At 34.9% G+C, this 57,671-nt stretch carries 48 protein-coding genes, 3 pseudogenes and 1 riboswitch (1 of these 52 running past the window's edge); of the genes and pseudogenes, 43 read left to right on the top strand and 8 right to left on the bottom strand.

Features of this window, described 5'->3' with window-relative positions:
- From BM121_RS17335 to BM121_RS17305, 7 genes are all read left to right on the top strand, one after another.
- Positions 1–1,189 carry the 3' portion of a prolyl oligopeptidase family serine peptidase gene (locus tag BM121_RS17335; RefSeq protein ID WP_091485080.1) on the top strand. The gene continues 83 nt to the left of window position 1, outside the view, so only the last 1,189 of its 1,272 coding nucleotides appear in the window; its start codon lies off the left edge, out of view; its stop codon occupies positions 1,187–1,189.
- A 297-nt stretch (positions 1,190–1,486) separates the two neighbouring features.
- A complete protein-coding gene (locus BM121_RS17330) occupies positions 1,487–2,464 on the top strand; it encodes a substrate-binding domain-containing protein (protein ID WP_091485078.1) in 978 nt (325 codons plus the stop codon).
- 2 nt (positions 2,465–2,466) lie between these two features.
- On the top strand, positions 2,467–3,924 hold the full coding sequence (locus BM121_RS17325) for a sensor histidine kinase (RefSeq protein WP_091485077.1): 1,458 nt from the start codon (positions 2,467–2,469) through the stop codon (positions 3,922–3,924).
- On the top strand, positions 3,921–5,240 hold the full coding sequence (locus tag BM121_RS17320; RefSeq protein ID WP_175495485.1) for a response regulator: 1,320 nt from the start codon (positions 3,921–3,923) through the stop codon (positions 5,238–5,240). The genes BM121_RS17325 and BM121_RS17320 overlap by 4 nt, the downstream gene beginning before the upstream one ends.
- Before the next feature lie 105 nt (positions 5,241–5,345).
- The gene (locus tag BM121_RS17315; protein ID WP_091485074.1) at positions 5,346–6,689 is read left to right on the top strand and encodes an ABC transporter substrate-binding protein; all 1,344 of its coding nucleotides are present in this window, start codon (positions 5,346–5,348) and stop codon (positions 6,687–6,689) included.
- Between the two features lie 78 nt (positions 6,690–6,767).
- Entirely contained in the window at positions 6,768–7,676 is a 909-nt protein-coding gene (locus BM121_RS17310) for a carbohydrate ABC transporter permease (RefSeq protein WP_091485072.1), read from the top strand.
- Positions 7,676–8,488 (top strand): carbohydrate ABC transporter permease, encoded by an 813-nt coding sequence (locus tag BM121_RS17305; protein ID WP_091485071.1) that lies wholly within the window; start codon positions 7,676–7,678, stop codon positions 8,486–8,488. The genes BM121_RS17310 and BM121_RS17305 overlap by 1 nt, the downstream gene beginning before the upstream one ends.
- Before the next feature lie 319 nt (positions 8,489–8,807).
- Here BM121_RS17305 and BM121_RS17295 read toward each other — a convergent pair whose 3' ends face one another.
- Positions 8,808–9,809, bottom strand: coding sequence for an NERD domain-containing protein (locus BM121_RS17295; protein ID WP_091485068.1), 1,002 nt, complete (start codon positions 9,807–9,809; stop codon positions 8,808–8,810).
- A gap of 253 nt (positions 9,810–10,062) precedes the next feature.
- On the opposite strand from BM121_RS17295, the gene BM121_RS17290 reads away from it, so the two are divergent.
- The 10 genes from BM121_RS17290 to BM121_RS17250 all read left to right on the top strand — a co-directional run bounded on the left by BM121_RS17290 (position 10,063) and on the right by BM121_RS17250 (position 23,630).
- Positions 10,063–13,575, top strand: a complete 3,513-nt coding sequence (locus BM121_RS17290) for a PA14 domain-containing protein (RefSeq protein ID WP_091485066.1) — start codon at positions 10,063–10,065, stop codon at positions 13,573–13,575.
- A gap of 44 nt (positions 13,576–13,619) precedes the next feature.
- Positions 13,620–18,974 carry a GH92 family glycosyl hydrolase gene (locus BM121_RS17285; protein WP_091485035.1) on the top strand — a complete coding sequence of 1,785 codons (5,355 nt, stop codon included), beginning with the start codon at positions 13,620–13,622 and terminating at the stop codon, positions 18,972–18,974.
- Between the two features lie 85 nt (positions 18,975–19,059).
- A complete protein-coding gene (locus tag BM121_RS17280; protein ID WP_091485034.1) occupies positions 19,060–19,854 on the top strand; it encodes an LPXTG cell wall anchor domain-containing protein in 795 nt (264 codons plus the stop codon).
- Between the two features lie 517 nt (positions 19,855–20,371).
- Positions 20,372–20,692 carry a helix-turn-helix domain-containing protein gene (locus tag BM121_RS17275; protein WP_175495484.1) on the top strand — a complete coding sequence of 107 codons (321 nt, stop codon included), beginning with the start codon at positions 20,372–20,374 and terminating at the stop codon, positions 20,690–20,692.
- 54 nt (positions 20,693–20,746) lie between these two features.
- Positions 20,747–21,670, top strand: coding sequence for a terpene synthase family protein (locus BM121_RS17270; RefSeq protein WP_091485031.1), 924 nt, complete (start codon positions 20,747–20,749; stop codon positions 21,668–21,670).
- A 129-nt stretch (positions 21,671–21,799) separates the two neighbouring features.
- The gene (locus BM121_RS22495; protein WP_245780841.1) at positions 21,800–21,889 is read left to right on the top strand and encodes a PspC domain-containing protein; all 90 of its coding nucleotides are present in this window, start codon (positions 21,800–21,802) and stop codon (positions 21,887–21,889) included.
- A 374-nt stretch (positions 21,890–22,263) separates the two neighbouring features.
- Positions 22,264–22,416, top strand: a complete 153-nt coding sequence (locus tag BM121_RS22180; RefSeq protein ID WP_175495483.1) for a hypothetical protein — start codon at positions 22,264–22,266, stop codon at positions 22,414–22,416.
- 93 nt (positions 22,417–22,509) lie between these two features.
- Positions 22,510–22,950 (top strand): YrvL family regulatory protein, encoded by a 441-nt coding sequence (locus BM121_RS17255; RefSeq protein WP_091485028.1) that lies wholly within the window; start codon positions 22,510–22,512, stop codon positions 22,948–22,950.
- A 42-nt stretch (positions 22,951–22,992) separates the two neighbouring features.
- Positions 22,993–23,121: a hypothetical protein gene (locus BM121_RS22560; protein WP_281244831.1), complete on the top strand. Its 129-nt coding sequence runs from the start codon at positions 22,993–22,995 to the stop codon at positions 23,119–23,121.
- A gap of 35 nt (positions 23,122–23,156) precedes the next feature.
- Positions 23,157–23,630: an HIT family protein gene (locus tag BM121_RS17250; protein ID WP_245780840.1), complete on the top strand. Its 474-nt coding sequence runs from the start codon at positions 23,157–23,159 to the stop codon at positions 23,628–23,630.
- Positions 23,631–23,635: 5 nt separating this feature from the next.
- Here BM121_RS17250 and BM121_RS17245 read toward each other — a convergent pair whose 3' ends face one another.
- Positions 23,636–23,971 carry a hypothetical protein gene (locus tag BM121_RS17245; RefSeq protein WP_091485026.1) on the bottom strand — a complete coding sequence of 112 codons (336 nt, stop codon included), beginning with the start codon at positions 23,969–23,971 and terminating at the stop codon, positions 23,636–23,638.
- A 176-nt stretch (positions 23,972–24,147) separates the two neighbouring features.
- Between BM121_RS17245 and BM121_RS17240 the strand changes: the two genes are divergently transcribed.
- From BM121_RS17240 to BM121_RS17220, 5 genes are read left to right on the top strand one after another with little or no spacing between them, the layout of a single operon-like run.
- The gene (locus tag BM121_RS17240) at positions 24,148–24,630 is read left to right on the top strand and encodes a GNAT family N-acetyltransferase (protein ID WP_245780839.1); all 483 of its coding nucleotides are present in this window, start codon (positions 24,148–24,150) and stop codon (positions 24,628–24,630) included.
- Between the two features lie 20 nt (positions 24,631–24,650).
- Complete coding sequence (locus BM121_RS17235) at positions 24,651–24,944, top strand: hypothetical protein (RefSeq protein ID WP_091485024.1); 294 nt, start codon at positions 24,651–24,653, stop codon at positions 24,942–24,944.
- A 42-nt stretch (positions 24,945–24,986) separates the two neighbouring features.
- Positions 24,987–25,310: a hypothetical protein gene (locus tag BM121_RS17230; RefSeq protein ID WP_091485022.1), complete on the top strand. Its 324-nt coding sequence runs from the start codon at positions 24,987–24,989 to the stop codon at positions 25,308–25,310.
- Positions 25,311–25,368: 58 nt separating this feature from the next.
- Positions 25,369–26,049, top strand: coding sequence for a hypothetical protein (locus BM121_RS17225; RefSeq protein ID WP_091485021.1), 681 nt, complete (start codon positions 25,369–25,371; stop codon positions 26,047–26,049).
- Between the two features lie 32 nt (positions 26,050–26,081).
- Positions 26,082–26,636 (top strand): ATP-binding protein, encoded by a 555-nt coding sequence (locus BM121_RS17220; RefSeq protein WP_091485019.1) that lies wholly within the window; start codon positions 26,082–26,084, stop codon positions 26,634–26,636.
- Between the two features lie 162 nt (positions 26,637–26,798).
- Here BM121_RS17220 and BM121_RS22720 read toward each other — a convergent pair.
- The 3 genes and pseudogenes from BM121_RS22720 to BM121_RS17210 form a co-directional block, all read right to left on the bottom strand.
- Positions 26,799–28,514, bottom strand: a pseudogene (locus BM121_RS22720) (diflavin oxidoreductase); the annotation flags it as partial.
- Positions 28,515–28,576: 62 nt separating this feature from the next.
- Positions 28,577–29,987, bottom strand: a pseudogene (locus tag BM121_RS22715) (cytochrome P450); the annotation flags it as partial.
- A 32-nt stretch (positions 29,988–30,019) separates the two neighbouring features.
- On the bottom strand, positions 30,020–30,658 hold the full coding sequence (locus BM121_RS17210; protein WP_091485015.1) for a TetR/AcrR family transcriptional regulator: 639 nt from the start codon (positions 30,656–30,658) through the stop codon (positions 30,020–30,022).
- Positions 30,659–30,986: 328 nt separating this feature from the next.
- Positions 30,987–31,073, top strand: a riboswitch (cyclic di-GMP riboswitch).
- A gap of 94 nt (positions 31,074–31,167) precedes the next feature.
- On the opposite strand from BM121_RS17210, the gene BM121_RS17205 reads away from it, so the two are divergent.
- From BM121_RS17205 to BM121_RS17105, 21 genes are all read left to right on the top strand, one after another.
- On the top strand, positions 31,168–31,797 hold the full coding sequence (locus tag BM121_RS17205; RefSeq protein WP_091485013.1) for a response regulator transcription factor: 630 nt from the start codon (positions 31,168–31,170) through the stop codon (positions 31,795–31,797).
- 201 nt (positions 31,798–31,998) lie between these two features.
- A complete protein-coding gene (locus tag BM121_RS17200; protein WP_091485011.1) occupies positions 31,999–32,763 on the top strand; it encodes a YveK family protein in 765 nt (254 codons plus the stop codon).
- The gene (locus tag BM121_RS17195; RefSeq protein WP_175495482.1) at positions 32,738–33,430 is read left to right on the top strand and encodes a CpsD/CapB family tyrosine-protein kinase; all 693 of its coding nucleotides are present in this window, start codon (positions 32,738–32,740) and stop codon (positions 33,428–33,430) included. Before BM121_RS17200 ends, BM121_RS17195 begins: the two co-directional genes overlap by 26 nt.
- Before the next feature lie 206 nt (positions 33,431–33,636).
- A complete protein-coding gene (locus BM121_RS17190) occupies positions 33,637–34,398 on the top strand; it encodes a tyrosine-protein phosphatase (protein WP_091485010.1) in 762 nt (253 codons plus the stop codon).
- Positions 34,399–34,534: 136 nt separating this feature from the next.
- Positions 34,535–35,302 carry a tyrosine-protein phosphatase gene (locus BM121_RS17185; protein WP_091485008.1) on the top strand — a complete coding sequence of 256 codons (768 nt, stop codon included), beginning with the start codon at positions 34,535–34,537 and terminating at the stop codon, positions 35,300–35,302.
- Positions 35,303–35,388: 86 nt separating this feature from the next.
- Positions 35,389–36,273: a UTP--glucose-1-phosphate uridylyltransferase GalU gene (gene galU / locus BM121_RS17180; protein ID WP_091485006.1), complete on the top strand. Its 885-nt coding sequence runs from the start codon at positions 35,389–35,391 to the stop codon at positions 36,271–36,273.
- A gap of 27 nt (positions 36,274–36,300) precedes the next feature.
- Positions 36,301–38,133 carry a polysaccharide biosynthesis protein gene (locus BM121_RS17175; protein ID WP_091485004.1) on the top strand — a complete coding sequence of 611 codons (1,833 nt, stop codon included), beginning with the start codon at positions 36,301–36,303 and terminating at the stop codon, positions 38,131–38,133.
- Positions 38,134–38,683: 550 nt separating this feature from the next.
- Positions 38,684–39,310, top strand: coding sequence for a sugar transferase (locus BM121_RS17170; RefSeq protein WP_091485003.1), 627 nt, complete (start codon positions 38,684–38,686; stop codon positions 39,308–39,310).
- Positions 39,311–39,340: 30 nt separating this feature from the next.
- Complete coding sequence (locus tag BM121_RS17165; RefSeq protein ID WP_091485001.1) at positions 39,341–40,246, top strand: SDR family oxidoreductase; 906 nt, start codon at positions 39,341–39,343, stop codon at positions 40,244–40,246.
- Entirely contained in the window at positions 40,239–41,348 is a 1,110-nt protein-coding gene (locus BM121_RS17160) for a glycosyltransferase family 4 protein (RefSeq protein WP_091485000.1), read from the top strand. The genes BM121_RS17165 and BM121_RS17160 overlap by 8 nt, the downstream gene beginning before the upstream one ends.
- 4 nt (positions 41,349–41,352) lie before the next feature.
- The gene (locus BM121_RS17155; protein ID WP_091484998.1) at positions 41,353–42,672 is read left to right on the top strand and encodes a nucleotide sugar dehydrogenase; all 1,320 of its coding nucleotides are present in this window, start codon (positions 41,353–41,355) and stop codon (positions 42,670–42,672) included.
- Positions 42,673–42,715: 43 nt separating this feature from the next.
- Positions 42,716–43,837, top strand: a complete 1,122-nt coding sequence (locus BM121_RS17150; RefSeq protein WP_091484997.1) for a glycosyltransferase family 4 protein — start codon at positions 42,716–42,718, stop codon at positions 43,835–43,837.
- 166 nt (positions 43,838–44,003) lie between these two features.
- Positions 44,004–45,074 (top strand): EpsG family protein, encoded by a 1,071-nt coding sequence (locus BM121_RS17145; RefSeq protein WP_091484995.1) that lies wholly within the window; start codon positions 44,004–44,006, stop codon positions 45,072–45,074.
- Position 45,075: 1 nt separating this feature from the next.
- Positions 45,076–46,278 (top strand): glycosyltransferase family 4 protein, encoded by a 1,203-nt coding sequence (locus tag BM121_RS17140; protein WP_091484994.1) that lies wholly within the window; start codon positions 45,076–45,078, stop codon positions 46,276–46,278.
- A gap of 224 nt (positions 46,279–46,502) precedes the next feature.
- A complete protein-coding gene (locus tag BM121_RS17135; protein ID WP_091484992.1) occupies positions 46,503–47,600 on the top strand; it encodes a TDP-N-acetylfucosamine:lipid II N-acetylfucosaminyltransferase family protein in 1,098 nt (365 codons plus the stop codon).
- 42 nt (positions 47,601–47,642) lie between these two features.
- Entirely contained in the window at positions 47,643–49,082 is a 1,440-nt protein-coding gene (locus BM121_RS17130; RefSeq protein WP_091484990.1) for a lipopolysaccharide biosynthesis protein, read from the top strand.
- A gap of 17 nt (positions 49,083–49,099) precedes the next feature.
- Entirely contained in the window at positions 49,100–50,188 is a 1,089-nt protein-coding gene (locus BM121_RS17125; protein ID WP_091484988.1) for a DegT/DnrJ/EryC1/StrS family aminotransferase, read from the top strand.
- 15 nt (positions 50,189–50,203) lie between these two features.
- Entirely contained in the window at positions 50,204–51,088 is an 885-nt protein-coding gene (gene rfbA / locus BM121_RS17120; RefSeq protein WP_091484986.1) for a glucose-1-phosphate thymidylyltransferase RfbA, read from the top strand.
- A complete protein-coding gene (rfbB, locus tag BM121_RS17115; protein ID WP_091484985.1) occupies positions 51,085–52,101 on the top strand; it encodes a dTDP-glucose 4,6-dehydratase in 1,017 nt (338 codons plus the stop codon). Before rfbA ends, rfbB begins: the two co-directional genes overlap by 4 nt.
- Before the next feature lie 26 nt (positions 52,102–52,127).
- Positions 52,128–53,411: an ATP-grasp domain-containing protein gene (locus BM121_RS17110; protein WP_091484983.1), complete on the top strand. Its 1,284-nt coding sequence runs from the start codon at positions 52,128–52,130 to the stop codon at positions 53,409–53,411.
- Between the two features lie 2 nt (positions 53,412–53,413).
- Entirely contained in the window at positions 53,414–54,712 is a 1,299-nt protein-coding gene (locus BM121_RS17105; RefSeq protein ID WP_091484982.1) for a polysaccharide pyruvyl transferase family protein, read from the top strand.
- A gap of 1,457 nt (positions 54,713–56,169) precedes the next feature.
- Here BM121_RS17105 and BM121_RS17095 read toward each other — a convergent pair.
- From BM121_RS17095 to BM121_RS17085, 3 genes and pseudogenes are all read right to left on the bottom strand, one after another.
- Entirely contained in the window at positions 56,170–56,628 is a 459-nt protein-coding gene (locus BM121_RS17095) for a competence protein ComK (RefSeq protein WP_091484978.1), read from the bottom strand.
- Positions 56,629–56,748: 120 nt separating this feature from the next.
- On the bottom strand, positions 56,749–57,234 hold the full coding sequence (locus BM121_RS22310) for an excalibur calcium-binding domain-containing protein (protein WP_217649327.1): 486 nt from the start codon (positions 57,232–57,234) through the stop codon (positions 56,749–56,751).
- A gap of 30 nt (positions 57,235–57,264) precedes the next feature.
- A pseudogene (locus BM121_RS17085) lies at positions 57,265–57,671 on the bottom strand (transposase); the annotation flags it as partial.

The raw sequence follows: 57,671 nt of genomic DNA, 5'->3' as shown, positions 1-57,671 counted from the left end.
CGGATACTATACCCTTACAGAGATCCAGGATTGGGGACCAGCGATTACCAAGGTGACCGTGGAATTAGGAAAACCTGTTCCAACTGGTTCAATAGATGAAGACACATTTTCGGTTCACGTGACGCGCAGTGATGACAGATTAGTAGACCCATTTTTAGAAGAAGGATTTCGAGAGGTAACCGATGCATATGTAGCGGATAAGAATGGCAATTCAGCCAAAGAAATGGGGAAATACGCTGTCCTTGAATTAGAAATCGGTCCTGATAAAACACTAGGTGCACCGATGAATTATACAGGCTTGAATGACTGGATCGATACTGATTATACCATTACTCAACAACAGGCAATTGAGGCACCATATGGAGAAGTAACAGATCTAAAAATAACAACATTTAAAGGTGATACGAAAAAAGCTGTAGAAGATTTTGATATGTCCAGCGGTACTTTTTCAGGTATGGATATGTCTTATGCTAGCTATACACCAGAAAAAGATAAGCAAGATAATCCGCTAGTTATCTGGTTGCACGGTGGTGGAGAAGGTGGAACAGACCCTACGATTCCGCTATCAGCAAATAAAGCAGTAAGTTTTGCTTCTGATTCGGTTCAGGATTACTATGACAATGCATATGTATTAGTACCACAGGCACCGACGAGATGGATGGACGGTGAATCCGGTAGTGCAGACGGTACATCCATTTATACAGAACCACTTATGGCGTTAATTGAAGAGTTTGTTGCAACGCATGATGACATTGATACCGATCGCATTTATATTGGTGGAGCATCAAACGGTGGTTATATGACACTTGTGATGACAAGAGATTATCCAGAATATTTCGCTGCTGCTTTCCCTGTATGTGAGGGATTAAATGATACTATCATTTCGGATCAAGATATTATGGATTTAGCGAAAACACCAACATGGTTCATTGCAGCAGAAAACGATCCAACATTAGATCCGGCAGAAAATACAATTCCAACTTATGAAAGAATGGTAAGCGTAGATGGTGCTGATGTCAACATGACCTTATTTGATGGCGTATTCGATACATCTGGACTTTATACAAATGAGGATGGCACCCCTTATGAGTACAACGGCCACTGGTCATGGACCTATGTTTATAATGATGAAGTACCAGGCCTGTTCGAATGGATGGCTGATCAAGAATCTGGGACAAAAGTACCCTGATTATGACAACACACGAACATCAAGTTTGATGTTCGTGTTTATTGTTCCTTGGAAAAGTATCATTCTTCCTTGGAAAAGTGAGTATTTCCAAGGAACAGAAGCACTTTTCCAAGGAAGGGAACTAGAATTCCAAGGAAGAAGCAACAAACCCAGGCTCTAAGACCCTCTGTTTCAGTGTTTTGTCCCACCTTCACGCCACTGCTAGATCCTCTCCCCAATCAACATAGACAATCACAGAAAAAACGCTTACAATTTAAAAAGGAAAGTTATCTCAATTTCAAGAAGAAGGTGATTACTGTGGTACGAAAAATCTTCTTTACCATTCTGTTTCTTATCCCTTTTTGTCTCATGCTTTATTATGGAAAAGAAACGTTTTATATCGACCAACAAGCTGCAACCCAAGAGATGTATGATTATCACTTCGCTCTTGTAACTGAAGAAGTCGGGAATAATTATTGGCATTTTATCGAAAAAGGTGCGAAACAAGCAGCGGAAGAACATAACGTTTACTTAGAATATGTCGGTCCGAAAGTAACAGATACTGATGAGCGGTTGGACACATTGGATCGCATGATTGCTGCTAATGTCGATGCCATTATTACAAAAGGAATGAGTGATCCGAGATTTCGTCAGCTCGTCCAAAAAGCGAAGGAGCATCAGATCCCAGTTGCAACGATCGATACTGATAATTCGGGAAGCGGTCGAGACTTTTATGTGGGAACAGATAATTTTGAAGCGGGTTACCTCGCAGGAAAAACAATGATCGAAGAAACGGAAGGTGAGCAGAAAGTTGTAGCTATCATCGGGCTGAAAGATGCTCAGAATCAAATGGAGCGTTTAGAAGGATTTGAAGAAGCGATCAGTCAAGAGGAGCGAATAGAGTTAGTCGCCGTAGCAGAATCGAATATTACCGAACTAGGTGCAGCAGATGCGACCTATCAATTATTGAAAAGCCGATCCGATATCACCGCTATTTTTGGTATCAGTGCTTTAGATGGCATGGGAATTGTGCAAGCCATTGACGAATTTCAACCGACAACAAGACCATATGTGTTAGCATTTGATATTCTCCCCGAAACATTGGAATTAATAGAAGATGACAAAATTCAAGCAACGATTGCCCAATACCCGGAAGAAATGGGGAAAATGGCGGTAAAAGAAATGTATCAGCTGCATCAAAAGGATCAACCCGAGAACATACACCACACCAAAACAGGTGTGATCAAGAAAGAAGACGTTATGAATGGCGAGGTATTTTTGAAAGAAGGTGAGTAAACATGCGGATAAAAAAATTACTGAACGGTCGGACGATTCAGTCGAAATTAACACTTATCTTTGCTGGAATTATTATTTTATTTAATATTGTTACCATTTCGATTTATGTCAGTTCGACCCAGTTAATGCAACAATATCATCAAGAATTTGAAACATTACTTAACCTGAACGCTATTTCCCAATCAGCTCAGGATCTATCTGACAAAACAAAAGCATATGTATTAAGTGGAGAAGAACTAGACTTAGAAGCCTATTATGAAGCAAGAGAAACATTCCATGAAAGAACGGCTCCAATTATGCAACAGACAAACTCGATTCGCTATAAAAATTATATTAACTTAATCGACGCTCTCCGTTACCAAACGGATTTAACAACAGGGTTTGTACTCCGTGATGATATGGAACGCTACTCGATGCATGTGAAAGAAGTGGACCAAACGTCATCGTATATTCAGGAATCAACATTGGAATTATTAGATGGATCACTGACAGAATATCAAACCTTGTACGCGGACATCCGCGAGCGTAATGAAGCATTCAAATATTTTACACTCTATTTATTAATTACATCGATTATACTTGGGGCATTGATTACAGTACGGTTTTCCAGAGGAATCCACCGACCAGTTCAAGCATTATCTCAAGCAGCGAAAGAAGTCTCCGTTGGAAAATTTGATGGTAAATCTGTCCGGATTCAGTCACCAGATGAGTTGAAGTTGTTAGGCGACTCTTTTAACAAAATGCGGGACAGTATCCGAAATTTAATTAAAGAGATTAAAGATCAGTCCAAGCAGGAACGATTGATGAAGGAACTGGAACTGAAGCATTTACAAAATCAAATTCAGCCGCATTTTTTATTTAATACATTGAATACTGTATCGAAAATGGCGTATTTAGAAGAAGCAAGAACAACGTCCAACCTGATTGACTCATTGGCATCGATGATGAGACACAGTCTTGGCGATTTGAAGAAAACAACTACCTTAAAAGAAGAAATAAAAATGGTGGAAGATTATGTCGCGATCCAGAAAATGCGATTTATGGAGCGGATTGAGTTTGAGATTGACCAGTTGCCAGAAGATTGTGATATGCCTTTGCCAAGATTAACCCTGCAACCTCTTGTCGAAAACGCCTTTATCCATGGCCTTGAGTCATTAGAGGAAGGTGGAAAAATTTCAGTTTATATTAAAACGTATCATAGCGGAGTAATCGTGGAAGTTACCGATAATGGTGCAGGAATGACAGAAGAAAAACGAAGGCAATTAATCCAATCAACGACAGAAAGCGATCAGCATGTCGGTCATATGACAGGGATTGGATTAGTCAATGTGATCAAACGCCTGCAAATGTTCTATCAAACAGAAGATGTGTTGGAAATTGATACAACGGAAGGTAAAGGAACGATCATCCGATTATATTTACCAGATAGACAACAGCAAGAATGGGGGGTACTAGCATGAAAGTAGTCATCGCAGAAGACGAATTTTTAGAGAGAAAAGCAATGCATAAATTTCTCGAGGAACATTTTTCTGATATCGAACAGATTGAAGAAGCGGTGAACGGTCGTAAAGCTATTGAATTAGCGGAAAGCATTCACCCGGATATTATGTTAATGGATATCAAAATGCCAGGCATCAATGGATTAGAAGCGATGGAGGCAATCTGTCGTGACTTTCCCTTAACGAAATTCATTATGTTAACAGCTTATGATTCATTTGATTATGCCAAACAAGCGATGAAATTAGGGGTGCGGGAATACATTTTAAAACCAAGTAAGAAGGAAGAAATCATTCGCGCCTTCTTAAATGTCAAAGGGGAGCTGGAACAAGATAAGCAAATTCTCGACAATCGGCGTGCGCTTTTTCTAACGAAAGTGATACAAGGAGAAGATGCGGATATGATTCAACCAAGTCTCTGCCCAGATATGCAAAGCGGTTTTTTTATGATGGCCAATAAGGCACTCACGTTATCGGATGACTATATAACACAAGATAACATTGCCTTGTATATTTCCAATCAAAGATTAGACAATGCCGACGTGTTAAAACAAATTCGCAGCTTACAATTAACACTAGGTGACGACTATTATATTGGTGCAGGTCATCCGTATGATCATGTCGAAGATCTCACGACTTCTTACTATCAAGCAAAGAAAGCACTACGGCAGCTATTCAAGGCAAAACAAAAGAATTACGGATTTGCAAGCAATGAAGCAGAAGAAATCCCGACAAATAAATTCTTAGATGCAATCCGTGACGGTGAAGAACAAAAAGTCTGGGTCTTATTCGATGTAATTGCACCCTATGCAAATGTGGAATTATTTGTGCAAATCAAACAAATCGCAGAAGATAAAGGGGTCAAACTCGACACCATACCAGAAGAATTAGTGACAACGGAAGACTGGAAGGAATTCATGCAACTGGTATGTAGAGAAATCAAATATTATTTCCAATCACAAGATAAAATTGTCAAAGCAAAACAATTTATAGCTAACAACTATCACAAACAAATCAACCTTATGGACGTCTCGGCCTATACCGAATTAAGCACTAATTATGTTTCTAATCTATTTCATGAAGCAACCGGGAGTACGTTCATTGATTATTTAACAGAGATTCGAATCAAGAAAGCGAAACAGCTCCTGCAGACGAACAATGCGACATTGAAGGAGATCAGTTATGACATAGGCTATAAAGATCCAAACTATTTCAGTCGTGTTTTCAAAAAACATGTCGGACTCTCACCAAAGCAATATCAGAGCCAAATCGTAAAATAATACAGATTTTCGTAATATTGTACAGAAAAATAGTATCAAATCGTAAGCGTTTTCTCTATATAATTATAGCTGAAAGCGCTTATATTAATCAGAGGGGGTAGAAACATGTTGAAAAAGAGTTTAGCGTTTCTATTTATGTTCATCTTGATGATTGCCTTAGTAGCATGTGGTGGAGATGAAGAGACGACAGATGATACAGACAGCACAGATGACCAAACAGAGGATACATCAGATGATGCTACAAGTGAGGAAGAAGAAGCTGAATCTTCGGGAGACGGTGGTTCAGTAGAAATCTTTAGTTGGTGGACTGGTGCAGGGGAAGAAGATGGATTACTTGCACTCATTGATTTATTTGAAGAAAAACATCCAGATATTGCAGTAGAGAATGCAGCAGTTGCGGGTGGTGCAGGTACTAATGCAAAGGCAGTTCTAGCGACAAGAATGCAGGGTGATGATCCACCATCAACTTTTCAAGTACACGGTGGAGCGGAATTAAATGAGAGCTGGGTTGCAGCAGATAAGATGGAACCATTAAACGACTTCTATGAAGAATATGATTTAATGGATAAATTCCCTGAAGAATTAATTGACATGGTAAGTAAAGATGGAGATATCTATTCCGTACCGGTAAACATTCACCGTGGAAATGTCATGTTCTATAACAAAGCGGTATTTGAAGAGAACGGTATTGAAGAACCAACGACATTAGACGAATTTGTTGATGTATTAGGTCAACTTGATGAAGCAGGTGTCACTCCATTGGCAATGGGTGATAAAGAAGCTTGGACAGCGACACAAATCTTCGAAAACGTATTATTAGCAACGCTTGGTCCAGATGATTATCGTGCATTATGGGCAGGCGAAGTAGGTTTTGATGACGATCGTGTTCGTGAAGCAGCAGAAAAATTCCAAACCATTTTAGGTTATGTAAACGAAGACCACGCTTCACGTAACTGGCAAGATGCTTCTCAGCTTGTAGGAGAAGGGGAAGCAGCGATGACCAACATGGGTGACTGGGCGAAAGGTTACTTCTCTAATGACTTGGACTTAGAGACAAATGTTGACTTTGGCTATTTTGCATTCCCTGGTACAACAGAGGATTTCATGGTTATCACGGATACATTCGGTTTACCTAAAGGTGTAGAAAATCCAGATACAGTCAAAGAATTCCTAAACGTGCTTGGTTCAGTGGAAGGTCAAGATACCTTCAATCCATTAAAAGGTTCGATTCCGGCGCGTGTTGATGCTGATCCATCAAAATATGATGAATACGGTACAGACACAATGGAAGATTTTCAAAACAGTAACTTGGCCCCAAGCTTAGCGCACGGTTCAGCAGCATCAGAAGGATATCTGACTAAAATAAATCAAGAAGTAAATATCTTTGTAACGCAACAAGATGTAGATCAATTCATCGAAAAATTACAACAAATAGCAGGAGAACTTTAATATTGGAGGCTCGCCCTGTGCGAGCCTTCCTTCACTCTTATAAAAAAAGAATTTTCTTCAGATGGGAGGACAATCGCAATGAAAATTACCAGAGATCAGCTGATGGCATTATTGTTCTTAGCTCCATCCTTTTTGCTCCTTATTATTTTCGTATATGGGTTTATTGGCTGGACTGGTTGGGTTTCTTTAAGTAACTGGAACACCTTGGTGCCTGACATGTCATTCGCTGGTTTGAAAAACTATATCTATCTATTTGGAGATTATCGTTTCCAAGCAGATTTACGTAATACCGTCTTTTTTACCATCCTTTTTATTGGATTTGTTATTATCCTAGGTTTAGGCTTAGCCATTTTGCTTGATCAAACAAAGAAAGCTAATGCCCTATTCCGCAATATCTTTTTATTCCCAATGGCTCTATCCTTTGTGGTAACGGGGGTCGTTTGGCAATGGCTATTGAATCCATCTACTGGCTTCAATCAATTCTTACAAGTATTCGGCATCCAACCGAAATGGTATACCGATACCAATATTTTGGCGGGATTCCAGTGGGAAAGTATTGAATTCGGTTTACCTGTTGCCATGATTGCTGTTGTTATTGCAGCTGTATGGCAAATGACTGGATTCTCACTTGCGATGTATGTCGCAGGACTTACTGGAATTCCAGAAGAGCTTCGAGAAGCGGCACGAATCGATGGTGCATCCGAACTCCAGATTTATCGTAAGGTGATTTTACCGATGTTAACACCAATCACGATGAGTGTGGTCATTATCATGGCACACATTTCACTAAAGATATTCGACCTAATCTATGCGATGACAGGTTCTGGTGCCAATTTCGTTACCGACGTGCCAGGTGTTTACATGTTTGAGACGACATTCCGCGGTAACTATTACGCAAACGGTGCAGCAATCGCGATCATCATGTTGCTACTCGTTGCCGTATTTATCGTGCCATACTTAATCAACAGCAGAAGGGGGGCATCATGATGGTAGTGAGAAGAATAATCAAATATGCCGTGCTAATCGCCATCGCTATCTTTTTCCTGACACCGATCTATGTCATGTTGATTACTAGTTTCAAACCACTTGAAGAAGTATCTTTATCCGAAATGTGGGCACTGCCATCAACGATTGACTTTTCCAGTTATACGCACGCATTCTCGGAGCTCGCACCAAATTTAATGAACAGTATCTACTTGGTTATTCCAGCTACATTATTATCAGCCATACTAGGGGCAATGAATGGATATGTTCTGTCAAAATGGAAATTCAAAGGATCCGAAATCGTGTTCACGATGATTCTATTCGGGATGTTTATTCCATACCAAAGCATTCTGATTCCATTAATCCAATTCTTGAACTCTATCAATCTATATAATTCAATCATCGGGCTTATCTTCACTCACGTGGTTTACGGGCTACCAATTACAACTTTGATGTTCCGTAACTTCTATGCGAATATTCCTGATTCGATGATTGAAGCAGCAAAAGTAGACGGCGCAAGCTTCTTTGGAATCTTCCGCCAAGTCATTCTACCACTGTCAATCACCGGATTCGTTGTTGTTGCGATCTGGCAATTCACCAACATCTGGAACGAATTCCTATTCGCCGTGACGATCACAAACAACGATGCACAACCAGTCATGGTAGCACTACAAAATCTGTCCGGAAGCCAGATCGTGCAATGGAACGTCCAAATGGCAGGCGCCTTACTTGCTGCCATGCCAACACTATTAGTCTATATTTTATTAGGAAAATATTTCGTCCGCGGTTTATTAGCCGGGTCGGTAAAAGGGTAAAGAAAAAGACCTTCGCGAATGCGAAGGTCTTGACCTATTAGTGCCTTTGTTCCTTGGAAAAAAGAATAATTCCAAGGAACAGCAGCACTTTTCCAAGGAACAGGAACACATATCGAAGACCTTCGCATTGGCGAAGGTCTTGACCATTTTAGAGCCTTTGTTCCTTGGAAAAAGCGTTCCCTTCCTTGGAAAAAAGAATAATTCCAAGGAACAGCAGCACTTTTCCAAGGAGCAGAGGGAGAATTCCAAGGAACAGCGGCACTTTTCCAAGGAGCAGAAGCAGAATTCCAAGGAACAGCACATATCCAAGAATCGAAAATCACTTTTTTAAATAATAAACGCGTCCCTTAGTCCCCCTATTCCAATCTAGTATCCCTGCGTTTGTCATTAATGCCCTAGCAGTATGCTCTTTTTCCACATGCAAAAACTTCCTGCATTCTTGATTTGTCATCGTCGGTTTAACAAATACAAAATGATCGAGTATGCTCATGACGTGTGCGCGCCGATCTCTTCCACCGCAATGAGGGCAATCCCATATTACCCGCAAGCGATCCATTGCCAACCTGTTACAAAAAGGGCAAAGCACCCCACCTTTGACATCCCCATCTACAAGTTCGAATCTTTTCCAATAGCGTAACTCTGGTTTACAATGCGCCTGCGCTAGCTGATAACCAATACGCGTCAACTCACTTAATTGAACAAAGGCTTGTGTATACTGTTCAGCAGCACGCTTAAATGATTTTTTCAATAACGCAAATGGCATGACACAATCATATACCCAGTCACTACTCGAATCCGTAGCTATCTCTGCACTTGGATCTGCTAGAGCTACGAGATTAATGATCGGATAATTTTCCCACCCAGCACCTAGCCAGAATCGAAGTTGATCACACTGTTCGTCTACCTGTGATAGAGGATGCATCATCCCGTATTTTTTTCCATGCATATAGTATTGGAAATTTCGCGCGTTGTTTTGAAAGGTGAATTTACCTGGTTGGCTTTTTACATCAATATTGACAGCAAAGTGTGTGGTAAGGAGGAGGTTATCCATTTGAAAAAAGGAATGCCCATCTGTGGCGGGGAGGCGGAGGTCCTGGAGAACAATTATATCGTTTGAGTTCATCCCCATCCGTTCCAAGTAAAAATCGAGTTTACATTCAGCAAGATATCCCTGTTCGATATTGCGAAGTTCAAATTCCATTTCCCGTTTTCGTTTGCTGATTCGTTTCACACCACGTTCCAGCATCAAAATACTTTCCGGTGCCTGTCGTTTTTTAATAATAATCGAAATCACATCCTTTCTTTCTAGGATATTCGACATAAATAGTTAAAATCCTGTTATGTCCACGATAAAATACTATAGATAATCGAGAAAAATATGAATAATAAATTTATTATATATTTACATTGCATTAAAAATTATTAGTATTAACTTTACAGTACTTTAATACTCATTTGATACATTATAGATAATAAGCTGAAATTTGTCGAAATAAGTATGACAAGGTTTTCAGCGGAAAGGAGGAGAGCTGTAGAAAACGCTTTGTTAATTGAAATTTGGGGAGGGATACATATTGAAAAGCAAGAAGATAAATGCGACCGGAAAATTAACATTTGTTGTACTTTTTGTATTCGCAAGCATTAGTTTTTTGTTTTTGCGCTATGTAATGGCAGATGAACAGGCGGCTGCAGTAAATGAAATAAATCAACTTTTAGAAGCAGCTGATAATGTTGAATGGAACTATTTAGATGACGGTTCTCAACTGGAAGCAAATTGGACAAGCATTGAATATGATGATTCTACTTGGAACAAAGGAGTAGCTCCATTGGGGTATGGCCGTGATGATAACGGTTTAAATACAGTTATTGAATATGGAGATGACTCAGGACAAAAGCATATTACAACATATTTTCGAAAAGACTTTCAACTGGACAGCACTGAAGAAATTAGCAAATTAACCGCGAATTTAGTTAGAGATGATGGTGCAGTCGTCTATTTAAATGGTGAAGAGGTGTATCGTACCAATTTACCAGATAGTGAGATTGCATTTGATACTTTAGCTTCGAATGCTGTCAATGATGAACGAGATAGTCATTCGTTTGAGATTGACCCATCTTTACTATCGGAAGGGAAAAATGTGCTTGCTGTGGAAGTACATCAAGTAAACCAAACTAGCTCTGACAAATTCTTTTCCTTGTCTTTAGCAGCGTCTTCTATTTCAACAGCAGATAACCAAGGCTTGCTTGCTGAATATTACACCAATTCAGGTGATGGAAATTTTGATAAAGTTGATTGGAAGGGAACAACTATTGAATCTAATTTTGATTTTAATAACCTTGATCCAATCTTACAGGAGCAAGTTGGCAGAGCAGATGACGCGAGTATTGATTTTACAGGCCAAATTATGCCTGAATACACAGAAGATTATACTTTCTATATGACAGGTGATAATGGATTTAGAGTATGGATTGATGATCAGTTAATGATTGATCACTGGGAAAATGACTGGGATAACGAACAAACAAGTGATTCTATTCGTTTAGAAGCAGGCAAAAAATATGACATTATAGTTGAATATTTCGAAGATTACGGTGGCTCGAATTTATATTTAAGATGGTCAAGTGATAGTGTGGACAAAGAAATCGTTCCAGAGAGCGCTTTTTACTTACCAAGTAACTATAGTGGACCAATGAATGGAAAAGTGCTAGAGAATGGAACGGAAGTTAATTTGGACTTTTTAACTGATCTTACCAATCTATCAGCAGAAATAAATACGCATTTCACAGTGAAAGCTGATGGAGAAGAAATAACAGTAAATGATGTCCAGTTAAACGAAGGGACACTACAGCTAACGCTAGACGGACCGGTTGAACCGGATCAGCCAGTCAGTGTTGAATATGATGGAAAAGGAAGTCTCGCAAATGCAGAGGAAGAAACTGTGAACGCATTTGGGTTCTCGCCTGAAAATTTATCAGAGTATGTAGATTATTCACCAATCTCCATAGCACTGTCCTTTTATGGTGATCCAAAAACACAACGTTCTTTTGCTTGGTATACAAACCATGAGGATCCTGAAAACGCTCCAGAAAATGTATTAGATAGTATTGTGGAGGTTGTTCAAGCAGGAGAAAGTTTCGATTCGGACAACGTACTTCGATTTACCGGAGAATCACAAGTGCTAGATTTAAAGATTACCAATGCTCAAAATGGAATGTTTGCCAGCCATAAAGTATTGGCAGAAGACCTCGAACCCAATACTGCCTACCAATATCGTCTAGGTAGTGAGGGGAACTGGAGTGAAATTGGTGAATTCAAGACAGAAGCAGAAGATGAAAAAGAATATGAGTTTTTGTATATGACAGATTCACAAGGTGCTAACTCTAATGATTATCAGGTATGGTCAGATACACTAGCGCAAGGTCTAAATAAATTTCCTGATTCCAAGTTTCTTGCAATGGCTGGAGATCAAGTAGATGCTGGTGCGTTGGAATATCAATGGTTAGATTTTTTTGGGAAGCCGCAAGATTTACTGATGAATCTACCTATAATGGGAGCAATAGGAAATCATGAAGGACCGTATAATAATAATTTTTATCACCATTTCAACTATCCTAATGATGCAATAAAGAACCCTTTGCCGAAAGGAAGTATTTATTCATTTGATTATGGTGATGCACACTTTATGGTTTTGAACACAATGGACATGGGGTGGGATGATCGTCAACGAGACTCGTTCGAACAACAAATTGAATGGCTCAAAAAAGAAGTGGCACAGACAAATAAAAAATGGAAAGTCGTTATGATGCATAAAGCGATCTATTCTGTTGGTGGTCACTCAAAAGATGGCGATGTCTTAGAATTAAGAAAAAAGATGTTCCCTATTTTTGATGAATTAGGTATTGACGTTGTGTTACAAGGACATGACCATTCCTTCATGCGTTCGTATCAAATGTATAATGATGAGCCGCTTAAAGAGCAGGAAATAGATGAAAATGGAAATGTGATAAATCCTAATGGAACGATGTATATCGTCAATAACGCTGTTGGTACAAAATATTATGATATCGATCAGAATGTAGATAAATATTATGCAGCTAAATATGAACAGCCAAGAACACCGATTTTCTCAGGGGTAACTATGACAGAAAATAGTCTTACCATTGATTCATTCAAATCTGAAGAAACTAAGCCATTTGATAGTTATACCATTGTGAGAAATGATTCATTACCAGAACCAGTAGAAAATTTATCTGCTGTGAAAAACGGGGACGAAAATATCGTTCTTTCCTGGGATATGCCAGAACAAGTAAATGAAGAAGATCCAATTCGTGGATTCAGGATATATGAAAAAGAAGGTAGGTTAAAGAAGAACTGGAGTGCTTATATTCCAGTAGAAGACGACCAAACAAGCTATCAACATACTGTGGATATAGCAGATGATAGTGACAACTATGAATTTGTTGTTAAAGCTGTTGATAAGCGTGATAACTCTGAAGGGGTAACCATTTCTACGGAATCTATTCAATTAGCTGCACCAACAGAGCCAATGGTAGATGATGGCTATAACACATTCGGTTGGACGAATGTAGCTGGATTTGATGAGCCTTCAGATTACGAATTCACTGTCGACAATGGCGAAACATGGGAGACTGTCTCTGCAAATCCTCAACCTGTTGGAGATCGTGATATTCCAAAATCTCATGTACAGGTTCGAGTTAAAGCGGATGACGAAACGGAGAGACCTGCTGGTTTAGCAATCGTTTCACCAGAAGCATATACCCAAAACAGCATTAACAAGACATTTAACATAGATGGCAGTATTTCACATGATGACAAGCTAGTTGTCGACGTAACAGTCGATAAACAAGCTCAATATGATGAAGACGCATATGTTATCTTCCAGTTAATGGAGGGCAACAGACCAGTATTGATTAATGCCATTCCATTACAACAAGATTCAGTTGAACTCTCTCAATATTTTGATGTGCAAGGTGACAATTATAAAGTAAAAGTGTTTGTATTCGATCAGTTTAATGGTGACAAGAATCTTCCAAAGCTATTGGGAGAACCATTGGAACTGAAATAGACCAACTATTTTAAATAAAAAGTGACCGGGAGGGAAATAGGGTAATGAGCAAAAAGATACTACCTATCTTTATGATCGGATTAATGCTTCTGTCTATGCTACCATCATGGATTGGTACCAACACAACAGTATATGCAGAGTCGAATAACAACATGGATGCCGAAGCTAATAATCAAGAAACTACTGACACGTCTAACCTTGCGTTAAATGCTGAAGTAACAGCCAGTGGTCAATGTAATGAAGAGGAAAAAGGGTCATTTGCTGTTGACGGAAAAACAAATACGAAGTGGTGTAATAGTTCCAGCGGATTAGACAAATGGTTAGAGCTTGATTTAGGGAAAGTGTATAACATTAATCAATGGGTCGTGCAGAATGCTGGAATTGGAGAAACAAACATGTATCCATTTTGGAATACAAAAGATTTCCGTCTTCAAAAAAGTGTAGACGGAGAAACATGGGAAGATGTCGATGTTGTAAAAGATAATGTACAGACAATTGTTGATCGTTATGTGCCGACATTTTCAGCTCAATACGTACGGTTGTTTGTAGATAAAGGGGCTTATGATAATAATACAGTCCGTATTTATGAATTGGAAATATACGGGGTAGAGAAGGATCAAACACCTTCCAAGTCACAAACAAATTTAGATCCAGTTGATTATGTCGATCCATTCATCAATACGCTAGGTGATAATGGTCAGACAAACCCAGGTCCAACCACACCATTTGGTCTCGTTTCACTTGGACCGGATAGTGATGGGGGAGCATTTAGTGGTTATTATTATCAGGATGATTATCTGAAAGGCTTTTCCCATTTGCGATTTAGCGGTGTAGGTTGTAGTGGTGCGGGAGGAAACATTCTAGTTATGCCACAGACCCAAGATTTCACAAACGATAGCAATACGTATAAACAAAAATACGACAAAAGCAGTGAAGAAGCGTCTCCTGGTTATTATGGTGTAGAGCTTGCATCAGGTATTCAAGCAGAGTTAACAGCATCTGATAATGTTGGATTCCACCGATACATGTTCCCAGAGGGTGAAGAGGAGGGATCTGTTTTAATTGATCTTTCCAACTCTTACGCGGGAATGATTGACGCAAATCTTAAGGTCGAAAACAATAATGAAATTTCTGGAATGATCCAATCGAAGAATGTTTGTGGTCACGGTCATTACACGATGTATTACTCTATCCAGTTTGATCAAGATTTCGAATCGTTCCAATCATGGTCAGACGATCAAGTAGGGGAAGAGACAGAACGTACAGGCATTAACAGTGGTGCTTGGGTGAACTTTAATACATCTGAAAATAAAAAAGTACAAGCAAAAGTTGGTCTCTCTACTATTAGTGTTGATCAAGCAAAAGCAGAACGTGAACATATAGATGCCGGCTGGGATTTTGATGCACAGCATGAAGAGACGCGTGAAACGTGGAGTGACTTATTAAGCAAAGTAGAGATAAAAGATGACAATGAAGAAAACAAAACGATTTTTTACACGCAAATGTACCATTCATTCCTACATCCGAACAATGTAACGAGTTCAGTTGACACATTCCGTGCAGCGAGAGAAGAAGATACGGTTCGTGAAACATCTGAGATCGGTGAGGACTTTGACTATTATAACGGCTGGTCCACTTGGGATGATTTCCGTAAATATTCTTTATATTCTCTTCTTGCACCTAATGAGTACGAAAACATGGTGAAATCAATGATTGATGTCTATAACACCAGAGGCTCATATGTACAGTGGGGAGAAGGCTACTGGCCAAGTCCAACAGTAAGAAATGAATTTAATGGTGCTGTCATTCTTGATGCTTATGCCAAGGGTTTTGATTTAACAAATGAAGAGGTTAATACAGCTTTGCAAGGTATGGCTACTGATACAGATAACTATTCTGTCAATGACAACGAAGTCTCAGGAAAATTGGAAAAAGCATATAGTGCTTATTATCCGATGAAACTAGCTGAATTAATTGGTGATAAGGAAACATATGAACAATATAAAGAGATCTCATTGTCTTATCAGTCACTTTGGAATGGGGAGCAAGTTGATGAGAGTGGAAAGCAACGAGGTTTCTTTACACCAAAAGCCATGGATGTAAATCAGAATGATATAACACAAGTAAATAAATATGCTTACCAAGGGAATTTATGGACATATCGCTGGTTTGTTCCACATGATATTAACGGTCTTTCCGATTTAAGTGGTGGAGATAAACAAATGGCGAAGGATTTAAAGTATTTCTTTGAAATTGATGAATATATGGCGGTTAACGAACCGGATATTCATGTTCCATATTTATTTAACTATTTAGGAATGCCGTATTTAACACAATATTATGCGAGAGAGTTCACAACAGAAGAAGTAACACAGAAGTATCATAATCATGGATTATATGCATATCCCATGGAATCACGCGTATATCGTGATGACCCTGAAGGTTATTTAAAGTCGATGGATGATGATGCAGGTGCGATGTCTTCCTGGTTTATCTACAGTGCAATGGGGCTATTTCCAGGTAACCCGGGAGATCCATATTATTTAATAGGTTCACCTATTTTTGAAGAGATGACATTGCATTTAGAAAACGACAAGACCTTTACAATCAAGGCCAATAACGTTTCGAGTGATAATCGTTTTATCGAGTCAGCACAATTTAATGGAGATAACTTTGACCAAGCGTTTCTTGGTTATGAAGATGTGATGGCAGGAGGAACATTAGAATTAGAAATGAGTGCAGAGCCTAACTATGAGTGGGGAACAGAAGCTACAGTGCCAACAACAGATTTCAATCAGGAATTAGATAATAAGATTACAAGAAATGAGTTAATCTCCAAAGAAACAGAGTGGAAATACTTTGATAAAGGACAAGCAGCTGGAGACAACTGGACAGCGGTTGATTTTGATGACAATGAATGGCAATCAGGCAAGGCGATGCTTGGCTACGACAGGAATGGTAATGTTAACACAGAAGTAAGTTATGGTCCTGATAGTGGAAATAAATACGTAACTACTTATTTCCGTAAAACGTTTGAAGTAGAAGATGCAGAAGATATTATGGGATTAGAAGCGAGTTTAATACGCGATGATGGAGCTATTGTTTATTTGAATGGTCACGAAATTATCAGAACGAACATGCCGAGCGGGGATGTCGATTATGAGACCTATGCAAATGGTACAGTAAATGATGAACGTGACGAGAATAGCTACACGATTGATCCGTCATATTTAGTAGAAGGCGAAAACGTCATTACAGCAGAAGTTCATCAAACAAATGCGACAAGTTCAGATATTGCTTTTGATTTCGGCTTGGAATCAGTTGGTAAGATGGAAGTCCCAGAAGCTCCGACCAACGGTACAGTTGATGATGAAGAGAACACATTTGGATGGACAAATATTGAAAAATTTGATCAAGTATCGGATTACGAATACAGTCTTGATGGTGGGGAGAATTGGCATACAGCAACTTCCAATCCGCAAACGGTAGGACCAGTAGCATATGAATCTGGTCAAATTCAAGTGAGAGTAAAAGCGAATGAAAGTGAAGATCAAACATATGGAGATGTTCTTGTTTCAAAGGATCCATTTACTTCAGATATGCTTTGGGAAGTATATGATTTAGATGTCAATATTGCTCAAAAAGGTAACCTAGAAGTAAATGTGAAAGGTACCTTAACAGGAGATTATGATGAATCAGCCACAGTTGTATTCCAGTTGATGACGGAGAACGACGAAGCATGGATGACGAATACTGTTCCTGTAGAAAATGGCGATTTTGATCTCACTCAATTATTTAACATTGATGAAGAAGAGTATGATATCAATGTTTATCTAGTAGATGAGTTTAATGGTAATATCTATGATTCCTTATGGCTTGCAAAACCATTAGAACAAAAACCAGAAACAGTGCCAGGTGTAGAGCCAGATCCCGAAAATCCTGATGCTGGAGAGGAAGAAGATGGAGAGGACGGCAAAGACATAGATCCAGTGCCGATTCCAGAAGACGAGGATAAGGACGAGGAAGAAGGAAATGATAGCTTTGGTTCAGAGATTGAGTTCGAAGCAAGAACAGCTTGGTCTTCCGGTGTTAATAGTTTTAACGATGAACCGCTGAAGACAGAATCGAATAATGGTGGTGTTGTAATAGCTAACACATTTGATGGTGGATGGCTTGCTTATCAAGAGGTGGAATTCGGTACAGAAGGTAAAAACCAAGTTGCGGTGGAGTATGATGCACCGAAATCAAGAGTTCCAGCTGGAAGTACATTAGAATTTCGTCTCGGTTCTGCTGAGGGTGAGCTAGTCGGCACCATTGAATTAGAGAATACAGGCGATGGTTGGGGAAACTATACGACAACTACGGCTTATTTAGATAAAGTTGTCACTGGTACACAAGATTTGTTTGTCCTTATGAAAGGTGACACAAATAGTAGCCAACCGTACATTGGTAACTTTGATAGCTTTACACTAGCATATGAAGATGTTCGTACTGACTTTGAAAAACTGGAATTAGAAGACTATGATAATTGGTCAACCGAAGATAATCCAGCTAATAATAGCCCGATGAAAACAGAGAATGGAAAAAGCGGCGAGCAAGTGGCAAATACATTTGATGGTGCATGGTTGGCATATGAAAAGATGAATTTTGGTAGTGAAGGTGTCAATCATATTGCTGTGGAGTATGCCAGTAATTCAGGGAACAGTGCATCGGATTCAACTATAGAGGTTCGTTTAGATGCAATAGATGGGAAATTAGCCGGCACCATTGAAGTACCGCCAACTGGTGACGGCTGGGGAACTTATCAAACAGTTACTGCTTCCTTGGACGAGAAAATAACTGGTGTACAAGATGTTTATTTTGTGCTTAAGGGATCCACTGACTCTACTTATAAGTATATCGGGAATTTTGACAATGCGAGCTTTTTCAATCAGGAAGAAGTTGAAGATAATGTAGTAGTAGAGTTAGAGAATCGCAGCGATTGGACAGAGGAAGTAAATTCATTTAACAATGGTCCTTTGAAAACAGAAGGAAACAATGGTGGAACGGTTGTTGCGAATACATTTGACGGTGCATGGCTTACGTTCAACAACATCAGTTTTGGAACGAAAGGCAAAAAATATGTCAAAATGGTGTATGATGCTCCATCGCAAAAAGCACCTGATGATGTAGTTGCAGAGATTCGATTAGATGACAAAGATGGTGAATTGATTGGTACGGTAGATCTGGCCAATACGGGAAGTGGTTGGGGAACCTATCAAACAGCCAGTGCCACGTTAGATAAAGTATTGACGGGCGATAAGACAATTTGTGTAGTCTTTAGCGGATCTACTACATCAGAACATCGATATGTTGGTAATATCGATAAAATGATCTTTTCTAATGTAATAGACTTTTAAGTGACCCTAAGGATAAGGTGAAAATGAACCATTAGCATAAACGATTCTCTGATAAGGGGATGAATTTAGAAGGCGAGGAGAAAAAGTGAAATTACGTATTGTTTCAATCCTTTTCATGACGTTGTTGATTGCTCAAATGCCAATGACAGTATTTGCTGCAACTGTATCTTTAGATATAGATAAGACTGAAATTAGTGCTAGTCAAGAACTTGAAGTGTCAGGAACAGCGACAGATTTAGAAGAAGTACTGATAAAAATTGTTGCACCTGATGAAGCTGTTTATTTTATGGATGTGTTAACAGTCGAAGATGGGGAATTCCAATCAACTATTGGTTTTCCGACTACGGCTAATGGAGATACTGCTGGTGATTATACGATAATTGTAGGAAATGATGAAATTCAGGATATAACTACCGTTACCCTAACATGTGAGGAAGATTGTGACGACGGAGGAGAAGGAAATAACGGAGACGACTCTGACAATGATGAAGGAGAAGGAAATAACGGAAACGACTCCGACAATAATGAAGGAGAAGGAAATAACGGAGACAACTCTGACAATGGTGAAGGAGAAGGAAATAACGGAGACGACTCTGACAATGGTGAAGGAGAAGGAAATAACGGAGACGACTCCGACAATAATGAAGGAGAAGGAAATAACGGAAACAACTCCAACAATAATAATGGAGAAGGAAATAACGGAGGCAACTCCAACAACAATAATGGAAAAGGAAATAACGGAAACAACTCTAACAATAATGATGGAGAAGGTAACTTGCCAAACACTAGCACTTCCATTTTCAACTTTTTGATAACAGGTTTGATGTTGTTAGTTGTAGGTAGTGGTGTTGTTTTCTATCAAAAAAAGAAAAAAGCTTAATTATTACGATTAAATAAATTGCGTAGTCCCAAGCTACGCAATTTATTTTTGACATTAATCTTTTGCAAAATGACGAAATGGTATATATATTACGTCCATAATTAGTTTTATTTTTAATAAGGATAATCCTATTTATGGTTAGCAAGATAAAGCCGATTTTCTTAAATTAGAAAATCGGCTTATCTTAATTCTTTCTGACTCTCTCATGGCTAAAGTCCAAGTATATGCAAGCTCTCTGAATAAAAAGTAAAAATAGTAAAAAACGATTAGAAAATGTGATTCGAAATTCCTTTTTATTCTTGTTTTTGTTCATAAAATGTTTATTTTGAAGGAATATAATAGAAACGTGTATTTTTCTGTCCTATTTTGTCACTTTTAGGAAGGGGGATCAAAGGGACAAACCATTTTATAGGATTAACAAAGTAGGAAGCCAGACGACGCAATACATATTGAAGAAGAAAGTTATTGCAGTTATTTAATACTAATTATAATGAATATTGGAAAGAAAGGGATTCGTATGAGTGAGTTACAAATCGGAGGTAAATTAAAAACTCTTCGTAAAGCATTAAATTTATCCATGGAAGAAGTAGCGGAGAAAGTAAATCTTTCACAATCATATATTAGTTATATAGAAAAGGATCGTTCTGTTCCTAACATTGTGCTACTTTCTAAAATATTAAAAGCTCTTGAAACTGATCTAGTCACTTTCGCTGTTTATATTAACGAAGATCAAAAACAAGCAGAAGAATTAATTTTACTGACTAATAAAATTAAGCAATTATCGCCAGCAGAAAGAACACAGCTAAACTCATTTTTAGTATTCTTAAAAAGTTTATAAGAACTTTCGAATTATACATAAAATAGTCTGATGAAGTGAGAAGGAGTGTGCAGAATGGATAAACTTGAGTTTCCGGACATTACGTGTTCCTTCCCTGTAGGTATTAACTCCTATGCTCAGGAAGTACATATAATAACTAAAAGATGGGGTGAAGAACTAGGTCTTTTTCAATTTAGTCAACTTGATAGTGATGTTTTCGATACTATTAAGTCAGGTTACTTTTCAGCCCGTTTGTTTCCACAGGCTTCATTTGCCCCACTAATTATGATATCCAAATATAACTTACTTATATTTGTTCTAGAAGACTATTTAGAAAAAAACAGGAATAATTCCAAAGCTTATAACCTTGTAAAGCAAATGGTTCAGATAATGGAAGGAAAGCTCTCTCAATTATCACATAAGAATGCTTATTTACTCGCATGGGCCCAATGGTGGGAAAAAACCAAAAAAATGACACCCTATCAATGGCAGAATCGATTTGCTAAGAATATTCAAGCTTATTTGTACAACAAGATTTGGAAAATGGAAAGCCAACAAAATGATATCATCGGATTCGAAGTAGATGAAGATTTAAGTTATAATCAAAATCAAGAAAAAAACTTCCACTATTTTGATTTAATAGAAATGGCTAATACTGTTTATTTGCCTGAAAAATTAATCAATAACACTTTTATAGAATTAAAAACTAATGTTAGTGCAATTATTAATTTGACAAATGACATTATATCTTTGAAAAAAGAATTAATTGCTAGTGATATTGATAATATATTGTTATCTTTGCATCAAAATCAAACATTTATACAGGAAGTGATTAATGACACAGTAGAGTTACAGAATCTTTATATAGAAGAGTTCACACGTTTGGAGAGAGAGTTACTAAAAAACGAAAAAATTTATCAGAGAGAATATAAAACGTATAGTTTGGGACTTCAATCAGTTATCAGAGGAAATCAAGATTGGTATAATATATCCAACTGATTAAAGTATCTGCTGATACCCTGTGCGTATGGCTGATATTAGGCAAAAAATTTCATCTAAACAAATGAAGCAAATTCTTTTTGTGAGCAAGTTGCGATATATCACCTGAATCAGCTCGGAGGGGTATTAATGGATAAGAAGTTAAGAAAGTCAGCAACAGATAAGGCTTTGTACGGCGTATGTGGGGGGATAGCAGAGTTTTTTGTATTGTTAGGTTAATTTTCTTTTTCACTTCATCAGTTTCTTTCTGGGTATATATACTTCTTGTTTGGTCCTTAGATGAAAAACCGTCTTTAAAATAACTGAACGAAATAAGGGACCGAGGACTAATCTTTTGGCATACAGGAGGGAATGAAAATAAAACACTCTAAAAATAAGAGATATTGGATACTTATGCCACCATTTTTAATTACAGCAATAATAATATATTTCTCTGTTCCGAGTGATTATGCGAGCTACTATACATTTATAGTGATCATCGTATTTTGGCTCGTCTATTATATCTGGAACTATTTCGCAAAAAAGAAGCATAACAGTAAAAATAGAGAGAATCCATTATAGATAAACAGTTGAAAAGAAAAGGAGTTTTTCCAATGGAAATTGTCATAGGATATGCTTTAGGCGCATTTGTCTTAGTCTTATTTTTTATTTCAGTGGTAAAAATGATATCTAGTCGATTAAATAAGGAATTAAATAAAAAGATAGATAGTTTAGAAAAGCGTGTAGAAGATTTAGAAAGTAAATGAGTATCTTCTTCTCTTTGATTATCAAACCTTAAACAATAATTTCGGGCGCTATTCTTAAAACAATGGTATACCAACAGAAGGAGAAACAAACCTATGTCAGAAGATAAAAATGACTCATTTCGCGATATGAATAAAAAAGAAAAAGCGGCAACTATTGCTGGAATAGCACTTCTCATTATCCTTGTGATCGGCTTTGTAATAGGGATTTTTTTCTTTGGGTTGGCAGGACTTTTCGAACTGCTCGGTGTTCAGTATCAATCCTTTTGGTCACTGATTGGTTTTGTTGTCAGCTTCTTTCTTCTAGGATTAATTGCCGAACTGTTCTTCAAGGTTATTTTCAAGTTAACCGTCCGAAATATAACGGAAAAAATAAAGATAGTATTTTTCAGATTCAGTTTTGAATTCTTATCAAACTGGCTAGTCCTGTTTACGGTGGATGAGTTTATGAGGAGCATTACGCTATCCTTAAAAGCAGAGATCATCATCGCATTACTGCTTGCTGTACTTGAAATTGTTTTTGACGATAAGGATTAAAGAAACTTTTTTTAAATTCTAGAAAAAGTAGGGGGAATGGTAATGTTTATCTTAGGGAGTATCGTTGTAATAATTACTCTTCTTTCCATAGAAGGACATCTTAGAAAAGGAAATAAACAAAATGAAGAAATAATAGAATTATTGAAGCAAATAGATGAAAAAAATGGGTAACTCCTTAAACGCAAAGTCCAAGGGAGAGATTGAATATGATGTCTAATGAAGATTGGAAAAAAGATAGAATAGGATCTGCACATCGCGGGGAAAATCCAATGATTATTACCAAAATGAAAAGTGGTTTTGCTATGATTGGAGATACTCAGTTTCTGCCAGGATATTGTGTGCTTTTACCATTTAAAAAGTATGGATCACTAGAAGAACTTGACTTTAAACAGCGAAGTGATTACTTGTTAGATATGAGTTTGATTGGAGAAGCCATTTTAAATGTATGTGAACCTAGACGAGTGAATTATTCCATTTATGGTAATACAGATGCTTATTTACACGCACATGTTTTTCCGCGCTATAATTGGGAACCAGAGGAACGAATTCCTTACCCCGTTTGGCAATATTCTAGTGAAAAATGGCGTAATCCTGAATATCAATACTCTCATGAAACACATGGCGAATTAAAAGAGAAGTTAAATAATGAAATCAATGAGTTAATGAAAAAAGCTTATTAAGTTCATTAAGGGTGGAGCTTTCTCGAAGACACTTTTTCCCATTTATAGTTTCTTTCCACATTTCCACCTTCTTCACCAAGATGAATGAGTTTTAATCTGCTTTTTTCTTTTATATAAACACTTTTATATACTTTCTTTCCTGCCTCTGTCTCAAATATAAGTACTCTTTTCTCTGAATTATCTTTGACGGTTATTTGCTCTAGAGTTGTCAGATCAATATATTGGTTCAGTATATGGTGTTCTGGTAATTCATTATTTTCTTTCTGCACTTCAGGTTGTTGGCTACCACAAGCCGTAAGTATAATGGTGAGAATACTAGTAATAATTAATAGCTTTTTCATTTTTCTCTTCCTCTCTTGTCTTGTTAGTTTATATACTACAAAGTTTTTCTAATAAAATGCTGATAAGAAAATGAGAGTTTCATGAGAATCAAATAAAGTACTATGGATATGGAATATTATGTTAGTGTATTATCTAAATAGGTAAAAAGTCGATTCCCCAAAAGGAGGAAGTATCAATGGAAGGTTTATCAATAATGGATATGAATGAAACATTTGCAAAGGAAATAGTAAGCTGGAAGTATGAATCCCCTTATGATTTCTATAATATAGCTGAAAACTCCATAAAAGAATTTCTTAAAAATGAATATTATGCTGTTGTAGATAGACGCAATCAATTAGTTGGATTCCTTTGTTTGGGAAAGCCTGCACAAATACCGATTGGCTCTCCATTTGGTGCTTATCCAGAAGGGTACATTGATATTGGAATTGGTATTAAACCTGAATTAACCGGAAGAGGTAACGGCTCCATCTTTTTCTCTTTTGTTCTTAACTATATTGAAAGAAAGGGCATTACATTAATTCGTCTAAGTGTAGCTAAATTCAATCATAGAGCAATTCATTTGTACGAAAAATTTGGTTTTGTTAAGGCTGTTGAATTTTCCAATGAGTCCACTGAATTTATGACAATGGTTAGAGACGGTTCAATCTTCCAGCATTAAAAAGGGGTGCAGTGATACTAATGAGTTGGGCACTTATTATAATTGGTGTAATAGTAATCATTATTAGCGTAGTAGTAGGACTAATGAATGGAACTTTTTTCGTTTTATTAATGAGCATAATTGGTGGAGTTACAGCAGCTATGATATTTTTTGCATTAAGTATGATTATAGACAATCAAGAAAATATATTATTCCAATTAAGACAACAAAATCAGTTCATGAAAAAACTTCATAAAACAAATAAAAATTGTCCGAATTGCGATTATGAATTTGATGACACGTTAAAATCATGTCCGAATTGTGGATATCGATAATTGATATTTAACTAAGCGGAGAGATTTATTAGGAGGAAAATAATGAGAAAACCATTATTAATTGGTATAATAATTATAATACTACTATCAATCATAACTGTTTTCTTCTTTAGCTTATCGGATTATCACGGTATAGTAAGTGAGTTAGAAGAAAATAAATTCTTGTTATTTCCTCTTAAAATAGATCCTGAAGCAGATTATAATACACCTGTCATTCATTTTGATGACAGCACAAAAGTAGTAGGGAAAGTAGAGGATGTTGATGGTTTAAATGAAGGACAAGAAGTGAAGGTATGGGTCAAGGAGAGTGAAGGAATTCAAGTAGCTCATAAAATTAAAGTTATAAAAGACTTCGTAGCAGATTAACACATATATTTTTTGGAACTGCGATCGATTTTACAATAATGAAAGGAACGATTAACAAATGAAAAAACTAACTATAATCCTTTGTTTAAATGTTGCTGTATTTGTGCTAGTTGGATGTGCTAGTGATACCAACGAAGAATCCTCAACTGATTCTTCAGAAAATAGTGCTGCTTTAGAATTAACAGAAAAAGATACCACCGAAACAGACAAAAATACTTCAACAAATGAAGTAGAGGAATCAGACACTAATAATGTAGATAACATCTCGTCAGAAGAAACAGTTAATAATGATTCCGATAGTACCACGTCTGAAAATAGTGACTCAAATGCACAAGATAATAAAGATACACTAGCTCAGTATTCTAGTGAACAGATTGAGTATGCTCGCGTTTGGTTGCAACTTGGGCCAAATCAAGAGATAGATGAATTGAATGTTCGACATATATCAAGTGGTGAACCTATCAATCCTAATGATGACACAAGTGCTAGTTATCCAGAAGACGTGATCCAGTTAGCAGGTTCTCGCTTAGTAGATGGATCAGTAACGTATAGTGGTAATGGTGATGGCACGATTAACGTATACAATGTTCCTTTACGTTGGGATTCTCCAGCTGATGTGGATGAAAACTTCATGCAAGAGTATACAGAGGATATTAGTGATAATACCGAGCAAGTGTATGTTGATCCAGGTGATGATGAAGAAATCATCCAATTAATAGAAGTGTTACATGTTCATTAAGCTAACGTTAGGAAGAACAGGGGGAAGGAACCATGAAAAGGAACATCCACATATTAGGTGCGTCAGGGGCTGGAACATCGACGCTAGGAGCTGCATTATCAAAGGTTTTAACTCATACACATCTTGATACGGATGATTACTTTTGGACAACCAAATTCACCAAACAAAGACAAATACCTGAAAGACGAAGAATGCTTGAAAAGGATTTATCACTATATGAAAATTGGATTCTATCAGGTGCGGTGTGTGGTTGGGGAGATAACTTTAAAAGCTATTTTGACCTCGTTATATTCTTGTGGACTCCCCAAGATATAAGGATTGAAAGACTTAAAAAGCGAGAATTTCAGAGGTATGGAAACGAAATATTACCAGGTGGTAGCAAATATGAACAATCCAAAACATTTCTAGAGTGGGCTTCTTTATATGATAGTGCGGGAATGGAAGTTAGAAGTAAAACTTTACATAAAGATTGGATGGCAGACTTATCTTGTCCAACACTAAAAATAGAAGGGGATTATTCAGTTAAGGAACGAGTAGATATTGTCTCGGACTATTTAAAGTCGAATGGAATGAATGAAGATATTTGAGAACACCCCTCCAGGTCATAACCCCGTTATTAACAACAAAAGAGAACCAAAGGGAAAGCAAAATATTCCCTTGATCCTCTTCTGCTTGATGATAGAGATGTCGAACACTAACTATATACCCGCATTAATTATGCTATAAACTTTCATTATTTAAACTAGTAATCAAACCCCAGCCCAAACATCTTTCCCATATCGTCCTTCACGTTGTAACTGATCTAACCAATTTTTCGCTTCTTGTTCACTGACACTATGATGTTCTTGGTAAATCTGACAAAGCGTATCTTCTACATCGGGCGCCATTTGATTACCATCACCACATACATATAGGTGAGCTCCATTATCTAATAATGAAAGTAATGAAGATCCATCTTGTTTCATTACATGCTGTACATATGTTTTAGGTTGCCCTTCTAAGCGAGAAAAAGCTGTGTGCAAGGATATTAAACCGTCCGTTTCTTCTCTTTCTAATTCTTTTCGATAAAGATAATCTAGCTTAGGATCACGACAACCGAAATATAAATGTGCCTTTCCTAACTCTATCCCTTCTTGTCTTTGAACACGACGAGCTTGTAAGAAACCTCGAAATGGTGCAATCCCAGTTCCTGGTCCAACCATAATAATGGGAGTTGCTGGATTTTCTGGCAACTGAAAATTAGATTGTGGCGTACGAATAAAACAAGCAATATTATCGTCCAGGCTACATTGAGCTAAATAATTAGAAGCAATCCCTTTATATTCTCCTAGTCCACTCCATGCAGGTCCGCTGACAACACTGACTGTAATGCTTAGGCGATCCTTGGCAACGAGTGATGAACTTGAAATAGAATAGTAACGCGGTTTGAGTGCAGGAAGAAGTTCTAATAAGCGCTCAAACGGCATTTCACATGCTTCATACTTTTCGATAAGATCTAACATGGAAATACGTTTCTTTAATATTTGCTCCTGATAAATTCCCTCTTCCACTAAATGTTCCAATTCATGTTTGTGTGGAGGACAACTCGTAAAAGATGCCACTTCTCGTATTTGAGCTCTAGTTGCTGCTTCCTGTAATTCTACACTATAGCTAAGCAGATCATGTAAACGAACAGGTACATCCACTGGTAAATGAGTCGCGTTCCGACCGCTTGCTGACAGCACTACTTGATCATTCCCGTTCAGTTGATATCTATGAAGCACGCGGTTGACCATTTCCTCACTATTGTGTGGGAGTACTCCGAGATGGTCTCCTACTTGATAAGTAACTCCTTTTGGTAAAGCTACCTCGATATGTCGAGTGCTTCGATCACTGTCAACTGATTGGAGTTCACGATTTTCCACAATAGTCGCGTTTACTGCTTCGTATGAGCGAGCAAGTGGAGAACCTCCAAGTCCACTGACAAACTCAAGGCTTAATGTATTCCGTTCTTTTTCTACATTTTCATTGAGTTCTAATTCAAAGGTTTCCATCGCGTCCGACCACATGCTACTTTTCCATTGGTCAAACTGCTCCTCAAAGTCTCCACTGACGTTCCCTTCTCCTCGTGCTGAAAAACGGGTTGCTCCTTTTTGGGCAAGCAGTTCATCGATTGTTCTTGGGATATGCTGATAGGTACTGGCCCAGTTAAGGTCTCCACAGCCAAACACTGCATAATGGACATCAGTAAGCTCATCTGGTTTTAGTTCTTCTAGCCATTGTTTAAACTGACCGGCATTGGTTGGCGGATTTCCGTTATAAGAGGAAGTCACAATCAGAACTGCCCCTTCTTTTGGTAGATTTCCGATTCGATCGTTAAGGGGGGACACTTCCGTTTGAACACCGTGTAAACTAGCCGTGTCCGCCAATTCTCGTGCAACTCCTTCTGCTGTCCCTGTATCAGAGCCGTAAAGAACAAGCAGTGGACGATCATTAAGTCCAGAAAGAGGAGCGACATTCTGTTGTTCAACTTGCTCTTTCTCTGGTGTATCCACTACCGGTGCAAGGGTAGATGGCTGGCTTGTAGATTGATTCCGAGGTTGAACCTTAATTTTTAAATCGCCAGGCTTTAGTGTTAATGTTTGCTTCACATCCAGCTGATAGTTTTGATCATCGATAAACTCAAAATGTTGAAGGAGCATTCCCAGTACGAGAGTAGCTTCATGCAGAGCAAACTGCATACCGATACATGCCCGCTGTCCATTTCCAAATGGTTTATAAGCATGATGAGGTATTTTTTCTGGATCTTCAAACCGTTCAGGATGGAACTCTTCCGCGTCGTCGCCCCATGCATCTTTATCACGATGTAGCTGTGGAATAAGAACAGTAAGGCGATCTTCCCCTTTCTTAATCGAGTATTTCCCACCAATCACCGTGTCTTCTTTTGCATACAGACTGAATGCTGGTGCGGTAGGCCATAGACGTAGCGATTCATTTAAAATCATTCGAACATACTTAAGCTGTAGCACTTGTTTATATGTTGGAGCGGGACCTGTTAATACTTGGTCTACTTCTTCATAGGCTTTTTTCAATTTATCTGGATTCTTTAATAGGAAATAAATCGCAAAGGACAACAATCCACTTGTGGTCTCGTGCCCAGCTATTAAAAAGGTGATGATTTGGTAACGAATATTTTCATCATCTAGATTTTCACCTGTTTCGGGATCCTTCACATTCAACATACGGGATAGTAAGTCGTTTTCCTCCTGGTTTCCATTGGCCTTTCGTTCAGTAATAATATTATCCACTAAAGAAAACATGGTTTGAATATCGTGCTGAAATTGGCGCTTCGTTCTCACCATGAGTTTGTCTTGTATATCCAGTCGCTGTATTTGGTGCATTGCTTCATCGAGAGAACGGACCATGCTGGTGATAAAAGGATGTGATGTCTCACGATAATAACTGTTAAATCGGTAATTAAAACCACATAGTCCAATCGTGTCTAAGGTAAGACGGGTCATATCTGCGGGGACATCCACCTCTTCATTTGGATTCAGGCGTGCCCATTTTTGAACAAGTTGTGTAGAAACATCCACCATCTTGGCATGATAATCCTTCATTGCCCGCTGGCTGAATGTAGGCATTAGAATATTATGTGCTTTATTCCAGTTAGCCTCATGGGTCCAGCTGGTAAACAACCCGTCTCCGCTGAAAGCACGAACCTTTGCTAAAGCACCTTCAACACTTTTATCAAACCGTGATTGATCACAGACTTCTTCTACTAGATCATGACCAGAAACGATAATGGTGGTATTTCCTGGGGTTTGCAACCGAAAAATGGGACCATGTTCTTCCGCTAGTTCCATAAAGGATAAAACGGGTTTATCTTTATTGACTAATGGGATATTACCAAGCGGACCATAGGTTTTCGGTTGAGGGATAGTTGCCTTTTTTTCCATTTGAAACACCCTTTCAAGAATGAGTTGTGGTATTATTTGATAAAATTTACTTTTAAACTGTGTTTGATTGCTTGTTTCCACTTCTCTTCATCGTCAGTTACATTCGTGAATTTCCCTAAAAGATGTGGGACAGCCTGTTGGTATGAAACAGATGACAACAACATGATAATCAGTTCTTCTGGATGCTGGTCTTCCAGAATACCTAATTCGATTCCTTTCACAATAAAAGGATAAGATTGGTCATGATAAGGCTTGATTAACTTATCAAATAAATGGTCAAATCTTTCCCCTTGCTGCACCGTTTCATTAATGATAAATAAACTGAATTCCCGATGTTGAAAACTCATGTCAACCATCCTGTCGAACAATTCAACTAACAAGGCTCTCATATTAGCATCATCATCGACTTCTTCCACAGTGAATTCATTAACTTCTAGCACCTTCTCGGAGAGTTTTGTTATCACTCCCTTCCATAAATTTAACTTGGAACCAAAATGGTACTGTACGAGAGCCATATTTACATCAGCATCTAACGCAATTTCGCGGAGACTTGTTTCTTCAAATCCTTTTGTGGAAAAAAGCTTGGTAGCAGAGTTTAACAGCTCCATCTTTGCTACTTCTTTATCTTTGAAAGGTCTTCCGCGAGTTTTTTTGCTATTTGCAACATTCATAATAGAAGTTCCTTTCTGTAATTAATCACTCGTTTAATTAAATTCACTTCCATTATTAATCAATTGATTAATATAGTCAAGAGAAGTTAAAAGCTACTATATTAAGTTATTTCTGTGTCATAAAAACATTTTTTTTGAAGCTATATTAAAGTATAAAGAACTATGTTTCAGATTGACGACAAAAAAAGACAAAAAACAAGTCCGTACCCATGATTAATTACCAATAAATTAGCAATTAATAGGTTAAAGTGCTTATTTTTGTAGTTATTTCTCCCTTAATATTGAAAAGATAATAGGAAAGATGTATCATGAAAGACAGAATAGAATAGTGAGAAAAAGGCAAACTGTTTGAAAAGACAGGACGCAAAGCCTAGGGTCTAAGGGTATAATTACCTATGATGGCCTGGTTACCTAAATTATTTAAACGTATACGGAAGTTGTTTTAGGCTGTTTCTGCACTATCAGAAATAGCCTTTTATTTTAAAAAAGGAAAACAGGAGGAAATATCAATGCGTATAGCAATAGTGAAAGAAACTTCTATTTTTCGAGAAGGTTTAGTAGGGGTGCTTTCGAATGAGTTTGAATCTTATAATATCATTGCGGTTGAACCGAAACAACAAGAAAAACTCCGAGACTATATTATCGACCTGCTCATCATTGATATTGATACAAATGTAGATACCATGAGCCTAATTAATACATACATGAAAAACAACAAGCAAATTATTGTATGGACAGAAGATGCCAATCATCCAAGCCTTACAGAGTTATTTAAAATGGACCTTAATGGTTACTTCTTTAATGGAATGGAGAAGAAAGAGCTAGTTCATGCCATTCAAAAGATTATATCTGGACAACACTATATTCATGAGGATTTAAGTCAAGTTCTATTAGGAGACTACCGTGACATTCATAGTCGCAAAGAAAGGCGGCCAGTGGGTGTATTCACCAATCGTGAATGGGAAGTGATGGAACTCTTAACACAAGGATATAGTAACAACCGTATCAGTCAGAAATTATATATTACCGACAAAACGGTTAAAAATCACATCAGTTCGATCTTAAGAAAATTAGAAGTACCTGATCGAACGAATGCGGTGATTACAGCACTAAAGAATCAATGGTTCCATGTATCGTAATGAATCAAAGTCTGTGTTGATAGATAACGCAGGCTTCTTTTTATACGAGTATAACAAATAGTACCTAGAAAATTCACAAAAAATCACAAGATAATTATGACAAATAAAAACAGTTTATGTTATAATTTCGTTTATGGTGTGATCGTATACAATATAGCGATAGACTTCATCTGAAAGAACTATATGCGGAGGTAACGAATAATGGAAGAAACGATATCACTGAAAGAGATTTTCGAAGTCCTGAAGAAACGTTTATTACTGATTATATTATTAATTGTTGGCGCTGCCGGGATCAGCGCAATCCTTAGTTTTTTTGTTTTAACACCAACTTATCAATCTAGTACACAATTTATCGTCAATCAAGATACAAATGAGACAAGTAATGTCGACCTTAACCAAATTCGATCCAACGTAGAAATAATCAATACATATAACGATATCATCACTAGTAATCGAATATTGGATCAAGTAGTGGATGAAATGAACTTAACGATTTCGACATTAGCGTTGAGTGAAAAAATATCTTTATCTAACTCAGAGAGCTCACAGGTTGTTACGTTAACGGCAACGGACTATGATCCGGCAGTAGCGGCGGAAATAGCTAATACGACGGTGGAAGTTTTTCGTGAAGACTTACCAGAATTAATGAACGTTAGCAATGCGAATGTCTTATCCGAAGCGGTTGTACCAGCAAATCCGTCACCCGTGAATCCGAAACCACTGCTTAACATAGCAATTGCGATGGTACTTGGGGCAATGGTTGGGGTAGGTTTAGCGTTCTTGTTTGAATACTTAGACAACACAGTTAAAACCGAGCAAGATGTGGAGGACAAATTGGAATTACCGATTCTCGGAGTAGTCTCGCATATTGAGGAAAAAGATATGATGTCGATGGGTAAGCCCGTTTCGATCAATCAAACAAAGGAGAGGGGGAACGTAAGTGGCCAGAGGAAAAAAACAGTTTAAATTAAATAATGTAAGACATTTAATTACAAAGATGAACCCGCGTTCTCCTATTTCAGAACAATATAAAACGATTCGAACGAACTTGCAATTCTCAGCTGTAGATGGAGAACTTAAAAACATACTTGTGACATCTTCTGGACCTTCAGAAGGGAAGTCGTCTACAACGGCGAACTTGGCCATCGTGTTTGCCCAGCAAGGAAAGAAAGTATTGCTCATTGATGCGGATATGCGTAAACCAACATTACACTATACTTTCCGAATTGATAATCGTAGAGGATTAAGTAGTGTACTGGTGGGTGAAACAGAATTACGTGAATCTGTTACGAGCAGTGATGTGGCAGGACTTGATTTATTAACGTGTGGGCCGATCCCGCCGAATCCATCTGAATTGTTAGGATCTAAAGCGATGGAAAATCTTATTTCTAATGCTGGACTGGATTATGATATCGTGCTTTTTGATACACCACCAGTATTAGCAGTAACCGATGCACAAATTCTTGCTAATATTTGTGATGGTGCAGTAATGGTTGTTCGTAGTAAACAGACAGAATACGATGCTGCCACAAAGGCAAAAGATCTGTTAGAAGTTGGTAATGCGAAACTATTAGGTGTTGTACTAAATGACCGTGAACAGAAAAAAGGTCACTACTACTATTACGGAAACTAAAAAATACCTTTCGACTAATTAAAATGGTCGAAAGGTATTTTTTTATGAATGAATCCCCATAAAAAAAGGTTGTTAAACTAATGTGTATATGATGAGGGACTGAAATTGTTAACACTTTCCTAATAGCAATGGATATGCTATTCTTTATATATGATAGGACTAAGGTCTTATGTGAGTGAATAGAATGACGGGAAAGGGTGGTGCATATGTTGGATATCAATCCATATATTCTTCCAATTAACAAAGAAAGTGTGGCAAATATTTCTTCGTCGATCGCAATAGTGAAAGAAGCGGAAAAAGCGGGGGTGAGAAAAATCATTGCAGCACCCAGATACATACAAGAAAAACAAGAAGTCAATAAAGACACTATTATCAGTCTTGTTGAGAAAATCAATCAACAACTAGTGGAAGAAAATATAAACGTGGAAATCATTCCTGGACAAACAATCCGTATCTATGGAAATCTAGAAGATGACATAGAAAATGGTAGTTTAATTACTTATGGTACAGAGCCTAAATATGTCTTCATTGAATTAATGTATGATTACATTCCGGAATATACCAAACAATTGTGCTATGAACTACAATTAAAAGGTTATAAACCTGTGCTTGTTAATCCTGAAAAAAATCTGCAGATTCAGGAAGATGATGATAATCTCTACAGTATGGTGAAGAATGGTGCATTAGTACAAGTGAGTGCTAAAAGTATAGCTGGCAAGAACGGTAAGAAATTGCAAAAGTTAACCCAACAATTTGTGAAGAGTAATCTGGTCCATTTCGTTGGTTCAGACACCTCAGAAGCAAAAGAATATTACTTGGAACCTGCGTGGAAGATGATAAAGCGGAATACTTCTTTCAACCAGTGGTATGTATTACGGGAAAACATGAGTTTACTCTTGGATAATAAAATGGTTCAAGGAGAAGAACCAGCTAGAATTAAAAAGAAGAAACTATTTGGTTTGATTTGAAAAGGTTAATTAAACCTTGATTCGGCAAAAATCATCATTTAAATCCTATTTCCATTTCGTTTGTTTCCTGTTATACTTTAACATGATATTCTGACAAAAAAGTTTATATTTTAATAAGAAAGGACGATGAATTGATATGATCGATATTCATTGTCATATCCTTCCTGGTGTGGATGACGGTGCGAAACATATGGAAGACAGTGTTCAAATGGCAAAAAGTGCCGTATCACAAGGGATTAACACGATTATTGCCACACCGCACCACTTAAATGGTAGCTATGATAACTATAAAGAAGATATATTAGTAGCCGTGGATCAATTAAATGATAGATTACAAGCAGAAGCTATTCCTCTTACCATTCTTCCAGGACAAGAAACACGCATAAACGGAGATATGTTAGATGACTTAGAGAACGGACAACTGCTACCACTAAATGATACAAGCGGATATTTATTCGTAGAGTTTCCATCCAATCATGTGCCGCGATATACGAAACAATTAATGTTTGATTTACAATTGCAAGGAATCAAACCGATTATTGTACACCCAGAACGCAACAAAGAATTAATCGAAAATCCTAATATTTTATATGATTTGGTAAGCAATGGTACGCTAACCCAAGTTACCGCAGCAAGCGTCGCAGGGAGATTTGGTAAGAAAATCAAGAAATTCAGCCTGCAGTTAATTGAAGCAAACTTAACGCATTTTATTGCATCTGATGCGCATAATATAACGAGTAGAGGTTTTGTGATGCAAGAAGCACATGGAGTTATCAAAGATAATTATGGTACTTCACTGGTTTACTGGTTTATGGAAAATGCGCAATGCTTAGTGAATGGGGATCATGTAGTAGGCGATGTCCCAGAGAAAATAAAAAGAAAGAAGATTATGGGAATTTTTTAGTTGTGAAGAACTATCTGTTAGAGTTAACTTTTAAAGGTGCATTTTAGTTGAATGTTTAAATATGTTTTGGAGGACTGTTATCTATTATGAAAAAAGTAAGAAAAGCGATCATTCCAGCAGCAGGACTAGGAACTAGATTCTTACCTGCCACGAAAGCGATGCCGAAGGAAATTTTACCAATTGTCGATAAACCAACGATACAATATATAGTAGAAGAAGCGATTGCATCTGGAATAGAAGATATTATAATTGTAACCGGTAAAGGTAAGCGTGCAATTGAAGACCATTTCGACCATAATTTTGAATTAGAAGATAACCTATTGAAGAAAGGTAAGTTTGATCTATTAGAAAAGACGAAGCAACCAGCAGAAGTGGATATTCACTACATACGTCAAAAAGAACCTTTAGGCTTAGGACATGCTGTATGGTGTGCACGTAAATTTATTGGCGACGAACCATTCGCAGTATTACTTGGCGATGACATTGTTCAGTCGGAAACCCCATGTCTAAAGCAATTAATCAATGAATACGAAAGTACAGGTGGATCAGTTATTGGTGTGCAACAGGTTCCAGAGCATGAAACACACCGTTATGGAATTGTTGATCCAAAGGAACAGCATGGTGATAACTATTCGGTAAATAAATTTGTTGAAAAACCTAAACCTGGAACAGCACCATCCAACCTAGCAATAATGGGACGTTACGTATTATCACCTACTATTTTTCAATATTTAGAACAGAAAGAAGTAGGTGCTGGTGGCGAGATTCAATTAACCGATGCGATTCAGCGATTAAATGAATCTCAAAGTGTATTCGCGTATGACTTTGCCGGCAAACGTTATGACGTTGGCGAAAAGCTAGGATTTATCAAAACAACGATCGAATTTGCACTGCAAAATGACGAAATTGGGGATGAAGTGCAAAAAATCATTAACCAATTAGCTGTGGGAAGCAGCAAGGTAAAACAATAATTCTGAACCATGGAAGGGATGGCCCAAATGGGTTATAAAAAACGAATTTTATTATTAATGTTATTAGATTCTCTGATTGTTAGTACAGCGATTTTTATAGCTTCATGGATTGTTTACCCTGATATTCCATACTTTGAAGTTGGAACAATGGCGATTACAGCGATCGCCTTACTATTGTTTCATCACTTTTTTGCGTTTGTCTATAAGCTGTACCATAAAGTTTGGGCTTATGCGAGTATAGGGGAATTAATCGCAATTGTGAAGGCAATCACTTTCACAATAGTGGCGACAGGGATTGTACAATTTTTAGCTAATGATTTCACTATTTACAGAAGAGCTCTTCTTGTAACGTGGTTATTACATATTATCTTAATTGGTGGCTCAAGATTTGTTTGGAGAGTTTACCGTGATCAATATCTGCAAGACAAGGAAAATAGAGATCGTACATTAATAGTCGGGGCTGGCGCAGCTGGGGCGATGATTGCTAGACAATTAAAGAATGAACAACAACATACTGATCTATTACCTGTTGCATTTGCGGATGACGATATGGCAAAACATAAAATGCAATTGTATGACCTTCCTGTAGCAGGGAGTACAAAAGAAATCCCAGATTTAGTGAAAAATCTAGAAATCGATCATGTGGTGATTGCGATTCCATCTTTAACAAATGGTGCATTATCAGAATTAGTTGCCATTTGTAACAGTACTAATGTAAAAGTACAGATGGTTCCAAAGATAGAAGACATTGTGTCAGGAAAAATTTCAGTAAGTTCACTAAAAAATGTTGATGTAGAAGATGTATTGGGTAGAGAACCTGTTGAGTTAGACATTAACTCTATTTCAGAGTATGTAACGGGTAATACAGTCATGGTTACTGGTGCAGGTGGATCGATAGGATCGGAGATTTGTAGACAATTAACGCGATTCACACCTTCGAAAATATTATTAGTTGGACATGGTGAATTCAGTATTTATTCTATTGATATGGAGCTTCGACAAAAATGTCAACAAAAAGATATCGAAATTTTGCCAATAATTGCAGATGTACAAGATCGTGAACGAATCTTTGAAATTGTACAAGAGCACAACCCAAGAATTATTTATCATGCAGCAGCGCATAAACATGTACCATTAATGGAATATAATCCACATGAAGCAGTAAAAAATAATATTATTGGAACGAAAAATGTAGCGGAAGCGGCAGATGAATTTGGCACTCATACTTTTGTTTTAGTTTCCACTGATAAAGCCGTTAATCCTACAAATGTAATGGGAGCAACTAAGCGAATCGCGGAAATGGTTGTTCAAGACTTAGCAACCCGAAGTAAATCGAAATTTGTTGCGGTACGATTTGGTAACGTACTTGGTAGTCGTGGTAGTGTAATCCCATTATTTAAAAAACAAATTGAAGAAGGTGGACCGGTGACGGTCACACATCCAGATATGACACGCTATTTTATGACTATTCCAGAAGCGTCAAGACTTGTAATACAGGCTGGTACTTTAGCAGAAGGTGGAGAAACTTTTGTGTTGGATATGGGTGAACCTGTAAGAATAGTAGATTTAGCAAAGAACCTTATTAAACTATCTGGATATACGGAAGAAGAAATCCCGATAGAATTTACCGGTATTAGACCTGGTGAGAAGATGTATGAGGAGTTGCTTGGGAAAGATGAGGTTCATCCTGAAGCAATTTTTGAGAAGATTTATGTTGGGAAGACTATAGAAGTGGAAAGAATACACTTATTGGAATTGATTGCTAGTTTCACTAGTTATAAGAATAAAAAGCAGTTAAAAGAACTGTTGATGGATGTTGTATACGCAGAGAGTAAGAAAAAAGTAGAAATAGCTAAATAATAGATAATCTTTGTAATGTATTATGATAAATAATTTTAACATTTATTACTTTACATTGCGAAGGTTATATTACATTGTAGAAAAAATTGATAGATAGGGTATTGTCCTCTTAACTTTTATCAATAGAGGTACTCGGTCATAACTGTGGGAGTTTGTCGAGGTGTGGTGTGAGACGGGGAAGATGCTCCTTATTCGTAAGGGTATATTTGTTCAATAATTACAAATCCATTATTTAGGTGATCTTAGTTCTAAGCGAGGAAGTTAAACATTCGATGGAGTTGTTTAATGTAGTGATGTTCTTATACGCCGGGAGTGTTCCACTTTTGAATTTTGTCTAAGTTAATGGTCTTTTCTAGTGGTTGGTTGAAGGAAGAAACTTGGCGAAGAAGTAAATATCTATTTTGTGTTTGTTTAAATGATTGAATAGAAATTATGAGGTGGCTATCCTATTTAAATTGATATTTAATTTAGTTGATTAGTTATAGTTCGTTGAAAGAGTGCTTTAATTAAGTACTAACGAACTAAAAAACTTTCGAGGAGTGTAACGGAAATGTACATAAAAATAAAAAGGTTTATAGATATTGTTATTTCTTTAATAGGGTTGGTTATACTATCCCCCATTTTTTTTATTCTTATTGTAGGAATTAAATTAGATTCAAAAGGTCCTGTCCTATTCAAGCAAGAGCGTGTCGGAATTAATAAAACACTTTTTAATATGTTAAAGTTTCGTACGATGAGATTTGATACACCAAAGGACACGCCAACTCATTTGCTAGAAAATCCAGTGCAGTACATTACTAGAATGGGGAAACTTTTGAGAAAGACTTCACTTGATGAGCTACCTCAAATCTGGAATATTTTTATTGGTCAAATGAGTATTATTGGCCCTAGGCCAGCGCTTTGGAATCAGTATGACTTGATCGCTGAACGGGATAAGTATGGGGCTAATGATGTGCCACCAGGTTTAACTGGATGGGCTCAGATTAATGGTAGAGATGAACTTCCAATAAAAATAAAGGCCAAGTTGGATGGGGAGTATGTTAGGGAAATGGGCTTCTCTTTGGATGTCAAATGTTTCTTCGGTACCATTGCCAGTGTTTTGAAGAGTGAGGGTGTTGTTGAGGGTAGAAGTGAAAATAAGAAAGAAGCAGCAAGCAATAAAAAGACTAGTTCATAGTGCAAACAGTTAGTTTATGGAGGTGTAGCGGTGTTATTAGTCACAGGAATTACTGGACATACGGGAAGATATTTCTTACAAGAACTTATCAATCACAAATATCGAGGTGCAATCCGCTGTATTGTAAGGGAATCTTCTGACACTTCATTGATAGACAACAGTGGCTTAAATATAGAAAAAGTGTCTGGAGATCTAGATGATCCAAACTTTATTAATACTGTAATGAATGATGTTGAAACAATAATGCACATTTATAATATTCACCATTCACCATTAATAGTAAAAACGGCTATTAACAAAAATGTAAAAAGAGCCATATTGATACACACCACGGGGATTTATTCCGAATTTAAATACGCATCAGAAGAATATAAAAGGATAGAACAAAAAATTAAGGAACTTACAAACGATCCAAAATGTCTGACTAAAGTAACTATTTTGAGACCCTCTATGATATATGGAGATCTTTGTGATAGAAATATGAGTAAGTTTATTAAGATGATAGATAAGCTTAGGGTTATGCTTGTAATCAACGGCGGAAATAGTTTAATCCAACCAGTGAATGCTAGAGACTTAGGGGCGGCATTTTATACTGTTCTAACGACTTCACATGAAACTGATGGGAAAGCATATGATTTAACTGGCGAAAAACCAATCAAAATAGTTGATGCTCTTAAGTTAATAAGCAACGAATTCAACAAAAAAACTGTTTTTATTAGTGTACCTATAGATGTTGGTGTATTAATGGCAAAAATTTTTAAAATTGTATCATTTGGAAAAGTTGATTATATTGAAAAAGTTCAAAGAATGGGTGAAGATAGAAGTTATTCACACAAGAGTGCAACTAATGATTTTGGATACAAACCAATGTCGTTCAAAAATGGGATAAAGATTGAAGTTGCAGAATACGTGGAGGCAAAGCAGAAAAATGAATAAAATATTAATTTTAGCAAATCACTTTATTACAATATATGCTTTTAGAAAAGAATTAGTAAAAGAATTAATAGAAAAAGGTAACGAAGTTTATCTTGCTTTACCAGAGTCCGATGAGAATGAATTTTTTCAAAATATGGGATGTAAAATAATCGAAACACCAATTGAAAGAAGGGGTACAAACCCTCTTTCTGATATTAAATTATTATTTAAGTATCTAAAAGTAATTCGAAGTATTAAACCAGATATAGTTCTCACTTATACAATAAAACCTAATATTTATGGAGGAATTGCAACTAGATTCTGTCAAACAAAGGCTATACATACAGTGACTGGTTTAGGATCTATTTATATTCAAGAAATGTGGCAAAAAAAAATTGCAATCTTTTTAAATAGAATAGCTTTTAAATCAGCCTCAAAAATTGTGTTTTTAAATGAAGAAAATAAGAACTTCTATAATCAAATAGGTATAATTTCTACTAATCAAAATACTATGCTAGTCCCGGGATCAGGAGTTAATTTAGAGAATTTCAAATACGAGCAACAACCGAATGATACGAATATTACTTTTACCTTTGTAGGAAGAGTACTAAGAGATAAAGGGATTGAAGAATACTTAACGGCTGCGAAAGAACTTGCTTTAATATATGGCAATATTAAATTCGAGGTAGTTGGATTTGTAGATGAAGAAAAATATATAGATATCCTTAAACGATATGATAATGAAGGGTTAATAAATTATTTAGGAAAAAGAGAAGATATTCTTGATATAATGAAAAAATCAAGTTGTATTGTCCTACCTTCTTATGGAGAAGGTAGAGGTACAGTGCTTCAAGAAGGTGCTTCTGTTGGCAGACCTTTAATCACATGTGATACTTATGGTTGTAAAGATAATGTAGAAAATGGATATAATGGATATTTATGCAAAGTTGCAGATGCAGAATCCCTTAAAAATGCAATGGATAAATTCATAAATTTACCATTAGAAGAAAAGACTTTAATGGGAAAAAGAAGTCGAAAAAAAGCAGAGAAAGAATTTGATCGAAAAATAGTAATAAAAGCTTATATAATGGCAATTAATAAAATAATTAATTATGGGGGATGAAACCGTGAGTTTATATGAAAAAATTCTGAATAAAGATGATAAAATAGCAGTGGTTGGATTAGGGTATGTCGGGATGCCAATCGCAGTTTCATTTGCTAAAAAAGTAGATGTGATTGGTTTTGATTTAAATGAAGAGAAAATTAAATTATATATTTCTGGCATGGATCCTACAAATGAAGTTGGTAATGAAGTTATTAAAAAAACATCTGTAAACTTCACTTCAGATGAAACAATGCTTCAAGAAGCTAAATTTCATCTAGTTGCGGTTCCAACACCAATTAATTCTGATAAAACACCTGATCTTGCCCCAGTTGAAGGTGCGAGTTCCATAATAGGTAGAAATCTTACCAAAGGTTCTATTGTAGTATATGAGTCTACTGTATACCCAGGAGTTACAGAAGATATTTGTATTCCTATTTTAGAAAAGGAATCAGGATTGAAATGTGGGGTTGACTTTAAAGTTGGTTACTCACCCGAGCGAATTAATCCTGGTGATAAAATACATACTATTGAAAATATTATAAAAATCGTCTCTGGTGTAGACGAAGAGAGTTTAGAAGAAATTGCAAAAATTTATGAACTAGTTATCAATGCCGGCGTTCATAAAGCTAGTTCGATTAAAGTAGCTGAGGCTGCTAAGGTTGTGGAAAATAGTCAACGTGATATCAATATAGCCTTTATGAATGAACTTGCCATGGTATTTGATCGTATGAACATTGATACAAAAGAAGTCATTGAGGCAATGAACACTAAATGGAATGCGTTGAAATTTTATCCAGGACTTGTAGGGGGACATTGTATAGGGGTTGACCCTTATTATTTCGTGTATGAAGCTGAAAAATTAGGCTATCATAGCCAAATTGTTTTATCAGGAAGAAAGATTAATGATGGGATAGGAAAGTTTGTTGCTGATGCTATAATCAAAAAGCTAATTTTAAGTAACAAAGTAGTCAAACAGTCTAAAGTTGTCATATTAGGGACTACATTTAAAGAGAACACTCCTGACACTAGAAATTCAAAAGTTTTTGATATTATTGAAAGTTTAAAAGATTATGGCATAGAACCTGATGTTGTAGACCCAGTAGCAAATACTGAAGAAGCAGGAAGAGAATATGGAATAGACTTGTCGGATATCAATGATATAGAAAATGCCGATTGTCTAGTGTTAGCTGTTGCCCATGAGGAATTCAGAAGAATGAGTTGGGAAGAAATAGACTCATTATATGGTGATTATAATAATAATGAAAAAGTGTTAATAGATATTAAAAGCATTCTAGATAAAGAAGACCTTGAAAGACAAGGATACAATTATTGGAGATTGTAAACCTTCCCTAATAGATGGATGCTAGATTACGAGGTGTATTTAAATGAAAATACTTCAGATTGCCACTGGAGTTAGCTATTCAAAAGTATATAATAACTTATTTTCGTCATTCAAAAAAAATGCTGTTGAATTTGAGGTCTATATCCCACAACATCAAGATAAGGCGGTGAGTATTATTACAAAGAAAGAATTTCCATTCGATTTTTACTCAAGAAAAATAATTAAACCGTATGATAAATTTTTGTATTTCACAAAAATAAATAGAATGACAAAAGATGTTGAGGATAATTTTGATTTGTCAAGTATTTCAGTGATTCACTCACATAGTCTATTTAATGATGGTGCTGTAGCATATCAAATTAAAAAGAAATACAAAATACCATATATAGTAGCAATAAGAGATACAGATGTTAATCAGTATTTTCGTAAAGCTATTCATCTAAGGAAAAAAGCGATTAATATTTTGCGAAATGCAGAGAATATAATCTTTATATCAAAATCATACGAAAAGTACGTATTTAATAAATTCATTCCAGAAAAACACCGAAGTGAACTATTAAGGAAATCAAAAGTAATACCTAACGGCATTACAGATTTTTGGTTAAATAATAAGTATATTAAAAATAACAAGAAAGACAATAATGAATTTCGACTAATATTTGTAGGACAAATTACTAAACGGAAAAACATTTTAAAGATTGCAGAAGCCTCTAATTTATTAGAAAATAAATATAATAAAAAAATTGATTTGGTTATAATAGGAGAAAAGAAAGACGAACAATATTTTAATAAAATTTCTAGTATAAGATCATTTGAATATATTCCTTATCTAAAAAAAGAAAAGTTGATTAATTATTATAGAAATTCAGATATTTTTGTAATGCCTTCAATAACCGAGACCTTTGGATTAGTGTATGCTGAAGCAATGAGTCAAGGACTACCCGTCATTTATTCAAAAGGACAAGGATTTGATGGGCAATTTGAAGATGGCGAAGTAGGATATAGGATCGATCCGTTAAATGCCTTAGATATTGCAGATAAAATAAAAATTACTATTGATAACAAAGAGAATATTATGCAAAGATGTTACAAAAATGCAGATAAGTTTAATTGGAATAGTATTTCTAAACAATATCTAAGGTTATATAAACAAATAAAAACGTAAATGAAGAATTATGCCTACTTTACAATGAACAATTTTTTGATACTGATGAATTGTGTAATTAAGATGTTAAATAGCTTCAAATTTGAAAGTTAAAAAAAGCTAATCACATGAAATTGTTCTCGTTAGGTATCATACTTCATAGCAGAAGTATAAATACTTATATACTATGGGGGGGATTAAGATACTAATATACTTGATTATTTTTATTATTATCTTTTCGATCGGTCTATTTTATAGTAAATATTGGAATAATTCGCGATTGTATTCGAAAGTATACTTAATATCTTCTTTTATAATACTTTTTATAATTTCTAGTATACGTGCTGAGAGTGTTGGAACAGATACGGATAACTATCTTAGAGGATTTAAAGTGATTAAAAATACATCTTGGAATAGAATGTTTGAAGCTGAGAGATGGGAATTTGGTTACATATTTTTGAATAAACTTTCAGCATATATTTCTAATAATGACCAGATTATTTTGTTTGTAACAAGTTTTGTTTTCCTTTTTGGAATAGGTTATTTTATTTATAAAAATTCGAATAATGTTGTATTTAGCCTATACCTGTTTGTCTCATTATTTCTCTACTTTTTTTCATTTAATGGAATTAGACAGGCAATTGCAATGTCTATAATAGCTTCAGGATTTCATTTGATCCGTGAGAGAAAACTAAAAAAATATTTAGTAATTGTTTGTATAGCTTCACTATTCCATATAACAGCAATACTCATGATAGGTATATATTTTATTTATAGTATTAAGCTCACTAAAAAAAATATAATTTTCATATTGGTAACCTTTGTTATTTTTTACAGTTTGCTTGGATCAATTATTAATTTTGTATTAACAAATATAGATAGTTTGAATTATCTTTCGAATGATGTTTCATTTGAAGGTTCAGGTTTTTTGTTCCCTTTAATTACCATAAGTGTATTATTATTATTATTTATAATTAGAATAACTGAAGGGAACACTAAATATCTTGAATATATGACGATTTTAGTACTTCTCTCATTTTTAATAAGTATAATTTCAATGAAAGTAAGTTTGATATTAAGATTAAACTATTATTTACTAATATATTATATTATTGCTATACCTTATGCATTAAATCTAGTTAGAGATAGGACGTTAAGATTTTTATTGACCTACATAACAATTGTTATAACTCTAGCATATTTAGTTATTAGAATGATAGAAGGTTGGCATGGTATTAATCCATATTTAATGTTTTGAGGTGATTAAGCTGAAGGTTTTATTCGTTTCTAGAATATATCCAAATGAATTTAGTAGTAACGGAAGGGTATTCCATAGTCAAGCACAAGAGTTAATTAAGCAAGGTTTTGAAGTAAAAGTAATATCACCTATTCCTTTTACTCCAACTCTCTTTAAAAAACACAAAAAACTTTGGGAAGAATACAGTAGGTTACCCAATAAAGCTAAGTATGATGGTATAGATGTTTATTACCCCAGATATATAAAGATTCCTAATAAGTTACTCAATAAAGTTACAAGGAAATTAAGTGACACTTCTTTTATTAACGCAGTTATGAGTGTGATTAATCGTGAGATGGAGAGTTTTGAATTTGACTTAGTTCACTGTCATATGACTTATCCAGATGGTTTAGTAGGGAAAAGTATAATAGAAAAGTATAAGGTACCTTTTGTCTTATCAGCTAGAAGTTCCGACCTTGACATTTCAATAAATAAAGGTATTGTCAAGGATAAAATGTTACAAATATATAACTTATCTGACGCAATTATAACGCCTAGCCCACAACTTAGGCAAAAGTTAAAAGAGAATTTCAATTATGATTCGACATTAATTGGCAATGGTATTTATCCTGAAAAATTAAAATATGTAACTAACGTTGATTTTAATAGTGAAAATAGAAACATAATTTTAAGTGTTAGTAATTTAATGAAAACTAAAGGTATTCAATATAATATAAAAGCAATGTCAAAATTAGTTAAAGAATTCCCTGATCTCCTGTATATTGTAATAGGAGATGGGGATTATAAAAATGAGTTAGTAGATTTAACAAGCGAATTAAATCTAATGGACCATGTAGTGTTTTTAGGTAATATCGATCATTATGTTGCTATGCAATATATGAAAAAATGTGATATATTCTGTTTGCCAAGTTGGAGAGAGACTTTTGGATTAGTGTATTTAGAAGCTATGTACTTCAATAAACCAGTAATATTATGCGAAAATCAAGGAATTCATGGGATAGTTATAGATAATGACAGTTGCAAAGTTGTGAAGCCACATTCAGAGGAGGAAGTATATAAATCTATTAAGTTTCTACTTTTGGATAAAGAAAAAAGAGATGAAATAAGCAAAAAAGGAAATTCACTCGTTAAAAACCACTATACTTGGGAAAAAATAGGGGATAACCTCAAGGATTTGTATATCTCTGTTAATAATATTGATTAATAAATTGAAAATTCAGATGGCAATAAAATTGATATTAATTATATATTTGCTTTAAAGAGCAGTTAAAGTTATTAAGTATATTTTTAAAAAAAGAGAGAAAAGACAAATTGTAATTAGAGAGTCCAGTTTATAACTCAATATCGTTTGTGAAATTCTAGAGATTAGATTTAATTATTGAAAGTTTTTTGATAAAGATACTATGTATAAAAGGGAAGTAATTAATAATGAAAATACTCCATTTGTTTTTAAGTACAAATTATGCGGCAACAAAAGCTATAATGAGGCTAATAAATGACAATTTCCATCAGCAAAATTATGAATTAGTTATAATTGATAATGAAGAAAATATACCAAATGAAATAAAAAAAAATAAAAATGTACAAATAATTAACAAAACAACAGGCGTGTATAATATTGGTAACATTATATTTAATAAAATAAAATACAATGAAAAGGTACTAATGCATTCAATAAGCCAATTAAATAATGTTACTAAATTAAAAATATTACTAAGACCAAAATTATTTAAAAAGATAACATGGATTGCATGGGGTTCTGATTTATACGAGTGGAAGACAACCTCTAAAAGTTGGAGAAGTTGTCTTAGTAGAATAATAGAATGGTCATTTAGGAAAAAGATAATTAGATTTGTAGGGATTTTTCCTCCAGATATTGATTATTTTAAACGACAATTTAATTCTAAAGCAAAAACTTTTTATGCACCTTATCCAGGAGCGATATATAATCCTATTTATAATACAAAATTTAAAAATCAAAATATTAATGATAAGATTCAAAAGAATTCAGCGATAAATATACAAATAGGTCATCAAAGCAATCCAATACTTAAGCATATTGAAGTATTACAAGATTTAAAAAAATTCAAAAATGAAAATATAAAGATTTACCTGCCCTTGAACTATGGTGACAAAGTTCATGGAGATAAAGTGGAACAAATAGCAAAAGAATTATTTGGGGATAAAGCTATATGTATAAGAGATAAAATGGCTTTGGATGATTATATGTCTTTTTTGTCATCAATAGATATAGCAATATTTAATACTAATAGACAAATCGGGTTAGGTAACATTAATCCACTGCTATTTATGCAAAAAAAGATATTCATTCCCAAAAATTCTGTAATGTATGATTTCTTTCATTCGGAAGATATTAGTATCGTAGACTATAATGATATAAAGAGTGAATCTTTTAGTTCATTTATTAAAGAAATAAATACGGAAAACGGCAAAAAATATATTCAGGTGAATCACTTAAATATAGAAAACAACATTAAAATGTGGAAAAAGGTTTTTGAGAATTAATTATCAACGCATTTTTCACTATATTGTAAAGAGGTTGTATTTATGTCAGTAACTATTAAAGGGATTTTGTGGAGTTTTATAGATTTATTATCAAAACAAGGAATTACTTTAATTATTCAAATAACTCTAGCTCACCTATTACTCCCTGAACACTTTGGTTTAATTGGGATGATAACAATATTTTTAGCTATTTCGACTTCCTTAATTCAAAGCGGTTTAGATCAAGCTTTAATTCGCGAAAAAGAACCTGGACATAGCGATTATTCTACGGTTTTTTTCTTCAATTTAGCACTGTCGCTTCTTTTATATATACTAATTTTTATCTCATCACCACTAATTGCCTCATTTTATGGAGAGCCAGAATTAATTCCAATAATAAGAGTATTAATGCTAGTAGTTATAATAAATGCCTTAACAGTAATCCAACGTGTTATTTTAATTCGTAATATTGATTTTAAAACTCAAACCAAAATCACTGTCATTGCAGGAATAATTTCTGGAATTACAGCAATACTTTTAGCTTTAAATGGGTTTGGAGTCTGGAGTTTAGTAGCGCAACAACTTACAATGCAATTATTAATAATGTTTTTATTATATTTTCACAATAAGTGGTTCCCTTCATTAATATTTGATGTTGCTTTATTTAAAAAGTATTTTGCTTTTGGATATAAATTGATGTTATCTGGATTAATTGATACCATATATAAGAATATCTATTTTGTATTAATAGGTCGTATGTATCCGGCTGAATTGCTAGGTTATTATACTAATGCATCAAAGTTAAGAGATACATCAACAACAGCACTTAGTCAAGCACTTCAGAGAGTAACATACCCAATGCTAAGCCAAATGCAAGATGAATCAGAGCGACTAGTAGCAAATTATAAAAAATTATTACAAATGACTTCTTACTGCATATTCCCTTTAATCTTAGGATTGGTGGCAATAGCTCCAAATTTAATTCCATTTTTGCTAGGGAATAAATGGCTACCTTCTGTGAGTTATTTTCAATTATTATGTTTAGCTGGTATGTTGTATCCTATTCACGCAATAAATTTAAATGTATTAAAAGTAAAGAATCGTTCAGATTTATTTTTATCTTTGGAAATAGTCAAAAAAGTAGCCTTAACTATTTTTATAACAATTAGTGTATTACTAGACTTGGGAGTTGAGGGCTTAATTTATGCTGCGATAGTTAGCTCGTTTTTTGGTTTGTTTGTTAATACTTATTATTCAGGAAAAGAAATTAATTATTCCTTTTGGAAACAAGTGAAAGATATGATACCATCTTTTGCAATTGCTGTTATAATGGCATTCATAGTTTATATTATTGGAATATATTTGAGTGTTTGGATATTCCCCCTTTTAATAGTTCAAACAATCACAGGAGCAATTGTTTATATATTATTGAGTATTTTACTAAGGTTGAAAGTGTTTTATCTTTTTTTTGATTTAATAAAAAATATAAAGAAGTCTTATTAAAAAGAGGTGATTAGCTGATGGGTATAAATGTAACACGATCGTCTATGCCGCCATTAGAGGATTATATTAATGAAATTAGTGACTTATGGAATTCGCGGTGGCTAACTAACGGTGGGATGAAATATCAAGAATTTGAGACGCAGTTAACAGAATACTTAATGGTATCAAAGGCAAGTTTATTTTCAAATGGACATCTAGCTCTAGAGACTGTTCTTCAAGCTTTTAATTTGTCTGGAGAAGTTATTACTACACCTTTCACATTTGCTTCAACTACACATGCAATTGTAAGGAATAAATTAACTCCTATCTTTTGTGATATTGATCCATTTGATTTTACTATGGATGTCACTAAAATAGAAAACCTAATCACAGAAAAAACAACAGCAATTGTTCCAGTTCATGTTTATGGAAATATATGTGACATGAATAAGATACAGAAAATTGCAGATAAATATAATTTAAAAGTTATTTATGATGCAGCACATACTTTTGGTATGAAAGTAAATGGACGTGGTATAGGGGATTTCGGTGATGCATCAATGTTTAGCTTTCATGCAACTAAAGTATTTAACTCTATAGAAGGAGGAGTTGTTACTTATAAAAAATCTCAAATTAAGGAGTCATTAGATGCTATAAAGAATTTCGGTATTTCCGGAGAAGATGAAGTAGAATACATAGGCACTAATGCCAAAATGAATGAATTTCAAGCAGCAATGGGATTATGCAACTTAAAATATATAAATGAAGAAATAAGAAAGAGAAAAATAGTATACGAACGTTATAAGGAAAGGTTATCTCATATAAAAGGAATTAGAATAAGAGTTGATCAACCAAATGTAGAAAATAATTATGCTTATTTCCCTATAATATTAGATGATTACATATACCATAGAGACGAACTATTAGCTAAATTAAAACAAAACAATATAATCGCAAGGAAGTATTTTTATCCATTAACTAGCAATTTTGAATGCTATAAGGGTTTATTTAAAAATAGTATTACGCCAATAGCTGAACAGATAGCGAACAATGTGTTAACTTTGCCACTATACTCTGATTTAAGTTTAAATGATGTAGACCATATTTGTGATTTAATAATAGAATAAATGGAGGGGATATATATGAAGGGAATTATTCTAGCTGGTGGTTCAGGTACTAGGCTATATCCATTGACTAAATCTGTTTCAAAGCAAATATTGCCTGTTTATGATAAACCTATGATTTATTATCCATTATCAGTATTAATGTTAGCTGGTATTCGAGAAGTACTTATAATAACTACCAAACGAGATTTGCCAGATTTTGAAGAATTACTAGGTAACGGAGAAAAGCTAGGTATGCATTTCGAATATAAAATACAAGAAAAACCAAATGGATTATCAGAGGCATTTATTTTAGGTGAAGATTTTATTGGTGATGATAATGTTGCACTTGTATTAGGAGACAATGTGTTTTATGGATCTAACTTTAGTAATCAATTACAAAGGGCGTTTTCATTAGAAGAAGGTGGATTGATTTTTGGATGTTATGTCAATGATCCAAGAGCATACGGCGTAGTAGAAGTTGATGATAATAACAATGCTATATCGATTGAAGAGAAACCAACACAACCAAAATCATCTTATGCTGTTCCAGGTTTATATTTTTTTGATAATAATGTAATAGAGTATGCTAAAAAGGTAAAACCATCACCAAGAGGCGAATTGGAAATAACCTCTCTAATTGAACAATATTTACAACAAAAAAAATTGAAAGTGGAACTAACGGGTAGAGGATTGGCGTGGTTAGATACTGGTACACATGAGGCGTTATTAGAAGCATCTAACTTTGTTGAGGCTATTCAAAAAAGACAAGGATTATATATAGCATGTGTTGAAGAAATTGCGTTTCGAAAAGGTTATATTGATGTAAATCAATTAGAAAAATTATCGCAACCATTATTGAAAACAGCATATGGAAAATACATTCAAGAAATTGTGAATGTAAGTCGAGGAGGGAACACATGAATGTTTTAGTTACTGGTGGAGCGGGATTTATTGGTGGCAATTTTGTACACTATATGATAGATAAATACCCGGATTATCATATATATAATATTGATAACTTAACTTATGCTGGAGATTTAACAAAACATAGAAACATAGAAATGTTACCAAACTATCATTTTCTTAAGACTGATATAACGGACAGAAGAAAAATATTTAAATTGTTTGAAGAGTATCATTTTGATTATGTGATTCATTTTGCTGCTGAAAGTCATGTAGATCGTTCTATATCTGATTCTGAAATTTTTATACGCACAAATGTATTGGGGACTCAAATATTATTAGATGCTACGAAAGAATTCAATGTTAAAAAGTTTGTCCATGTGTCAACAGATGAAGTGTATGGAGAATTAAATTTTGACCCTGATACATTTTTCACTGAAGATTCTCCGATTCAACCAAACAGTCCTTATTCCGCTAGTAAAGCATCTTCAGATTTGCTAGTACGTGCTTACTATGAAACATATGCTATGCCAGTAAATATAACAAGGTGCTCAAATAACTACGGACCTTATCACTTTCCGGAAAAATTGATTCCATTAACGATCTCTCGTGTTTTAAATGATGAAAAAGTTCCTATATACGGAGATGGAAGAAATATCCGTGATTGGTTACATGTGTATGATCATTGCAATGCAATTGATCTTGTTATGCATGATGCACCATTTGGTGAAGTATATAACATCGGTGGTCATAACGAAAAAACAAATTTAGAAGTTGTTAAAACAATTATTCAAGTATTAAATAAATCTGAAGATTCAATTGAATTTGTAAAGGATCGATTAGGGCATGACAAGCGATATGCAATTGATCCAAATAAATTAGAAAAGCTAGGTTGGAAGCCTACTTATGATTTTGAATCAGGAATTAACCAAACGATTAACTGGTATCTAAATAATAAAGATTGGTGGCAAAGTATTATAGAAGGTGATTATCATCAGTACTTTGAGCATCAATATAATTTTAAAAAATAAGTATACTAGCTATAGGAGTGTGTGCATTGAAAAAGAGAGTCGCAGTATTTCCAGCAGGTACAGAAATAGGTCTAGAAGTTCATAGAGCTTTATCTTATTCCACACATTTTGAGTTATATGGGTTTTCTAGCACTTCAGATCATGCAAAATATGTTTATAAAAACTATGATGAGACTTTACCATATTTTAATTCTGAATCATTTATTACAACTTTAAATAACTTACTTGACAAATACTCCATTACTTATATATATCCAGCACATGATGATGTACAACTTTTCTTAACGGAAAATGAAACTAAAATACATGCAAAAGTTATAACTTCAACTTTAAATAGTGTTACTATTTGTCGTTCTAAATTACAAACTTACCAATATTTTAAAAAGACTGAATTTGTTCCTAAAGTGTATGATGAAGACAATATTCCTGAAATATATCCTGTGTTTGCTAAACCCGATATTGGACAAGGATCTAAAGGAGTACGTTTAATAAAAAATAAAACAGAATTTAAAGAAGTAATAGGGAATAAAGAGAAAATGGCGATTGTTGAGTATTTACCTGGTGAGGAGTATACGGTTGATTGTTTTACGAATTATCAAGGTAGATTACTGACAGCTAATATGAGAAATAGAAAAAGAATTAGAAATGGAATTAGTGTGAATTCTCAATCCTTACCTTTGTCTAAGAAAGTAAAAGATATAGCAGAAAAAATAAATGCGAGTTTACAATTGAATGGAGCTTGGTTTTTTCAATTGAAACGAGACCGAAATAACGAGTTTAAATTATTAGAAATAGCCCCCCGAATATCCGGGACAATGGGTCTAAGCCGAAACAAGGGCATCAACTTCCCTTTATTATCTTTATTCAATTTCGAAAAATTAGATGTAAGTATTATAAATAATGAATATGATTTAGAAGTAGATCGTGCTCTCGTAAGTAGATATTATTTAAAATTTAATTACGATACAGTATATGTAGATTTGGATGATACATTAATAGTAGATCAAAAAATAAATACTACTTTGTTAATGTTTTTATATCAAGCTTTAAATAGTGATAGAAGTATTATATTAATATCAAAACACGACAAGAATATAGACAATACTTTATTAGAATATAAAATTAATAAAAATATTTTTAAGGATATTGTGCAATTGAGACAAGATGAAGATAAATCTGGATACATGAAGAGTGATCACGCAATTTTTATTGATGACTCTTTTGCAGAAAGAATTAATGTATCCAATAAGCGAGGGATTCCAGTTTTTGATAGCAGTGAAGTAGAAGGATTAATTGATTGGAGGCGATAAGTATGAGAAATGTGAAATTAGGTATAACCGGTCCTATGTCTGAAAGTAATTTCGGAGACTTTGCAATGTTCATTAATAACGTATATGAATTAGGAGTTAATGAAATAGTTGCATTTAGTTATAATAAAGGTTTTTCTCAAAAAATTATAAATGATTATTTAAATAGTTATAAGATTAAAAATGTTGAAGTTATATTGAAAGAAAGTTTAGATGGACCTGAAAAAACAAATAAAGATATTAATAAGAAAGTAGGTTATTTACCTTTCAATGCCCCTACTCTAACACCAATAGACATTTTGCATCAAATTGATAATTATAGTGAGCTTGAGTCAAATATAAAAGAAATAGATGTTTTAGTTGTTAATGGTGGAGGTTATTTTAATCATCTGTGGAATAATAGCTTATGGCGACAGGATATGCTTAAAAAAATTATCGCGCCAATATTAGTAGCCAATCAATTAAATAAGCCTATATACTTTACTGGAAATAGTTATGGTCCTTTTGATCAAAGTGAAGAGTTTTTTAACTATATATTTAATTATATAAAAAACGTTCGATTTGGAGTTAGGGACAAAATGTATTCCAATGTTTATTTAAGTCGTATAGGAATAGACTCTCAAAAACAAGTTTTTATACCAGATGATTTATTTATAATTAATAATGATTTATTAAACCTACCGAGAAAAGAATTTAAAGATTTAAGTAATATTGGAAAATATATAGCAGTAGAAATTTATTACCCTCTTGATGAACTAAAAGATATTATTGAGGATTTAAAACGATTTAGTGATGAAATATACAGTAAATATGGTTATTCAATAATATTTTTACCTTTTGATTTTAATAATGGAGGAATGAATCAAGGAGAGTTTTTAAAAAATAACCTAGAGCATTTTTATTTATATGATATTTCTAAAACAGGTTATTTACCAATTGAAGATGTGGCACATATTATAAAACAAGCTGAATTGGTATTTTGCACCAGGTATCATGCGTTGGTTTTGGCTGTTGGACAGGGTACACCAGTAATAAATATGATGAAAAAAGTGTGTAATGATCACCGCTATTATTTTAATAAAAATTATGGAATATTACAGTATGTTTTTGAGGGTATTCAATTTAACGAAATGGACTTCATTAAGAGAGATTTAGTAGAAACATTGGAATATTTAGAAGAAAATATATTAAATGTTATTAATAGTCAAAAGCAAGTATTTAATAATAAACGTTATTCAGAAAATTTAACAACTTTAAGGAACAAAAGATTGAATTATTTAGATAACATATTAAATCGCAAATAAAATTCTGACTTATATTTTCTGAGAATAAAATATATTAATATTTTTTAGTGACAAGTAAGTATAAAACCCGAGTTCGAAGTCACTAGGTAACATAGAGAACCTAACGGATTGCATCATTGATAACATTGAACCAAACCATTATCATGTTTAATAGTGGCTCACAGTTTTAGCATAATTGGGTATTCGAAGTGGATCAAAAAGATGTCATGGATCTAACGAAGTGTCGAATAGCGCACAACTTCTGCAACTAACAGGTTCTGTGCTGTATTTGACGAGTAAAAATATATGTCACTTATCACCTCAATTTATTGTTGTAATAGTGATTTTTATAATGAAAACTATCACCATTAAAAACGAATAAATGGGAAAGATGAATAAGCCTATACTGCCTCTGTTAATGTCGGACCTCCAAAAACTTGAATTGGAGGTTCGTTGTATTACTAAGATTTTGTTTCCATAACACATCGGAATCACTCGGGATAAAAACCTGCACCTTCTTTATGAAGCGGAATATGCGCTAGTTCATCTAATACCAGTAAATCCAATTTCCATTTGTGTCATCAGTTTAGAAAGAGAACCTTTCTGATTCAACTCGATTAATTTATTTGCCATAGATGCCACGGTAAAGAACTTCACTTTATTGCCAAAGCTAAGTATTACCAATAGCATCTTTGCTTTTTCAATCCGTAGCTTTGTTATATATTCGGTAATGGTTATTTTTATAGATTGCTTAAAGATACGGTGAAAAGTAGCTCGGGTGCACATGTACGACTTTTGCTAATCTTGTACTTTGATTTTATAATTATAATTCTCATGAATGTAAGCGAGTACTTGAGTAATGAAATACTCATTTCATTTATATGTTCCTTTTGATCAGTTCTATTTTTTGCCACTGAGAGTAATAATTGAATAAATAAAATATCTATAATTAACTCATTTCCCGGGTACTTTATGGTGCAGTTCTAACAAGCGAACGTAAATGATTGTAAACATAATAGACATCTTTAAAGATAAAATACTTTTCATCATCTAAAAACATCTCCATTAATCTTTCATCATGCTTCATTAAGTATTTATATTTGTGAAATGATTGCTATCCTTTCTCCATTTAAACTCTACATTCAACATTCGAGAAGAATATTTTTTTCTGCAATAATTAACTGATTCCTGAAAAGTTTTCAATTCCACTTTAAACACCACCTGTATATGGGGTTGGTAGGAAATTGTGATAGTATTTCCTGATCCATTATACAATTATATATAATTTGATGGAGGTATTAGACAAGTGATAACGCTATGTAAGGATTAACATAAAGAAATAGGTAAGAAAATATTGAGGGTAAGTACTTCTTAGGAAAAATAATAAATGGAGTGTTTCATATAATTTTGGCTATGCTATTATTAGAGAAGCTATAGTGTAAATTGAGCCTCTAAAAGGCAAGGCTGTTTTACCAAATTCAACCTAATCGATTAAATATGACCATACACATACCTGTCCGTTCATATTGTTTCTGAATCGAATATTGAGATTCGGCTAAAGTAATAGTAATAGTTTCATTATTAACTAAATGGGCTTGTGTGCCATAAGGATTTGTTTGAATCGATTGTATTGCATGCCAAAAAAGCCAAATACAACTTATATCATTAGGAGATTTTGTTGGGAAGGCATAGATTCGCTCTGTTGGGTAAATAGGTACAGGTATTTTTTGTTGAAAATCCAAATAATATTTTACAGCTTCCATTCTTCCATTGTAAGAGGATCCGCCAAATAAGCAATTTGTCTTAATAATAGTGAAAGGTGGTTCTTTTACAAAAACATCATTGGTCATTTCAATAATTTTAGATTGGTACTTCATATCATACATAGATAATATAGCAAGAGTTTCTGTTGTAATACGATATGTTTTTTGATTCATATAAGTATCCTCGACTTTTTTTGAACTTTGATTACTCTTTATTTTATTCTGAAGAGCAGAAGCAATTGAAAAAGCCAGAGTAGAAGTACTAAGTTCTACTCTGTTGTTGATTTCTATAATCTATTCACAGCCAATTCCATCACCATCTCGGTCTAAATTTGAGGCATATCCTGGATCGCCTGTTCGTACTGGTGCAGCACCAGCTTCTCTAGCTTCAGAGCAATTTTTATAGTAGACAGAACCTGAACTTGAGAATTTGCTACTTTCAACGGTAACAGAGGAATTGCTATTACCGGAAATACTGTTAGCTGTAAGGGTTTCTACTTTGCTTTTTGCATTTGCAAGTTCTGTTTCTAAATGTTCTACCTCTTGTTCTAAATCATCATTTAATATAGTTAAATTTTCTACTTCGTCTTGCATGGTATCTTTATCATTTTCTATTTCAGATTTCTCTTCTTCCAATGAGGCTGATTTTTCTTCATACTCATTAATGGTGCTTTCCAAATCGTTTTGTTGATCTTCAAAAGCTTGGAGTTGTAATTGAAATTCCTCATTATCTGATTTAAGCTTTTCATTTTCTTTAAGCAGTGAACTGCCCCCTGTCAAGTAGACAGTGGAAATAATAAAAAATGTTTATTAGGCGGCCTTAGCCCTATACTCCATGGGGCTTAGGCCGTTTAGTCGTTTTTGGTATCGTTCGTAATTATAAAATTAAATATATTCTTCAATGGCTTCAACCAACGCTTCGTACGTGTGATAGTCTTTTTGATGTAAATAATACTTTTCGCATTTCAATGTCCCCAAAAACGACTCCATTGGACCATTATCAATGCACCTTCCCACTCTCGACATACTATGCTTCACCCCAGCATTATCAATGATATATTTAAAGCCAGGTGAGGTATATTGATAACCACGATCACTATGGATTAAAGGTTTCGCATCTGATGACGTCTCTAACGCTTGTTTCAACGTGTCAAAGACCAATTGATTATTGTTAGAAGTACAGATTTTATAGCTTATAATGGATCCATCATACAAGT

Source organism: Gracilibacillus orientalis (assembly GCF_900114645.1).
GTDB classification, from domain to species: domain Bacteria; phylum Bacillota; class Bacilli; order Bacillales; family Amphibacillaceae; genus Gracilibacillus; species Gracilibacillus orientalis.
This window is presented reverse-complemented; position numbering and strand designations above follow the sequence as displayed.

Excerpts from the sequence above, each read along its gene's own strand:
- BM121_RS17325 (WP_091485077.1), top strand. The coding sequence starts at position 2,467 with ATGCGGATAAAAAAATTACTGAACGGTCGGACGATTCAGTCGAAATTA.
- BM121_RS17320 (WP_175495485.1), top strand. The coding sequence starts at position 3,921 with ATGAAAGTAGTCATCGCAGAAGACGAATTTTTAGAGAGAAAAGCAATG.
- BM121_RS17315 (WP_091485074.1), top strand. The coding sequence starts at position 5,346 with ATGTTGAAAAAGAGTTTAGCGTTTCTATTTATGTTCATCTTGATGATT.
- BM121_RS17310 (WP_091485072.1), top strand. The coding sequence starts at position 6,768 with ATGAAAATTACCAGAGATCAGCTGATGGCATTATTGTTCTTAGCTCCA.
- BM121_RS17305 (WP_091485071.1), top strand. The coding sequence starts at position 7,676 with ATGGTAGTGAGAAGAATAATCAAATATGCCGTGCTAATCGCCATCGCT.
- BM121_RS17295 (WP_091485068.1), bottom strand. The coding sequence starts at position 9,809 with ATGTCGAATATCCTAGAAAGAAAGGATGTGATTTCGATTATTATTAAA.
- BM121_RS17285 (WP_091485035.1), top strand. The coding sequence starts at position 13,620 with ATGAGCAAAAAGATACTACCTATCTTTATGATCGGATTAATGCTTCTG.
- BM121_RS17275 (WP_175495484.1), top strand. The coding sequence starts at position 20,372 with ATGAGTGAGTTACAAATCGGAGGTAAATTAAAAACTCTTCGTAAAGCA.
- BM121_RS17270 (WP_091485031.1), top strand. The coding sequence starts at position 20,747 with ATGGATAAACTTGAGTTTCCGGACATTACGTGTTCCTTCCCTGTAGGT.
- BM121_RS22495 (WP_245780841.1), top strand. The coding sequence starts at position 21,800 with ATGGATAAGAAGTTAAGAAAGTCAGCAACAGATAAGGCTTTGTACGGC.
- BM121_RS22180 (WP_175495483.1), top strand. The coding sequence starts at position 22,264 with ATGGAAATTGTCATAGGATATGCTTTAGGCGCATTTGTCTTAGTCTTA.
- BM121_RS17255 (WP_091485028.1), top strand. The coding sequence starts at position 22,510 with ATGTCAGAAGATAAAAATGACTCATTTCGCGATATGAATAAAAAAGAA.
- BM121_RS22560 (WP_281244831.1), top strand. The coding sequence starts at position 22,993 with ATGTTTATCTTAGGGAGTATCGTTGTAATAATTACTCTTCTTTCCATA.
- BM121_RS17250 (WP_245780840.1), top strand. The coding sequence starts at position 23,157 with ATGATGTCTAATGAAGATTGGAAAAAAGATAGAATAGGATCTGCACAT.
- BM121_RS17245 (WP_091485026.1), bottom strand. The coding sequence starts at position 23,971 with ATGAAAAAGCTATTAATTATTACTAGTATTCTCACCATTATACTTACG.
- BM121_RS17240 (WP_245780839.1), top strand. The coding sequence starts at position 24,148 with ATGGAAGGTTTATCAATAATGGATATGAATGAAACATTTGCAAAGGAA.
- BM121_RS17235 (WP_091485024.1), top strand. The coding sequence starts at position 24,651 with ATGAGTTGGGCACTTATTATAATTGGTGTAATAGTAATCATTATTAGC.
- BM121_RS17230 (WP_091485022.1), top strand. The coding sequence starts at position 24,987 with ATGAGAAAACCATTATTAATTGGTATAATAATTATAATACTACTATCA.
- BM121_RS17225 (WP_091485021.1), top strand. The coding sequence starts at position 25,369 with ATGAAAAAACTAACTATAATCCTTTGTTTAAATGTTGCTGTATTTGTG.
- BM121_RS17220 (WP_091485019.1), top strand. The coding sequence starts at position 26,082 with ATGAAAAGGAACATCCACATATTAGGTGCGTCAGGGGCTGGAACATCG.
- BM121_RS17210 (WP_091485015.1), bottom strand. The coding sequence starts at position 30,658 with ATGAATGTTGCAAATAGCAAAAAAACTCGCGGAAGACCTTTCAAAGAT.
- BM121_RS17205 (WP_091485013.1), top strand. The coding sequence starts at position 31,168 with ATGCGTATAGCAATAGTGAAAGAAACTTCTATTTTTCGAGAAGGTTTA.
- BM121_RS17200 (WP_091485011.1), top strand. The coding sequence starts at position 31,999 with ATGGAAGAAACGATATCACTGAAAGAGATTTTCGAAGTCCTGAAGAAA.
- BM121_RS17190 (WP_091485010.1), top strand. The coding sequence starts at position 33,637 with ATGTTGGATATCAATCCATATATTCTTCCAATTAACAAAGAAAGTGTG.
- BM121_RS17185 (WP_091485008.1), top strand. The coding sequence starts at position 34,535 with ATGATCGATATTCATTGTCATATCCTTCCTGGTGTGGATGACGGTGCG.
- galU (WP_091485006.1), top strand. The coding sequence starts at position 35,389 with ATGAAAAAAGTAAGAAAAGCGATCATTCCAGCAGCAGGACTAGGAACT.
- BM121_RS17175 (WP_091485004.1), top strand. The coding sequence starts at position 36,301 with ATGGGTTATAAAAAACGAATTTTATTATTAATGTTATTAGATTCTCTG.
- BM121_RS17170 (WP_091485003.1), top strand. The coding sequence starts at position 38,684 with ATGTACATAAAAATAAAAAGGTTTATAGATATTGTTATTTCTTTAATA.
- BM121_RS17160 (WP_091485000.1), top strand. The coding sequence starts at position 40,239 with ATGAATAAAATATTAATTTTAGCAAATCACTTTATTACAATATATGCT.
- BM121_RS17150 (WP_091484997.1), top strand. The coding sequence starts at position 42,716 with ATGAAAATACTTCAGATTGCCACTGGAGTTAGCTATTCAAAAGTATAT.
- BM121_RS17145 (WP_091484995.1), top strand. The coding sequence starts at position 44,004 with ATGGGGGGGATTAAGATACTAATATACTTGATTATTTTTATTATTATC.
- BM121_RS17135 (WP_091484992.1), top strand. The coding sequence starts at position 46,503 with ATGAAAATACTCCATTTGTTTTTAAGTACAAATTATGCGGCAACAAAA.
- BM121_RS17130 (WP_091484990.1), top strand. The coding sequence starts at position 47,643 with ATGTCAGTAACTATTAAAGGGATTTTGTGGAGTTTTATAGATTTATTA.
- BM121_RS17125 (WP_091484988.1), top strand. The coding sequence starts at position 49,100 with ATGGGTATAAATGTAACACGATCGTCTATGCCGCCATTAGAGGATTAT.
- rfbA (WP_091484986.1), top strand. The coding sequence starts at position 50,204 with ATGAAGGGAATTATTCTAGCTGGTGGTTCAGGTACTAGGCTATATCCA.
- rfbB (WP_091484985.1), top strand. The coding sequence starts at position 51,085 with ATGAATGTTTTAGTTACTGGTGGAGCGGGATTTATTGGTGGCAATTTT.
- BM121_RS17105 (WP_091484982.1), top strand. The coding sequence starts at position 53,414 with ATGAGAAATGTGAAATTAGGTATAACCGGTCCTATGTCTGAAAGTAAT.
- BM121_RS17095 (WP_091484978.1), bottom strand. The coding sequence starts at position 56,628 with ATGAATCAAAAAACATATCGTATTACAACAGAAACTCTTGCTATATTA.